This window comes from Azospirillum palustre, assembly GCF_002573965.1.
In the GTDB taxonomy this organism is placed as follows: Bacteria; Pseudomonadota; Alphaproteobacteria; order Azospirillales; family Azospirillaceae; genus Azospirillum; species Azospirillum palustre.
Genome location: NZ_PDKW01000043.1, coordinates 1559571 through 1615641 on the forward strand (window position 1 = coordinate 1559571; position 56071 = coordinate 1615641).

Sequence of the window (56071 nt, forward strand, 5' to 3'; positions counted from 1 at the left end):
ATGGTGACGTCGGCCTTGGACTGGCGGATGCACTCGTCGATGCTGCGCACGGCATGGCCGACCTTCAACCCCAGATCCCACAGGATGTAGAGCATGTATTCGACCACCTGCTCCACCCGCGGCGTGCGCTTGTAGGGCAGCAGGAACAAGAGGTCGATATCGGAGAAGGGCGCCAGCTCGCCGCGGCCGTAGCCGCCGGTGGCCACCACGTCGAACACCTCGCCGGAGGTCGGGTTGGCGGTGGGGAAGATGAAGCGGACGGTGAAGTCGGCCAGCGTGCCGACCACGCGGTCGGCCAGATAGCAGTTCTCCCGCACGCACTGCTCGCCCGAGCCGCCGGCATCGAAGCGCCGCCGCACCTCCGCCCTGCCCTCGGCCAGCGACTTGCGCAGGCAGGCGATCAACGCCGGGCGCAGCTTGTCGCCGGTGCCGTGTTCGGCGACCAGATCCTCAAGCTCCCCCGACAGCTTGCGGCGGGAGATGATGGCGCGCTTGTTCGGGATGGCGGGCGCGGGCGACTCTGGCGGGGGCAACGCCTTGGAGCGGGACAGCATCGGTCGGGGGAAACCTCGGCTTCTAAAGCGGCGTGCAGGCGATCCGGATGGCCGCAACGGTCGCACTATAGCGGTAAAGCCTTCAGGTAGCACGCCCGCACTGGAAAACCAGGGTCCCGGCCCCTGCATGTGACCCCGGTTGTGACGGCCGTCACAGCGCCTCCCCGGTTGCGGGGCCAGACTGGCCGCCATGGACGGTATCGCAGGAGACGGGCCATGACCGGCCGGACGAGCACGGGACGCGCGGCGGAGACATCGGCGAAGGAGACATCGCTGAAGGGACGGCGGGAGCTGGCGGCGCTGAACGACGCGCTGGCGCTGGCCGAACGCGGGCTGGGACGGCAGACGGTGGCGGCGCTGATGGCGCGGCTGCTGCGGGTGGCGGCGATGTTCCCGCGCTCGGTGGACGACACGCTGATGTGGCAGGTGACCGACCTCGTCACCGGCGACGACCTGTCGGACGGGGTGAAGCTGACGCTGATCCGCATGGGATGGGCGTCCATCGTCCAGGCGCAGTACCGGGCGCACGGGCTGCGGATGGTCGACGCCCCGAAGCGCCGGCAGGCCGCCGCGGCGTGAGGTGACGGGCCGGGTCCGCAAAGGGCGCAACCGGCAGGAATGGACCGGCAGAACTTGCCCGGCGGCAGGGTCCGCCGCCCCGGTAAACACCTCAAGCCCCTGAAACGGAAAGATTTTCCGTTCGGCGTTGAAATTGCATCGCGCTCCGCACTGCCGGCAGGTGCTGTCCGGCGGCGGCGCAACCGACAGCGGGACCACCGCGATGCAAGTCAACGGCTACGGCGGCTACTCGAACTCCCTCTACACCCAGTCGCAGACGGCGCCCGCGCGCAAGGGCTGGGGCAGCAGTGCCGCGCCCACCACCGACACCGACGCGGTGAACGCCTTCCTGAAGGAATCGAAGAAGACGCCGGCAGAGCAAATCCGCGACGACTGGCTCGCCCGCCACAAGATGACCGAGGACGACCTGAAATCGATGCCGCCGGAGAAGCGGGAGGCGGTCGAGAAGGAAATCGCCGAGGAGCTGAAACGGAAGCTGACGGGGCAGGACGCCAAGCGCGGCGCCGTGATGAACCTGACCGCCTGACGCAGCCCGCTTCATACCGCCTGCCTTACCCCCTGCCCGCCTCGTGTCCGGGTCCGTCAGGCGTCGCGGACGCTCACATGCACGTTGCCGCCGCCCTCGCGATCCAGCAGGGCGGAGGCCTGCGCCTCGCGCTCCGCCGTCTCCACCCGCACCCACAGGATGATGCCGCCGGCCTCCAGCGCACGGCTGAACTCGTCGGGCTTGGGATGGCTGGTCAGCTCGTCCAGATAATCCTTGATCGCCACGCCGCCGACACCGGCGGCGACCAGCGCCGCCAGCGCCGCCTCGATGGGGCCGCCGACGATGGCGATCAGGCCGGCGGTGGTCAGGGGAAAGGCGTATTTCAGCTCGCCCACCAGACCGGTCAGCGCCTCGTCGCGCGGGCGGTATTTCGGGTCGGCAGCCTCCAGCGAGGTGTGGCTGGCCAGGACCGACAGGTCGGCGCGGTCGAAATCGGCCGCCAGCAGGGCCTCCACCGCGCGGTCGAACGCGGCGCGGGTGGCGAAGAGGGCAACGACCTCCCGCACCTCACCGGGTGTGGCGGCAGGTGTGGCGGCGGGCGCGGTCTGCCCGGTCGATTGCGTCATGATGGCCGTCTCCCTATTTTTCAGCTTTCCCTATTGTAGCGACCGGCGGCGCACGCCCGTCAACCGCAACAGGGACGGGACCCCGAGTCGTTCGTGCGCGTCCCATTGTCCCACCGGTAATTGCGGTGCATTCGGCGATGATCGCCCTCTCCCGCCCCGGGAGAGGGAGGGGACCCGCCACAGGCGGGGAGGGTGAGGGGTAGAGCAAAAATCCCGGACCGCATGGTTCCTTGGATCACCCCTCACCCTTCCCATGGCGATGCCATGGGCCCCTTCCCTCTCCCGGGGCGGGAGAGGGAGGATTGCCGTCTGCCAGGCCAACCGGCCTATCCCGCGGCTGCATATCCCGTGATAGGGTGCGCATCCGAAACAACACCCATCCAAGGCTCCGTGGATCCCCGTGTCCGACATCGCAGAAATCGTCATCCCGCCCGACGCCACGCCGATGATGGCGCAGTATCTCGAGATCAAGCAGGCGCATCCCGATTGCCTGCTGTTCTACCGGATGGGCGACTTCTACGAGATGTTCTTCGAGGATGCGGTCAATGCCGCGGCGGCGCTGGACATCGCGCTGACCAAGCGCGGCCAGCATCTGGGCGAAGACATTCCGATGTGCGGCGTGCCGGTGCACAGCCATGAGAATTACCTGCAGCGCCTGATCCGCCAGGGCTTCCGCGTCGCCATCTGCGAACAGATGGAAGACCCGGCCGAGGCGAAGAAACGTGGCGCGAAATCGGTGGTGAAGCGCGGCGTCATCCGCATCGTCACCCCCGGCACCCTGACCGAGGACAGCCTGCTCGACGCCCGCTCCTCCAACTGGCTGGCGGCGGTGGCGGAGACGGCCGGCGGGCTGGGGCTGGCCTGGCTGGAGATGTCCACCGGCGAACTGGTGGTGCAGCCGGTCGAGCGCACCGGGCTGGGAGCCGCGTTGGGGCGGCTCGATCCGCAGGAGGTGCTGATCTCCGAGAAGCTGAGCCAGACGCCGGAGCTGTTCGAGCTGTGGACGGACTGGAAGTCGCGGCTGACCGTGCAGCCCACCCCGCGCTTCGACAGCGAGAACGGCAAGCAGCGCCTGCTGACCCAGTATGGCGTCGGCACACTGGACGCCTTCGGCACTTTCAGCCGGGCGGAGGTCGCGGCGGCCGGCGCGCTGGTCGGTTATGTCGAGTTGACGCAGAAGGGGCGCGTTCCCCGGCTGTCGCCACCGCGCCGGCTGGGGCCGGGGGCGGTGATGGAGATCGACGCCTCCACCGCGCGCAATCTGGAACTGACGCGGACGTTGAGCGGGGAGCGGCGCGGCAGCCTGCTCGCCACCATCGACCGCACGGTGACGGGGGCCGGCGCCCGGCTGCTGTGCGCCCACCTCACTTCGCCGCTGACCGATCCCGCCGCCATCGGCCGCCGGCTCGACATGGTGGAGTTCGCGCTGACTGGTGAGCGGCTGCGCGGCGAGCTGCGCGGCGCCTTGAGGAGCTGTCCCGATCTGGAACGGGCGTTGTCGCGGCTGACGCTCGGGCGCGGGGGACCGCGCGATCTGGCGGCGATCCGCGACGGGCTGCGGCAGGCCGGGCTGATCAGGGAATTGCTGGCCGGGGCCATGCCGCTGCCGGACGGGCTGGCGGCGCTGAACAAGCGGCTGGGCGCGCATTCCGAACTGGTCGACCAGCTGAGCCAGGCGCTGGCGCCGGAGCTGCCGCTGCTGGCGCGCGACGGCGGCTTCATCGCGCGCGACTACAGCTATGCGCTGGACGAGCTGGTGACGCTGCGCGACGAGAGCCGGCGGCTGATCGCCGGATTGCAGACGAAATACGCCGAGATTGCCGGGGTGCCGGCACTGAAGGTCAAGCACAACAACGTGCTGGGCTATCACATCGAGGTCACCGCCGCCCATGCCGACAAGCTGATGTCGGAGCGGGGCCGCGAGGTCTTCATGCACCGCCAGACCATGGCGAACGCCGTGCGCTTCGGCACGGTGGAGCTGTCGGACCTGGAGCGGCGGATTTCGGAGGCCGCCGACAGGGCGCTGGCGGTGGAGCTGGAGCTGTTCGCCGGGCTGGTCGAGGTGGTCGCCGGCAAGGCCGACGCCATCGCCCAGGCGGCCCATGCGCTGGCGGCGCTGGACGTCGCCACCTCGCTGGCCGAACTGGCGGATGAGAGGCGCTACAGCCGGCCGCTGGTGGACGACAGCCTTGCCTTCTCGATCGCGGGCGGGCGGCATCCGGTGGTGGAGGCGGTGCTGGATGCCGCCCATGGCGGGCCGTTCGTGGCGAACGACTGCGATCTGGCGCCGGACAACCGGCTGTGGCTGCTGACCGGTCCGAACATGGCCGGTAAATCGACCTTCCTGCGGCAGAACGCGCTGATCGCGATCCTGGCGCAGATGGGCGGCTTCGTCCCGGCGGAACGGGCCCATATCGGGGTGGTCGACCGGCTCTACAGCCGCGTCGGCGCCGCCGACGATCTGGCGCGCGGGCGCTCCACCTTCATGGTGGAGATGGTGGAGACGGCGGCGATCCTGAACCAGTCGGGCGCGCGGGCGCTGGTGATCCTCGACGAGATCGGGCGCGGCACGGCAACCTTCGACGGGTTGTCCATCGCCTGGGCCTGCGTCGAGCATCTGCACGACGTGAACCGCTGCCGGGCGCTGTTCGCCACGCACTATCACGAGCTGACCATGCTGGCGTCGAAGCTGCCGGCGCTGTCCTGCCACACCATGCGCATCAAGGAATGGCAGGGCGACGTGGTGTTCCTGCACGAGGTGACGGCAGGGGCGGCGGACCGCAGCTATGGCATCCACGTCGCCAAGCTGGCCGGACTGCCGCCGGCGGTGGTCGGGCGGGCGGACGAGGTGCTGAAGCTGCTGGAATCGGGCGACCAGAACGCGACGATCCACCGGCTGGCCGAGGATCTGCCGCTGTTCAGCGCGGCGCTGAAACGGCCGGCGCCGAAGGCCGCCGCGGTCGAAGCGGTGCCCGCGGGGCCGTCGGCGGTCGAGGTGGCGCTGGCGGGAATCGACCCGGACAGTTTGACGCCGCGGCAGGCGCTGGAGGAGCTGTACCGGTTGCGGGGGATGGTGCGCTGATTTCCCGGAGATATCCCTTCTCCCCCCTGGGGAGAAGGTTAGGATGAGGGGGTTCGGCGAAGCCGAAGAGATCCTCGCTTTGCGTCCCCCTCACCCCGACCCTCTCCCCGGGGGGGAGAGGGGGAATTCCTCATTGCGCTTGAACCAGTTCGCCGTGCTTCTCGCAGCCGGCCTCGGCCAGCTCCACGAAGCGCTCGGTCACGTCGTCGGGCTGGGCGACCTTGGTCGGATCCTCGCCGGGGAAGGCCTGGGTGCGCAGCTTGCTCGCCACCACGCCGGGGTCGAGCAGGTTGACGCGGACGGTGGAGGAGGCGACCTCCATCGCGTAGGTCTTCACGATCATCTCCAGCGCCGCCTTGCTGGCGCCGTAGGGCATCCAGTAATGGTGCGGGGCCTTGGCGGCGGCCGACGTCACGAAGATGGCGCGGCCGGTGCCCGATGCGCGCAGCAGCGGGTCCATCGAGCGGATCAGCCGGTAATTCGCCGTCACGTTCAGGTCCATCACCCGCGACCACAGCTTCGGATCGTACTGGGCGACCGGGCCGAGAGCCTCCAGCGCGCCGGCATTGCCGACGACCACGTCCAGCTTGCCGAAGCGCTGGTAGAGCGCATGGCCGAGCTGGTCGATCTTGTCGTAGTCGCGCATGTCCATCGGCACCAGGGTCGCCGACTGGCCGGAGAGCTTCTGGATGGCGTCGTCGGTCTCCTCCAGCCCGCCGACCGTGCGGGCGACCAGGACCAGATGGGCGCCTTCGGCGGCGAAGCGCTTGGCGACGGCGGCGCCGATGCCGCGCGAGGCGCCGGTGACGAGGGCGATGCGGCCGGAGAGACGGGACATGGGGACGACTCGTTTCCTGGGATTATTGTTTGTTCACATATGAAAAACCCTCCCCCGGGGCGGGAGAGGGCTTTTCAAGGTCAGGCGCGGACCGGGACGTTCGACTCGACCGGCGGCTGGTCCAGCGCGTCGGTCAGCGGGATCGGGTAGTCGCCGGTGAAGCAGGCGTCGCAATAGCCGAGCTTGGCCGGGTCGCGCTTCTCGTCGCCCATGGCGCGGTAGAGGCCGTCGAGCGAGATGAAGGCGAGGCTGTCGGCCTGGATGAACTCGCGCATCTGTTCCACCGTCATGCGGTGGGCCAGCAGCTTGCTCTGCTCCGGCGTGTCGATGCCGTAGAAGCAGGGGTGCGAGGTCGGCGGGCTGGAGATGCGCATGTGCACCTCCTTGGCCCCGGCGGCGCGCACCATCTCGACGATCTTCTTCGACGTGGTGCCGCGGACGATGCTGTCATCCACCAGAATGACGCGCTTGCCCTCGATCATCGCACGGTTGGCGTTGTGCTTCAGCTTCACGCCGAGATGGCGGATCTGGTCGGTCGGCTCGATGAAGGTGCGGCCGACATAATGGTTGCGGATGATGCCGAGGTCGAAGGGCACGCCGGCTTCCTGGGCATAGCCCAGCGCCGCGGGCACGCCGCTGTCCGGCACCGGCACGATCACGTCGGCGGGCACCCCGGCCTCGCGGGCCAGCTCACGGCCGATGCGCTGGCGCGCCTCATAGACGGAGGTGCCCTCCATCACGCTGTCGGGGCGGGCGAAGTAGATGTATTCGAAGATGCACAGGCGGCGCTGCTGCGGCTGGAACGGGCGCAGGCTGTGGACGCCGCTGTCGTCGATGACGATCATCTCGCCCGGCTCGACGTCGCGGACATAGTCGGCGCCGACGATGTCGAAGGCGCAGGTCTCGCTCGCCAGGATGTAGGTGTCGCCGAGCTTGCCCAGCACCAGCGGACGGACGCCGAGCGCGTCACGCACGCCGATGACCTCCTTGGAGGTCAGCGCCACCAGCGAGAAGGCGCCCTCGACCTGCCGCACCGCCTCGATCAGCCGGTCGACCGGCGAGCCGCCGCGGGCGGTCGCCATCAGGTGGACGATCACCTCGGTGTCGGTGGAGGACTGGAACAGGCAGCCGCGGCGGACCAGCTGGCGGCGCAGCGTCTGGGCGTTGGTCAGGTTGCCGTTGTGGGCCAGCGCGAAGCCACCGAACTCGAAATCGGCATAGAGCGGCTGGACGTTGCGGATCGAGGTGTCGCCGGTGGTGGCGTAGCGCACATGGCCGATGGCGCTGCCGCCCTTCAGCTTGGCGATGATCGCCTCGGAGCTGAAATGGTCGCCGACCAGACCCAGCGTGTGCTGGAGGTGGAAGCGGCCGCCGTCGAAGCTGACGATGCCCGCCGCCTCCTGCCCGCGGTGCTGCAGGGCATGCAGGCCCAGCGCCGTGATGGCGCCCGCCTGCGGGTTGCCGTAGATGCCGAACACGCCGCACTCTTCGCGCAGCTTGTCGTCGTCGAACGGATGCGTCGTCAGCATCACCAGAAGTCCTTCGTCCAAGAGGCGCCGTCGGCGCGCGTCAGCACATGCAACGGAAAAAACTACGGTCCCACAAACGTCGATCGCGCCAAAACCGAGCGGTCAAGCTCAGCGGGCGTTGTTCTGCATCAGCCTTTCAAGATCGGCGCGATCGCGGTCCTTATAACCGGTATCGGGCGCCTGCGCACCCCCGGTCTTCGCGGGGCTGGGCACCGGCGTCGACAGGCGGTCGAGCGCCTGCTTGGCCTCCATCGCCTGACGCGCACGGTCGCGCGCCATGTCCATCTGGCCGAGACCTTCCTTGCGCAGATTCTCCGGCACGAAGGCGTAGAGGGTTTCCGCACCCATCGCCAGGAAGGGCCGGGTCTTCGCCTGCTGGAGCCAGACCGGCTGTTCGGCCTGGTTCGGCACCAGCCACAGGAAGAACAGGTAGGCGATGGAAACCAGAATCCCGCCCTTCACCAGACCGAAGGCGAAGCCCAGCGTGCGGTCCAGCGCCGACAGCGCCGACGCCTGCACCCCGCGCGACAGGCTGCGGCCCAGGAGCGACAGCACGATCAGCGCGACGATGAAGACGCCGACCGCCGAGGCGGCATAGGCCAGCATCTCGAAGCGGATGTAGATCTGCGCATAGGGCAGGACATGGGGCAGCGCATAGAGCGTGACGATCGCCGCCCCGGCCCAGGCGGCAACCGACACCAGCTCGGCGACGAGGCCGCGGCTGAAGGCGAGCAGTGCGGCCAGAAGCAGCACGGCGATGACGACGATGTCCACCGGATTGACGGGAAGAGTGTCCATGACCCCTGTGCCGATTGCCTGGAGGGATTGATGAGGCGCCGATTGATGAGGTGCCGTTCGAAGGCGGAATTGCGGTCAGATATATTCGTCGTCGCGCGAGCGGCGCCTGTCGTTGTCGTCATGGCCGCGCCTGGACGGCGGCCGGCCGGAGGAACCCTGCGGCTGGAACAGCGGCATCAGCTCGCCCAGTTGCTGGAGTTCGACGGTCTTCAGGCCGTTGTCGCCGCGGCCGCCCTTCTTGCCGGCGCGCCGCGCCGGGAAGATGGCGGAGGAGAAGCCGAGCTTCGCCGCCTCCTTCAGCCGCGTGTCGGTCTGGCTCACGGCGCGGACCTCGCCCGACAGGCCGAGTTCGCCGAACACCACCGTGTCGGCCGGCACCGGCTCCCCGGTCAGCGACGACACCAGTGCTGCGGCGACGGCGAGGTCGGCGGCCGGTTCGGTGATGCGCAGGCCGCCCGCCACGCTCAGATAGACGTCGTTGGCGCCGATCTGCACGCCGCAGCGCGCCTCAAGAACCGCCAGCACCATGGCGAGGCGGGCCGAATCCCAGCCGACCACGGCGCGGCGCGGCGTGCCGAGCGGCGACGGGGCGACCAGCGCCTGCACCTCGACCAGCACGGGGCGGGTGCCCTCCATCCCGGCGAAGACGGCGGCGCCCGACACGTCGCCGCGGCGTTCGGCCAGGAACAGGGCGGACGGGTTGGCGACCTCGCCGAGGCCGGCGTCGCCCATCTCGAACACGCCGATCTCGTCGGTCGGGCCGAAGCGGTTCTTGACCGCGCGCAGGATGCGGAACTGGTGGCCGCGCTCGCCTTCGAAATAGAGCACCGTGTCCACCATGTGCTCCAGCACGCGGGGGCCGGCGATCATGCCTTCCTTGGTGACATGGCCGACCAGCAGCAGGACGACGCCGCGCCGCTTGGCGACGCGGATCAGCTCCTGCGCGCTGGCGCGGACCTGGGCGACGGTGCCGGGGGCGCTGTCCAGATTGTCCATGTACATGGTCTGGATCGAATCGATGACGATCACCTCCGGACCCTTGGCGTCGTCCAGCGAGGCGACGATGTCGCGCACGCTGGTGGCGGACGCCAGATCGACGGGGGCGGTGGCGCAGCCGAGCCGCTGGGCGCGCAGGCGGACCTGATCGACCGCCTCCTCGCCCGAGACGTAGGCGCAGCGGTGGTCCTGCGACAGCCGGGCCATCGCCTGGAGCAGAAGGGTCGATTTGCCGATGCCGGGATCGCCGCCGATCAGGATGGCCGAGCCGGGGACCAGCCCGCCGCCGCAGACGCGGTCGAACTCGGCGATGCCGGTCATCCGCCGCGGCGGCGCCTCGCTGGAGCCGTGAAGCCCGACGAAGTCGATGCGCCGTCCGCGGGCCGTACCCAGACCCTTGGGCGCGCTGTCGGGCGCGGCCTCCTCGACGAGGCTGTTCCATTCGCCGCAGGCGTCGCACTTGCCCCCCCATTTGGGGAAGGAGGCGCCGCAAGCCTGGCAGACATATCGGGTGGTGGGCTTCGCCAAAGGTCTGGTAGTCCAATGGGGATAGGGCCCGCCACATATAGCAAGCCGTTCCGCCGAATCCTACGATTGCAAGGGTGGAATGCAGGGGCTTTTTTCAGACCGGTGGCGTGATAGGTTGCTGGCGGTTTGCGGACCAACGAAACGATAAGAGGATGGAGTCCCCTCTCCCCCCGGGGAGAGGGTTAGGGTGAGGGGGTCGCGTGGCGGCCCTTACCCGAGAATCCAACCTGTGCATCCCCCTCACCCCGACCCTCTCCCCGGGGGGGAGAGGGGGATAACGTGAAAAGAGGATTTACGTGACGGATGACGGTTTGATGGACAAGGATGGACGGCGGATCGTTCTGCACGGTCCGGAAGAGTTCGCGGCGCTGCGCAAGGCCTGCCGGCTGGCGGCCGAGACGCTGGACTACATCGCGCCCTTCGTGGTGCCGGGCGTCAGCACCGGGCGACTCGACAAGCTGATCGAGGAGTTCCAGCGCGACCGCGGCGGCATCCCGGCGACGCTGGGCTATCAGGGCTATCCGGCCTGCAGCTGCATCTCGCCCAACCATGTCGTCAACCACGGCATCCCCAGCGACGACAAGAAGCTGGTCGAGGGCGACATCGTCAACATCGACGTCACCGTGATCCTGGACGGCTGGTACGGCGACAGCAGCCGCATGTATTTCGTCGGCGACAAGGTCGGCGTGAAGGCGCGCAAGCTGGTCGACCTGACCTACCGCTGCATGATGGCCGGCATCGCCCATGCCAGGCCCGGCAACCATCTGGGCGACATCGGCCATGCCATCCAGACGATGGCGGAGGCGGCGCGCTGCTCCGTCGTGCGCGATTTCGGCGGTCACGGCATCGGGCGGGAGTTCCACGGCGCCCCGCACGTCGATCATTTCGGCAAGCCCGGCACCGGCGTGGAGTTGCGCCCCGGCATGGTCTTCACGGTCGAGCCGATGATCAACGCCGGCCGTCCCGAGGTGAAGATCCTGTCCGACGGCTGGACCACGGTCACCCGCGACCGCTCGCTGTCGGCGCAGTTCGAGCACCAGATCGGCATCACCGAGGACGGCTGCGAGATCTTCACCCTCTCCCCCGCCGGCTTCACCCAGCCGCCCTACGGGAGCGCCGCATGAGCGACGACCAGAAGCGTGACGACCAGAAGCAGGGCGAACAGAAGCCTTGGGACGTTCTGGGCAGCCGCGAACTGCTCGACGCCAGCCCGTACCTGAAGGTGCGGGCGGAGACGGTCCAGCTGCCCGACGGGCGGACGGTGGATAATTTCTACCAGATCGACCAGCCCGACTTCGCGCTGATGTATGTGGAGACCGAGGACGGCAAGGTCGTGATGCTGCGCACCTACAAGCATGGGCCGCGCCGCGTCAGCCTGACCTTCCCGGCCGGCGCCATCGAGCCCGGCGAGGATCCGCTGACCGCCGCCAGGCGCGAGCTGCTGGAGGAAACCGGCTATGCCGCCGACGACTGGACGGCGCTGGGCGGCTTCGTGGTCGGGGCGAACTCCAGGGGCAGCACCTGCCACATGTTCCACGCCAAGGGCGCCCGCAAGGTGGCGGAGCCCGATCAGGGTGATCTGGAGGACATGCGGATCGAGCTGCACAGCGCCCGCGAGCTGATCGACGCGGCGGCGCAGGGCGACTATGCGGTGCTGCCGGTGATCGCCATGCTGGGGGCGATGCTGCTGCCCGAACTGCGCGAGGGGCTGGGCATGGCGGCGCGGAGCACGCGATGACGGATGATACGCCGACCGCGGAGCGGATGATCGACCTGCTGGGGTTGCAGCCGCATCCGGAGGGGGGCTTCTACGCCGAGACCTACCGTGCGCCGGGCGATGGCGGGCGCGGCGCGGTGACGGCGATCTATTTCCTGCTGAAGGCCGGGCAGCGGTCGCACTGGCATACGGTCGATGCCGTGGAAATCTGGCTCTGGCACGGCGGGGCGCCGCTGGAGCTGTCGATTTACGAAGATGGCGGGACGGTCGAGCGCCTCCGGCTGGGATTGGACATCGCCGAAGGCGAGCGACTGCAGGCGGTGGTGCCGGTCGGGAGCTGGCAGGCGGCGCGGAGCTTGGCCGAGGGATTGGACGGCTGGTCGCTGGTCAGCTGCACCGTGGCGCCGGCCTTCGAGTTCGCCGGGTTCCGGATGGCACCGGAGGGATGGGAGCCGCCGGAAAAGCCGTGAGGGGCGGGTGACCGTAGCATCACCTGACCGCCGGGCCGGGAGATCAGGCGATGGCCGGCGCGGCCTGCGTGCGCACCATGTCGGCCAGCGCCTCGGGCGCCATCGGGCGGCCGAACAGGTAGCCCTGCATCATGTCGCAGCCGACAGACACCAGGAAATCGCGCTGCTCCGCCGTCTCCACACCTTCCGCAACCGTGGTCAGACCAAGACCGTGCGCCATGCCGACCGCGGCACGGACCAGCGCGTTGCTCTTCGGATTTTCCGGCACGTCGATGACGAAGGCGCGGTCGATCTTCAGCTTCGCCACCGGCAGCTGCTGCACATAGCTGAGCGAGGAATAGCCGGAGCCGAAATCGTCGATGGCCGCCTGGATGCCGAGATCGGCCAGCTCGCCCAGCGTCCGCACCGCCACCTTCAAATCGCGCACCGCCGCCTGTTCGGTGATCTCCAGCCCCAGATGGCTGCGCAGCGACGGATGCTCGCCCAGCAGCTCCTCCAGCCGCAGGGTCAGGTTGCCGCGCAGGAACTGCTGGCCGGAGATGTTGAGGAAAACACGGTCGGGCAGCACGCCCTCCGCCTCCCAGGCCGTCATCTGGGCAATCGCGGTGGACAGCACCCAGTCGGTGATCGGCACGATCTGGCCGCTTTCCTCGGCGACCGGGATGAACTCCCCCGGCGACACCGGCCCCAGCGCGTGATGGTCCCAGCGCAGCAGCGCCTCCGCCGAGCGGACACGGCCGGCCTTGTCGACGATGGGCTGGTAGACGAGGCGCAGCTCGTTCCGTTCGATCGCGTGGGTCAGATGCATGGTCAGCATCATCCGCCGCGTCGCCGCCGCCGCCATTTCCGGCGTGTAGAAGCAGATGGCGTTGCCGCCATTGTGCTGCACCGCCTGCAAGGCCAGCTTGGCCTTGGCGTTCAGATCCTCCAGCGTGCTGACCGTCTCGTCCTGCACCGCGGCGCCGACCGACAGCCGCAGCCGCACCCAATGGCGGTCGGCGTAGATCGAGGCGGTCAGCCGGTCGTGCAGCACCCCGGCCAGCGTGCGCGCCTGATCGGCATCGGCCACCCGTGACAGCGCTGCGAATTCGTCGGCGGCGATGCGGCAGATGATGGTGTTGGGCGGCAGCACCTCGGTCACCCGGCTGACCATCGCCTTCAGCGCGGCATCGCCGACATGAAAGCCGAAGGCCTCGTTCACGTCGCTGAACTGGTCGACATCCAGCGCGAACAGCGCGAACAGCCCGCTATTTGCGCCGCCGCCCTCGGGCCCGTCGGCGCGGTGGCCGGCGAACAGCGCCTCGCACTCCTCCAGGAAGGCGGTGCGGGTCAGAACGCCGGTCAGCGGGTCGTGCCGCGCAAGGTAGGAGGCGCGCTGCTCCGCCGCCAGACGGTCGGAGATGTCGCGGATGATGCCGACGAAGGTGACCTCGTCGCCCAGCCGCGCCTCGCCGACGCTGAGATGCATGGGGAACACCGTGCCGTCCTTGCGCTGGCCCAGCGTGTCGCGGCCGATGCCGATGATCTTGGCCCGCCCGGTCCGCGCGTAGGTGTCGACATAGCGGCTGTGGTCGCGGGAGAAGGGCGGCGGCATCAGGATGGTCATGCTGCGCCCGACCAGTTCGCTGTCCTCATAGCCGAACAGACGGCAGCAGGCGCGGTTGATCGAGCGGATGATGCCGCTGCGGTCGGACACGATGATGCCGTCCACCGCCGCGTCCAGCAGGGTGGCGACGAAAGCGTCGCGGCAGGTCACGAACTCGGCGATGCGGTCGGGATCGCCGGTCTGGTGAAAGGTGCCGAGATAGCCCAGGATCGTCCCGGCGTCGTCGCGGTGGGCGGTCACGCTGCCGCTGAGAATCGAGCGGCGGCCGTCGCAGCCGACCGTCGCGCAATCGACCGGGGCGGAGCCGTGCGCCTGGGACTGGCCCAGGGAGGTGATGGCGGCCCCCAGCGCCGCGGTCACGGGATGGTCGATGGCGTCGAGCGGCCGGCCGACCAGTTCCGCCGGGGAGCGGTCGAGCGCCGCCGCGAAATGGCGGTCGGCATGCCGGCACACGCGGTCGCGGTCCAGATAGACCAGCGCCATCCCGCCCGCCATCCCACCATCGTCGAGCAGGCTGGCGGCCAGCGAGGCCAGGAAGGCCGGATCGCGCGGCATCCCGGCGGCGTCCGCCGCACCGGACCCGCTGCACTCGGAACCGTTCATCTGATCCGCCGGTTGTAGGTCCACGAAGCGATCCGTTTCTTCTGTCCGGCCCGAAAGACGGACCTCGTGAGGCATCGCCGGAATCCCGGCTGACCGAATTCGGATACCCGACGGTGGTATTATGACCCCGTCCGGTATCTTTTCCAACGTCAAGCGGACGCGTAAATGCAGGACATTTCCGCAACCCGGTCGCCGTGATGCTTTCGCACTCTAACGGTTAGAGGCCGAAGTACGATTGACATGGTTCAATGCGGGCCGCGGTTTCGGAGATAGACCCGCACCGTCCGGCGCACCACCACAGCTTTCGCGCGTGTGGCCTGCGACAATTCAGGGGCATTGGGTCCGGCGTGCTGGACCTTCGGCGGTATACACCCCAAGATATTCGCCAACACCGCCGATCCGGGAACCGTCCCGGCATTTTTTCAGCCAGTCCCGACTCTTTGTGCCTGATGGAGGAATAAACCGCAGGTCCCAGGCGTTTTTCCCGGCAATGGCCGCAACAACCGACCCCAAAGTCGGCTGCCGCCGTCACGTCGGGGCCGCCAACGGTCCGCGGTTCGAGAAAAAACGATTGGGAGCATTCCGTCATGACCAACGCATTCAGCCAGATCCGACACTCCGACGGCCGTGCATACTACCAGGGCACCCCGCTGTCCCTGGCCGATGCCCAGATCATGCTCAACGACGACATCCTGCGCCGCAGGGTGCGCGTCGGGGCCTATCTGCGGGTGGATGACGGCCGGCTGGTGCTGGTCAACGGCCCTGCCCTGCACCCTTGGATCAGCCGGCCGGCGTCGGCGCTCAGCCCCCGCGCGGCCCGGCCAGAATAAGCGCCGCTCCGCCCAGACAGATCAGCGCGCCGGCCGCGTCCCAGCGGTCGGGCCGCGCCCCCTCGACCAGCCAGAGCCACAGCAGCGACGCCGCGATGTAGACGCCGCCATAGGCGGCATAGGCCCGCCCGGCGAATTCGGCGTCGGCCCGCGTCAGCAGCCAGGCGAACAGGCACAGGCTTGCCACGCCCGGCACAGCCAGCCATGCGCTGCGGTCCAGCCTGATCCACGCCCAGAAGGCGAAGCAGCCGGCGATCTCCGCCAGCGCCGCCGCGCCATACAGCGCCAGCGTCGCGCCCTGTGTCCGCTCCATGCGCCCTTCCACCTCGGCCCCGCTCCAGACCGGCAGGATGCTGACGGCCATGACCTTCGGCGTCAATACGGCGCGCGTCATTGCAACCCGGCACAGCTCGTTTCAATTTGCTGCCCTAATATTACAGTGCATTCATGGACTTGGCTGGGGGTGCGGCATAAATTCGCTGGGCAGGAGGCATACTATGATGCTCATAGACGCTACCGACCCGATGCGGGATGCCATCGAGACGATCCGGGCCACCGACGTGATTTCGGAGTCGAAGAAGCACGTCTTGGTCCAGGGGCTGGAGGCGTTGCGGAACCGGCATTGTCCGGACCCGCGTCCGATGACGGGCTGTTGCGAAGAGTGCCTGTCCCGCAGCCGCTGCCTGCCGGCGGTTCTGGATCTGCTCGGTTCCTGACCACGGCCGGGGAGAACGCGGAGTGCGCCTGACGCTCGACGACGAAGCCACCCTGTGTTCCGTCGAGATCCTGGCGGAGGCGGTCGAAATGGCCTTCGTCCCCGGCATCCTCGAACTGCGCACCCTGCGCGATTCCCTGAACGACGCCCTGCACACCCGATCCCCGGCGGCGGTGAAGCTGGCTTTCAGCGCCTTCAGCCGGGTCGACCGCGATTTCCGCAACCAGATCACCCATCACGCCCTGCAATTGGCGACGTTGCGCCGTCACAGCGCCGGGCCGATGCGCCGCGACCTGCCTGGCGACGGCGGCGTGCCGGCGCGGTCGTCCGGCCGCGGAGTCGACGGACCGCGCCGGGCGTAAGCCCGGGAACGGGACGGGCCGCCTGTCTTTCATGTCATATTTTTAATGGACCCTTTTCCCGTCGGTTCCGTTGTCCATGCATAACCAACACACATGAGGTTGCCACCATGGACAAGGATCGCATCGAGGGCGCCGCCCGTTCCATCAAGGGTGCCATCAAGGAAGCCGCCGGCAAGCTGACCGGCGACACCAAGACCGAGGCCGAGGGCCGCGGCGAGAAGGCAGCCGGCAAGGTGCAGAACAGCGTCGGCGGCGCCAAGGATGCCGTGCGCGACGCGCTGAAGTAACCGCCGACGCGATCCCGGCGCCCGCCAAGGGCTGCCATCCGGCGTAGCCATCGAACGCCCCGGCCCCCGCATTTGCCAAGCGGGGCCGGGGCGTTCGCATGTCCGGGCTCCCGCGGGAAGAGTGGCGATGGCGGTGGCGACGCCCAAGCCGGAAATGGGCTGTTGCCGCCCTTCCCTCCCCTATCTATGATGCGCCGCCCCGGCCGGATGGCCGAACGACGCGCTTAGATTCGGGTCCCATGCTCCAGTTCATCCGCAATTTCGCCGGCTCCTGGGTCGTCAAGATCCTGTTCGTGCTGTTGATCCTCAGCTTCGGCGTCTGGGGGATCGGCGACGTGTTCCGCTCCTCCACCCCCACCACCGTCGCCGAAGTCGGCAAGGTGGAGATCGGGCAGCAGGCGCTGGACCAGGAATTCCGCCGGCAGATGGAACGGCTGCGCCCGATGCTGGGCGGCAACCTGACCGCCGAGCAGGCCAAGCGCTTCGGCCTTCTGGAACAGTCGCTGCAATCGCTGATCCAGCGCACGCTGTTCGACCTCGCCGCCGCCGACATGGGCATCGCCGTCGGGCCGGAGGTGGTCCGCCTGCGCATCGCCGACGAGCCGGCCTTCCGCAACCAGCAGGGCCAGTTCGACCCCAACATCTTCCGGTCGGTGCTGCGCAACAACCAGCTGACCGAAGACGGCTATGTCGCGATGATCCAGCGCGAGACCGCCCGCCAGCTGGTCGCCGGCGCTGTGTCCGCCGGCCTGACCCCGCCGCAGCCGCTGGTGCAGGACCTCTACCGCTATCGCGGCGAAAAGCGCGTGGCGGAGGTGGTGACCCTGCCCAACGCCTCCATCGGCGATGTCGGCGTGCCCGACGACGCGACGATCAAGCAGGCCTACGACGACCATCAGGTCCGCTTCACCGCCCCGGAATACCGCGCCCTCACGGTCGCCCGCCTGTCGCCCGACGCGCTGGCGAAGGACATCAAGATCGACGACGCCCAGCTGCGCAAGGCGTATGAGGAGCGCGCGAACGAGTTCGGCGCCCCGGAAAAGCGCTCGGTGCAGATGGTGGTGACCGACGACGAGGCGAAGGCGAAGCAGATCGCCGATGCCGCCAAGGCCAAGGGTCTGGCCGAAGCCGCCAAGGACGCCGGCGTCGAGCCGGTGACGCTCGACAACATCGCCAAGGCCGACCTGCCGGAGATCGGCGACGCCGCCTTCGCGCTGGAGTCGGGCAAGCCCTCCGACCCGATCAGAAGCGCGCTCGGCTGGCACGTCATGGCCGTCACCGGCGTCACCCCGGCCTCGACCAAGAGCTTCGAGGATGTGCGGGACCAGCTGGCGGCCGAGTCGAAGAAGGAGCAGGCGCTCGACTCCGTCTTCTCCATCGCCAACCGGGTCGAGGACCAGCTGGCCAGCGGCGCGTCGCTCGACGAGGTCGCCCAGGCCCAGGGCCTGGTGGTGAGCAAGGTTGCCGCCATCGACAGCACCGGCAAGGCCCCGGACGGCAAGGATGCCGCCCCGGACCTGCCCGGCCTGAAGGCGCTGCTGCCGAACGCCTTCCAGCTGAAGACCGGCGCCACGTCGAACCTGACCGAGGGCGAGGGAAGCAACTTCACCGCCGTCCGCGTCGACAGCGTGATCCCCGCCGCCGTCCGTCCGCTGGCCGACGTGCGCGAGCAGGTCATCGCCGACTGGCAGCAGGAACAGCGCGCCGAGCGCGCCGCCAAGAAGGCGGAGGAGATCGCCGTCAGCCTGAAGCAGGGTGCGGAGGCCGCGGCCCAGGACGTCGCCACCCAGGCCGGCGCCACCTTCGCCATGACCAGCCCCTTCACCCGCGACGCCCAGGCGGTGCAGGGCCTGCCGGCGGAGCTGGTCGCCAAGCTGTTCGCCGCCAAGCCGAACGAGGTCGTCACCGGCAACACCGCCGATGCCCAGGTGGTCACCCGCCTGAAGGAGATCATCCCGGCCGATCCGAAGGCCGCCGACGCCGATCTGGCGCCGGTCCGCGCCGCGGTCGAACAGGGGATGGAGAGCGATCTTGTGGCGGAGTTCACCAACGCGCTGCGCGACAAGTATCCGGTCCGCATCCACCGCCAGCGCATCGACCAGTTCTTCGCCAGCAACTGAGGCTTCGGCGCAGCCGACAGCAATCCAAGAGGTCTCGTGCCGTGAAGGTCCAGCCCGATAACACCAGCTTCGATGCCGCTTACGCCGCCGGTCGGCCGCAGGTGGTGTGGACCACGCTGGTCAGCGATCTGGAGACCCCGGTCTCCGCCTATATGAAGCTGGCGGACGGCCGTCCCTTCGGCTTCCTGCTGGAATCGGCGGAGCGCGGGGCGGGGTCGCGGCGCGACCGCTATTCGGTGATCGGCTTCAAGCCGGACGTGGTGTGGCGGTCGCGCGGCAACCGGGCGGAGATCAACCGCGACGCGCTGCACGACCGCGACGCCTTCAAGCCGCTCGGCAACGCACCGCTGGACGAGCTGCGCGCGCTGATCGCCGAGAGCCGGATCGACCTGCCGGACGCGCTGCCGCCGATGGCCGCCGGGCTGTTCGGCTACATGACCTACGACATGGTCCGCCTGATGGAGCGGCTGCCGGACAACAACCCGGACGAGCTGAACATCCCGGACGCCATCCTGACCCGGCCCAGCATCGTCGCCATCTTCGACAGCCACACCGATTCGATCACGCTGGTGACCCCGGTCTGGCCGAAGCCCGGCAAGGACGCCGCCACCGCCTACGGCGATGCGCGGGAGCGGCTGACCGACGCGCTGGCCGATCTGGAACGCCCCCTGCCCTACCGGCGGGAGCCGCGGGCGGAAACCGAGTTGCCGTTGGCCTGGACCTCCAACACCACGCGCGAGGAGTATCACGCGATGGTGGAGAAGGCGAAGGAGTACATCCGGGCCGGCGACATCTTCCAGGTCGTGCCGTCCCAGCGCATCCGCTTCCCCTTCAAGCCGTCGCCGCTGGCGCTGTACCGCACGCTGCGCCGCCTCAACCCGTCGCCCTTCCTGTTCCACTGCGACTTCGGCGACCTGACGGTCGTCGGCTCCAGCCCGGAAATCCTGGTGCGCGTGCGCGACGGCAAGGTCACCGTCCGTCCCATCGCCGGCACCCGCAAGCGCGGCGCAACCACGGCGGAGGACGAGGCGCTGGCTGCCGACCTGCTGAGCGATCCGAAGGAGCTGGCCGAGCATCTGATGCTGCTCGACCTCGGCCGCAACGATGTCGGCCGGGTGGCGAAGGTCGGCACGGTCAAGGTGACGTCCAAGATGATCGTGGAGCTTTACAGCCACGTCATGCACATCGTCTCCAACGTCGAGGGCGACCTCGATCCGAAGTTCGACGCGCTCGACGCGCTGGTTGCCGGCTTCCCCGCCGGCACGGTGTCCGGCGCGCCGAAGGTCCGCGCCATGGAGATCATCGACGAGCTGGAAAAGGCCCGCCGCGGCGTCTATGCCGGCTGCGTGGGCTATTTCGGCGCGTCGGGCGCGATGGACACCTGCATCGCGTTGCGCACCGCCGTGCTGAAGGACGGCATGATGTATGTCCAGGCCGGCGGCGGCGTCGTCGCCGACAGCGACCCGGAAGCCGAGTATCAGGAGACCGTCAACAAGTCGATGGCGCTGATCCGCGCCGCCGAGGAGACCCTGCGCACCACCGCGCGCGGGTGATCGTTACAGCCGGGTCTACGAAAAGGCCGCCCCATGGGCGGCCTTTTTCATGCGGAAACGGTTGCGAGGCAACGGGCCCACTCCCGCCAATCCGGATTATCCACAGGAAAATGCACGTCACCGGACGGCAACGCCACACACATCTGCAACCACGCGTCTATAGTGGGAGTGTGTGAACGGGGTGGCGGATAGGCCGCCACCGCCGCACACAAACAAAGGAGGAAAGAGGATGGACAAAATCCTCACACTCCTGATCCTGCTGTTGCAGATCGTCAAGGCGTGCCTTGATCTTCTGAACCGCTGATCGGATGGGTGCGTCGGGGTGAATCAGACCTCGGCGCACCTGTCCCTAAAGATAAGCCATTTCCCGCGCTTGCCAAGAGGCTTCCGCACGCCTCCCGCGAGTTGGCGGTCAGAGATACCGCCGCTCCAGATGCCGCTTGAACACCGACGCGTCGAGCGGCCGGCCGGTCACCGCGGTCAGCAGTTCGTCGCCGGAGGCGTGGAAACAGCCGGTCTGGTGGACGTTCACCCGCAGCCAGTTCACCAGCGGCGCGAACTCGCCGCGCGACAGCGCCGGGACGATCTCCGGATCGGCGGTGCTGGCGGCATCGAACAGCTGGGCCGCGGTCATCGCGCCCAGCGTGTAGCTGGGGAAATAGCCCCAGCCGCCGCCGGGCCAGTGGATGTCCTGCAAACAGCCGAGCCGGTCGTTCGGCGGGACCACCCCCACCAGTTCGGCCATGCCGTCGTTCCAGGCACCCGGCAGGTCCGGCAGGGTCAGGTCGCCGGCGACCAGCGCCTTTTCCAGGCGGTAGCGCAGGATGATGTGGGCGGGATAGGTCACCTCGTCGGCATTGACGCGGATGAAGCCGCGCTCCACCCGGCTGTAGAGGCGGCGCAGATTGTCGGCCTCCCAGGCCGGCCCCTCCCCGCCGAAGGTCTCGCGCACCACCGGCGCCAGCCAGGTGATGAACTCGGCCGAACGGCAGGCCTGCATCTCCATCAGCAGCGACTGGCTCTCATGCACCGCCATGCCGCGGGACTGGCCGACCGGCTGGGTCAGCCACGCCGCCGGGCGGTCCTGCTCGTACAGCGCATGGCCGGTCTCGTGCAGGATGCCCATCAGCGCATCGGTGAAGTTCGCCTCGTCGTAACGGGTGGTGATGCGCACATCGCCGGTGGCCCCGCCGCAGAAGGGATGCAGCGACACGTCCAACCGGCCGCGGCGGAAGTCGAAGCCCAGCCGCTCCATCATGCGGACGCCAAGCTCGCGCTGCTTCTCCACCGCGAAAGGCCCCTGCGGCTCGATCACCGCCGGTGCCGCCGCCTGCTTGTCGAGGACGCGGCCGATCAGGTCGGGCAGGAAGCCGGACAGATCGGCGAACAGGGCGTCGATCCGCTCCGCCCGGGCGCCCGGATCGTGGCTGTCGAGCAGCGCGTCATAGGCGCTGATCCCCATCACCGACCCGAGCGCCTCGGCCCCTTCGCGGACGCGGGCCAGAACCTCGGTCAGCGAGGGCAGCAGCTTGGCATAGTCGCTCTCCGCCCGTGCGGCGCGCCACGTCATCTCGCAGACCGAGACCGCCTTGCTGGTCGCCTCGACCAGATCGGCGGGAACGGCGGTGGCCTGGATGTGGTGGCGGCGCATCTCGCGCAGGTTGGCGCGCTGCCAGGCGTCGAGGCTGCCGTCGCCCTCCGCCTCCGCCAGCAGATCGCCCATGCGCGGGTCGGTCGCCAGCTCGTGGGCGATCACCGACAGGGTCGCGGTCTGCTCCGCCCGGCCGTCGTTGGCCCCCTCCGGCATGATCGTCTGGGTGTCCCAGCCGAGAATGCCCAGTGCGTCGCCGATGGCGGCGATGCGGGCGTGGCGGCGTTCAAGCTCCTGATATGCGGTCATCGGGTCGTCCGTCGGTTCCGGTGTCGGCGCGCTTGCGCTGTGACAGCACGTAGATCCCGGCGAGCGTCACCGCAAGCCCGTACCAGGTCAAGGCATACTGCAAATGGTTGTTCGGCAGCTCCACCCGCGGCTCGATCCCCGCCAGGGTGCCGGCCGGCGCACCGGGCAGCCTGCTCCCGTTGCTGCTCCCATTACCGCCCCCCTGCCCCGGCAGCATCTCCACCACCACGGGCGCCACGCCGCTTAGCGACAGCGCGGCGGCCATTGCCGGCGGATCGGCGCGCATCCAGGCGGAACCCGGCGCCGGGGTGCCGTTGCCGGGCTGGAAGAAGCCGGGCGGCTGCGGCACGCGGACGATGCCCCTGACGGTCGTCTCGCCCTCCACCCGCGCGGCGGCGCGGGTCGCCGGATCGCGGCGGTCCATCGGCACGAAGCCGCGGTTGACCAGCAGGATGCCGGCCCCGTCCGCCCTTTCGAACGGGGTCAGCACCTCGTAGCCGACCTGCCCCTGGTGCGGGCGGGCGATCACCAGCAGGTCCTTGTCGTTCAGGAAATGCCCGGCGAGCGTCACCGGCCGGAACTCCCAGGCGGCGGGGTCGTCGATCCGGGCGGGCAGCGGCGCGGGCGGCGCGGCCATCTGCCGGTCGATCCGGGCGATCAGCTCCTGCTTCCAGTGCAGCCGCTCCAGCTGCCATGTGCCGAGCCCGATGGTGACCGCAAGCCCGGCCAGCGTGACCAAGGTCGCTGCCAGCGTCGGGCGGAAATGCCGCCGCCCCGCCGTCTCGACCGCGGTTGCGCTCAAGAGCCCTTCTCCACTTCGCTGCGGCGGTAGCGGTATTGGAGGGCGATCACGGCGGCCTTGGCCGGCCGCAGCATGCCCAGCGTCAGGCCAAGCACGACGATGCTCCAGACGATGGCATGCAGCCACAGCGGCCAGTCCACCGTCATCGATACCCAGAGCGCCACAGGCACCACGAGGAAGCCCAGGATGAAGATCAGGAAGACCGCCGGCCCGTCGCCGCTGTCGACCTGCGAAAAATCCAGGTCGCAGACATTGCAGCGCTCCGCCACCGTCAGGTAGCCGTCGTACAGCCGTCCCTTGCCGCAGCGCGGGCAGACGCTGCGGAGGCCCGCCGACAAGGGCGAAACCCTGGGGTAAAGATCGATCACGCCATCACCTCCCGTTCGGACCGTTCCGGCAACGATACAGGCCGCCGGAACGGCTCGGCACCGGTCGCGTCAGTGAACGGCGACCACGCCGCCGTGACCGCCCCACCAGTAGACCGACACGAACAGGAACAGCCAGACGACGTCGACGAAGTGCCAGTACCAGGCCGCCGCCTCGAAGCCGAAATGGCTTTCCGGGGTGAAGTGCCCCTTGTTCGTGCGGAACCAGCACACCGCCAGGAAGATGGTGCCGACCAGCACATGGAAGCCGTGGAAGCCGGTCGCCATGTAGAAGGTCGAGGGGAAGATGCCGTCGGTGAACTTGAAGGAGGCGTGGACGTACTCATAGACCTGGAAGAAGCTGAACAGGACGCCGAGCAGCACGGTCAGGCCCAGCGCCTTGGCCGCCGTGCGGTTCTGCCCCTCGATGATGGCATGGTGCGCCCAGGTCACGGTGACGCCGGACAGCAGCAGGGTCAGCGTCATCATCAGCGGCATGTCGAAGGCGTCGATGACATGCACATTCGGCGGCGGCCAGATGGCGTCGGGGTTGAGCGGCGACACCTTCGGCTCCAGCGCCGCATGGAAGAAGGCCCAGAAGAAGGCGGCGAAGAACATCACCTCCGACGCGATGAACAGCGCCATGCCATAGCGCAGGCCGATCTTCACCACTGGGGTGTGGGCATGCTCCACCACCGACTCGCGGATGACCGACCGCCACCAGCCGAACATCGTCACCAGGATGGCCAGCACGCCCAGGATCATCAGCAGCTTGCCGCCGCCATGCATGAAGATGACCAGGCCGGTCGCCAGAAGCCCGCCGGAAAAGGCGCCGATCAGCGGCCAGGGGCTCGGCTTCAGCAGATGGTAGGGATGCGGGATGCCGGCGCCCGGTTCATGGGCTGACGGTTCGGCGTGCGGCATTTGCCCGTGGGTGATGTCGGCCATCGTCTCACTACCCCATATGGTTCAGTTTGTGGCGGTCGCCCCCGGCTCCGCCTTTTGTTTTCCTGATTCCGGCGCCGGGGACGTGGATGCGGCGGCCGTGTGCTGTGCCAGCCTGGCCTCGCTGTCCTTGGCGCGGAAGAAGGTGTAGGACAGCGTGATGGTGCTCACGTCGTCCATGTTCGGATCGTCGGCCATCGACGGGTCGACGAAGAAGGTCACCGGCATGTCCACGACCTGACCGGGTTCGAGGACCTGTTCGGTGAAGCAGAAGCACTGCATCTTGTTGAAATAGGCGCCCGCCTTTTCCGGCGTGACGTTGTAGACGGCGGTGCCGACGGTCGGCGCCTTCCCGCGATTCTCCGCCCGGTAGGCGGCGAAGCCGGTCTCGCCCAGCTTCAGCACCAGATCCTTCTGCTCCGGCCGGAAGCCCCAGGGAAGGGCCGAGTTGGTGTCGGCGTTGAAGCGGACGGTCACCGTGCGCCCGACGACGCGCGCCGCGGCCTGTTCGGCCCGCTGGGTGGTGCCGCCGAAGCCGGTGACCGAGCAGAACAGGTTGTAGAGCGGGACCGACGCATAGGTCAGCCCGATCATCCCCGCCACCAGCCCGAACAGCGTGCCGAGGAGGAGACGGTTGCGGCGGCGCAGCCTGTCGTCAGGCCGGTTCATCAGTGCGCCCCGCCCATCCGGACGACGGTGATCGCATAGAACAGGACCACCAGGGCCAGCAAGGCCGCCAGAACGGCCAGATTGCGCCCGCGCAGCTTCTTGGCCCGCAGGGCGGTCTCCTGCCGGCGCTGCTCTTCGACGGAGTTGCGGGTATCGGTCAGGTCGTCGCGTTCCATCACCGTCATGCCCACCCTCCAAGGATAAGCCGCTCGCCCATCATCACGGCGAACAGCAGGAACAGGTACAGGATCGAGAAGCCGAACATCTTCTTGGCCGGCTTGTCGTCGTTTGCCCGCAGGACGCGGACGGCGCAGCCGACGAACATCAGGCCGAGGATGGCCGACACCGCCAGATAGACCGGACCGGCGATGCCGACAAAGGACGGCGCCGCGGCCACCGGCAGCAGGATCAGCGTGTAGAGCAGCATCTGCCGCTTGGTCGCCGCCTCGCCCGCCACCACCGGCATCATCGGCACTCCGGCGCGGGTGTAGTCGCCGTTGCGGAACAGGGCCAGAGCCCAGAAATGCGGCGGCGTCCACAGGAAGATCAGCAGGAACAGCAGGATCGACGGCAGATCGACGCTGCCAGTCACGGCGGCCCAGCCGATCATCGGCGGGAAGGCGCCGGCAGCCCCGCCGATCACGATGTTCTGCGGGGTCCGGCGCTTCAGCCACATGGTGTAGACGAAGATGTAGAAGCCGATGGTCAGCGCCAGCAGCGCCGATGCGGTCCAGTTCACCGCCAGCCCCATCACCACCACCGACAGGACCGACAGGGTGACGCCGAAGCCGAGAGCCTCGGCCGGCTCGACGCGGCCCGACGGGATCGGGCGCTTCACCGTGCGGGTCATCACCGCGTCGATGTCGCGGTCGTACCACATGTTGATGGCACCCGACGCCCCGGCGCCGACGGCGATGCACAGGACGGCGACCAAGGCCAGGAAAGGATGGATGTGGCCGGGCGCCAGCACGATGCCGGCCAGCCCGGTGAAGACCACAAGCGACATGACCCGCGGCTTGAGCAGCTCGATGAAGTCACCGGCCGACGCGCCCCCTGTGTGGTTGAGCGCCAGTTCGTTCGTCACGTCCGTCATATCATGTCCTTGTCTTCTAACCCCGGGACTTCCAACAAAAAGTTGTCACCCCGGCACCCTCCACACCGGCGCCCATTTTCGGGCTGCTCGGGTCGGTCCTTTTTGTCGGACGGGCGCCTCCTTCACGGCGACGCCCGCCCGTTAGCACGCTTACTTGACCTGGGGCAACGTCTCGAACGCGTGGAACGGGGGCGGCGAGCTGACCGTCCATTCCAGCGTGCCGGCCTGCGGCCCCCAATAGGCGCCCGGCACCCGCTCGCCGCTGCGCAGGGTCTTCCAGGCGATCCACACGAACAGCAGGGTGGAGGCGAAGGAGAGGTAGGCGCCCAGCGACGAGATCATGTTCCAGCCCCAGAAGGCATCCGGATAGTCCGGGATGCGGCGGGGCATGCCCGACAGGCCGAGGAAGTGCTGCGGGAAGAACACCAGATTGACGCCGACGAAGGTGGTGTAGAAATGGACCTTGCCCCAGAACTCCGGATACTGGCGTCCCGACATCTTGCCGATCCAGTAGTACCAGCCGGCGAAGATCGAGAACACGGCACCCAGCGACAGCACATAGTGGAAGTGCGCCACGACGTAGTAGGTGTCGTGCATGTAGTTGTCGAGACCGCCGTTCGCCAGCACCACGCCGGTGACGCCGCCGACCGTGAACAGGAAGATGAAGCCCAGCGCCCACAGCATCGGCACCCGGAACTCGATCGACCCGCCCCACATGGTGGCGATCCACGAGAAGATCTTCACGCCGGTCGGCACCGCGATGATCATGGTGGCGGCGGTGAAGTAGGCCTTGGTGTTGACGTCCAGACCGACCGTGTACATGTGGTGCGCCCACACGACGAAGCCGACCACGCCGATGGCGACCATGGCATAGGCCATGCCGAGATAGCCGAACACCGGCTTCTTGGAGAAGGTCGACACGATGTGGCTGATGATGCCGAAGGCCGGCAGGATCATGATGTAGACTTCGGGGTGGCCGAAGAACCAGAACAGATGCTGGAACAGGATCGGGTCGCCGCCGCCTTCGGGGTTGAAGAAGGTGGTGCCGAAGTTGCGGTCGGTCAGCAGCATGGTGATGGCGCCGCCCAGGACCGGGACCGCCAGCAGCAGCAGGAAGGCCGTCACCAGCATCGCCCAGACGAACAGCGGCATCTTGTGCAGCGTCATGCCGGGTGCCCGCATGTTGAAGATGGTGGTGATGAAGTTCACAGCACCCAGGATCGAGCTGGCGCCGGCCAGATGCAGGGCGAAGATCGCCATGTCGACCGACGGCCCGCTATGCCCCAGCGGCGAGGACAGCGGCGGGTAGATCGTCCAACCGGTGCCGGCACCGGTGCCGACGAAGGCGGAGCCCAGCAGCAGCAGGAAGGCCGGCACGATCAGCCAGAAGCTGATGTTGTTCATGCGCGGGAACGCCATGTCGGGCGCGCCGATCATGAGCGGCACGAACCAGTTGCCGAACCCGCCGATCAGCGCCGGCATCACCACGAAGAACACCATGATCAGGCCGTGCGCCGTGATCAGCACGTTCCACATCTGGCCGTCGGAAACGAATTGCAGCCCCGGCGACTGAAGCTCCGCCCGCATGATGACGGAGAACAGGCCGCCGATCAGCCCGGCGATGACCGAGAAGATCAGATAGAGCGTGCCGATGTCCTTGTGGTTGGTCGAATAGAACCAGCGCTGCACGAAGCCGGGGACGTGATGATCGTCATGCCCGTGCCCATGGTCACCCACATGCTCACCATGTCCCGGTGTGGCGTTTGCCATGTCTCTACCCTTTGTCGCTGTCCCTGGCCGCCGTCCGATCCGGTCTGTCGCGGAGCGCCGGCAGCTGGGTTGGGTTCTTCTTATCGCGTCGTCCCTGGGGCGGGCTTGAGCGAAGTCCGCTTATTCGACCAGCGTTCCGGTCGGGCGCTGCGCCACGTCGCGGTCACCGTCCTTGGGAGCGTAGGCCGTCTTGGCCTTGGCGACCCAGGCGTCGAACGCCTCTTTCGACACGGCTTCCACCGCGATCGGCATGAAGCCGTGGTTGGTGCCGCAGATCTCGGAGCACTGGCCGTAATAGACGCCTTCGCGCTCGGCCTTGAACCAGGTCTCGTTGATGCGGCCGGGCACGCCGTCCTTCTTCAGGCCGAAGGCGGGAACCGCCCAGGAATGGATCACGTCGCCGGCCGTCACCAGCACGCGGACGGTGGTGTTGACCGGAACGACCACGCGGTTGTCGACCTCCAGCAGGCGCTTCTGGCCGGGCTTCAGGTCGGCTTCGGCGATCATGTAGCTGGAAAAGGTGATGTTGCCGTGGTCGGGATATTCGTAATCCCAGTACCACTGGTGGCCGATGACCTTGATGGTCATGTCGGCCTGCGGAATGCGTTCCGCCGCATAGAGCAGCTTGAAGGACGGAACGGCGATCACGATCAGGATGATGACCGGGACCACGGTCCAGGCGACCTCGAGCAGCGTGTGGTGCGAGGTCCTGGACGGGACCGGGTTCCTCTTCGCGTTGAACCGGACGACGCAATAGGCCATCAGCCCCGCGACGAAGATCACGATCAGCGTGATGACGACGGTCAGCAGGTCGTTGAACGAGGTCATCAGGTGTTTGACCGGCGAGGCGGAGGGCTGCATGCCCATTTCCCACGGTCGCGGCTCGTTCGCCAGGGCGGCCGTGCTCCAGCCGCCCACCATCGACAGGACCGCCGCCAGGCCGGCGGCGTACAGGCTTTGCCTTCTCATCCCCAACCCCTTCTTAGCCGCGACGCTCGTCATGGCCCGCGGTCGTCTCTCCCGCCGACGCTCCCTCCGCCCTGTTGATCCGGACCGGTTTCTGTTCGCGCGGTCCATAGTTGGGCTTATCAGCGAACGTCAGTTTATGCAGGGATCACGCCATCTTAGCGCGACATATACCCGCAGCCGGAGCTTATCCCCGTGCCCCGCTGGGTTACAAGCCTTTCCTCTCTCCCACCGATTGCCCCATCGTTTGCATAGACTTTTCCTCACAGTCAGATGAACCGTGGGAACAAAGGTTGAGCGGAAACAGGGGTCATGCCATGCGGCATTCCGCCGCAGTCCGTTGGACCAGCTGATTTTCTCAGGGTTGGCTTCGGGAAATGAATGGGAGCGCTCAAGTCCTGGCGCGCAGGATTGTTGCGGCGGTGGAGCGCGACTCAGGACTGAAGGATGGGCGAGGTCCGGGCGTCCCGCCAGATATGCGAAGGTGATAGGCGGCGCAAGCCTGCCCTCCAGGCCCGGCTTCGCCCGGTTAAGGAGGGTCTTGCGGCACCGTCAACAGAACGGACAGGCGGCTGCCGCGCCGGTCAATGCCCGCCGACCAGCACCTTGCGAATCCGCCTGACGCCCGACCAGACGAAGGCGATGACGATGGGGATCATCAGCCCGACCAGCAGGTCGGGATCGACCTTGAATCCGAAGCCTTTCAAGCCCTTGGCCGCATAGCCGACGATGCCGACGAGGTAATAGCTGATCGCCACCACCGACAGCCCCTCGACCGTCTCCTGCAGGCGAAGCTGCAACTGCGCGCGGCGGTCCATCGACTGGAGCAGCTCGGCATTCTGCCCTTCCACCGCGATCTCGACGCGGGTGCGCAGCAGCGTGCTGGCCCGCGCGACGCGCTGCGACAGAGAATCGAGCCGCTCCTCCACCGCCTCGCAGGTGCGGATCGCCGGGGTCAGGCGGCGGTCCATGAACTCCTGGACGGTCTGCAACCCCTCGATCCGGATCTCGCGCAGTTCCTCGATTCGCCGCTCCACCAGCTCGTGGTAGGCGCGGGCGGCGCCGAATCGATAGGCGGTCTCGGCGGCGATCTGCTCGGTCTGCGCCGCCAGCAGGGTCAGGCGGTCGAGCAGGTCGCGCTCGTCCTGCAAGCCACGGAGGCTGGCGATGCGGGCGGTGACCTCGGCCAGCCCGGCCTCGATCGGGCCGATTCGCGGCAGCACGCCGCGCGCCATCGGCAGGGCCAGCAGGGCCAGCACGCGGTAGGTCTCGATCTCCAGCAGGCGCTGGACGACGCGGCCGGTCTGGCGCGGCGTCATCGAATGGTCGGCGACCAGCATGCGGGAGAAGCCGTCGCCATGGATGCGGAAGTCGGTCCAGGCGGTGGCCGAGCGGCCGGCGATTCGCGACCCGACATAGCTTTCCGAGCCGAACATCGCCGCCATCATGTTGGCCGACGGCTCGGGCGTGTCGGGGTCGAGCACCGCGACATGGATGCCGACCAGCAGTTCGCCCGGCAGCCCGGCCAGCCAGTCGCGCGGCAGAGCGTGCAGCGCCGGATCTACGAAGGGGTCGACGACGGAGCCGGCCGGCATGGCGCTGGGACGGAAGACCGTCCAGGTCGAAAACTCGGTGTGCCGCTCCCACTTCAGGTTGAAGCTGCCGAAGGAGGCGCTGTGGTGGGTGGCGCCCTGCGGCGGACGGACCACGCCGGCCCAGTCGCACAGCGCCTCCAGATGCCGGCGGTCGGCCTCCGCCGCCCCTTCGCCCGACAGCATCGCCAGCATGGTGGCGCGCACCGGGGCGGCCAGCGCCTCCGGCGGGCGGGCATGCACCTCGTTGGTGAGCGTCTGGCGCAGCGGATGGTCGCGCAGCGGGCGCGGGCCGGACATGGCGCCGCCGGCTCCGGCTCCGGTCAGGCCGGCGCGGTTCAGGGTATCGGCTGTCGTCCGCGCCACACCGTCGGTCATGATCCCCTCCGCCATCCCGGCACCGCCCACCGTCAGGTTACACAATCAGGCATCGGCGAACTTGCCGGATCGCGCCAGCGTCGCCACACTATAGTCCGTCCGTTAGAACACATCGTACGGTGCGGCGCGAGATCGCCCGCTATGACACTGTGTCCTACCTTGGAACAAGGCCGCTACTCCCCGCGGGCCGGGCAGGCCGGGTTCCGCCCCATCACAGGTTCGGAGTTTTCATGAGCGCGCTTGCCGTCACCGACGATCTCTTCTTCAACCGCGCCGGCATGGACCGCGCCCGCGTGGAAGGCGTCGTGCAGGACGCCCTGCACAGTGCCGACGATGGGGAGCTCTACCTCGAATATGCCCAGAGCGAGTCGCTGGGCTGGGACGATGGGAAGCTGAAATCCGCCAGCTTCGACACCACCCAGGGCTTCGGCCTGCGCGCCATCGCCGGCGAGGCGACCGGCTACGCCCACGCCAGCAACCTGTCGGAGGAGGCGATCCGCCGCGCAGCCGCCACCGTGCGCGCCGTGCAGGCCGGCCACACCGGCACGCTGGCCGAGCCGCCGGCCGGCACCAACCGCGCGCTCTACATCCCCGACAACCCCCTGCACCTCGTCCCCTTCGAAGAGAAGGTGAAGCTGCTGGCCGACATCGACGCCTATGCCCGCGCCAAGGACGAGCGCGTCCGGCAGGTCAGCTGCTCGATCAGCGGCGAATGGCAGGCGGTGCAGATCCTGCGCGCCGACGGCGTGCGCGTCGCCGACCTGCGCCCGCTGGTGCGCCTGAACGTCTCGGTCGTGGTGGCCGAGGGCGACCGGATGGAGACCGGCGGCTATGGCGGCGGCGGCCGGGTCACCTACGAGCACTACATCCAGCCGGAAACCTGGCGCGGCTTCGTCGACGAGGCGCTGCGGCAGGCTCTGGTCAACCTGTCCTCCGTCCCCGCCCCGGCCGGCGAGATGACGGTGGTGCTGGGCAGCGGCTGGCCCGGCATCCTGCTGCACGAGGCCATCGGCCACGGGCTGGAGGGCGACTTCAACCGCAAGAAAACCTCCGCCTTCTCCGGCCTGCTGGGCCAGCGCATCGCCGCCCCCGGCGTCACCATCGTCGATGACGGCACCATCGAGAACTCGCGCGGCTCGATCAGCGTCGACGACGAGGGCACGCCCGGCCAGTGCACCACGCTGATCGAGGACGGCATCCTGGTCGGCTTCATGCAGGACCGCATGAACGCCCGCCTGATGGGCATGCGCCCGACCGGCAACGGCCGGCGCCAGAGCTTCGCCTACAACCCGATGCCGCGCATGACCAACACGGTGATGCGCAACGGCAACCACAGCCCGGACGAGATCATCGCCTCGGTCAAGAAGGGCATCTACGCCAAGAACTTCGGCGGCGGCCAAGTGGACATCACCAACGGCAAGTTCGTCTTCTCGGCCAGCGAAGCCTACCTGATCGAGGACGGCAAGCTGGGGCCGGCGGTGAAGGGCGCCACCCTGATCGGCAACGGCCCGGACAGCCTGACCCGCGTGTCGATGATCGGCAACGACAGCCGCCTCGACCCCGGCGTCGGCACCTGCGGCAAGGACGGCCAGGGCGTGCCGGTCGGCGTCGGCCAGCCGACGCTGAAGCTGGAAGGCCTGACGGTCGGCGGCACCGCCGCCTGACACACAGCACGACAGTCCCTGAGATGGGGCCGGATCGCTTCTGCGGTCCGGCCCTTTTCGTATTTGGGGCCTTTTGGCATTTCGGGTTTGGAGCCCCCGATTGCATCGGTATCGTCATCCCGGAGTTTTTCAACTTTCCGGATTGGATGAATACCGATGCATTCTTTTTCGCACATTTTCAGGGCTGCGACGCTCGCGTTCGGACTGACGCTGGCAGCGGCCCTTCCCGGCTATGCCCAGACCGCCCCGAGCGTCGAGCAGGTGACCGCCGCCAAAGCCCCCGGCGCCAGCGCCGACCAGCTGAACGCCCGCGTGGTGGTGGCGAGCTATTTCTATGCCTCCACCGATCTCACCTCCGCCCGCTATGCCGACGATTCCAAGGGAATCGATTTCTCCAAGCCGCTGGAGGTGATCGACGTCGCCGCCGGCACCGGCTGGTACCAGTATGTCCGCACCGGCTATGACAGCGTCCGCTTCGGCAACTTCTTCTCGCCCGTGGTGACGGCGACGCCCGACTGCCTCGGCATCTCCGGCGCCGGCCGGGCCGAGTACAAGGCGGTCCTGCCCGCCGGCCAGGGGCTGAAGTCGGTTGCCGCCCCCATCGTCGACAGCTGGACCACCCCCGGCACCAGCGTGCAGACGGCAGGCGGCTGCGCCCAGGTCGTGGTGCCGAACAGCGTGAAGGCCGGCGTCACCAGCGGCGGTCTGGTACAGTAACCCGCCGCCCCACCCGCACCCGGAGTCCCGCCATGCCCGACATCGCCACCGCCGACGAGTTGCGCCGCCGCATCGCGCAGGCCCAGGCCGGGGTTGCGGCACTGGCGCGGCGGGAACCGGAAAACAGCTGGCTGGCCAGCATCCAGCGCCAGCTGGAGTATGTGGACGGGGCGGCGCGGGACGGGGCCGAGCGGCTCGACCGCGCCGACGAGCTGAATTTCGGCCTGCTCGCCTCCCATTATGTCGACGATGTCGATCCGGCGCTGGCGGCGGAGCTTCACGCCATCAGCGCCGCGGCCCGCCGGCTGTTCGGCTTCTGATACCAGGGAACGCTTGAAGTGACCTCTTCAAGCGTTCCCTGGACGCCGCGACGGCGGCGGCGCGCCCACATGGGCGCGGAAAAGCCTGCGTGGCGTTTGAACGCAATACGGCAAGTCAAGTCATTGGCTTGCCGGTATGGGTGCCATTTTGTGCTGGCGTTCCCGGCACCGCGCTTCGATGATCGCCCTTCCGGACGGCACGGCCGAACCCGTGCCCGTCGAAGAAAAACAAAACGGGAGATGTGCGATGGCGACGGAATCGACGGCTGGGCTGGCCCTGGTTTCCACCTTCTGCCCCGACCGGGTCGGGCTGGTGTCCGGCATCACCAGCCACCTGTTCGACCAGGGCATCAACCTGCGCGACGCCACCTTCGCCTCGCTGGGCAGCGGGGCCGAGTTCTCCGCCGTCTGCGAATTGCCCGGCGGCCTGACGGTGGCGGAGGTCCAGGCCAGCCTGTCGTCCCTGCCCGTCCTGGCCGGCGCCGAGGTGAAGGTCACTCCCTTCGCCTTCGATCCCCAGCCGGGTCCGCAGGCGATGGTCACCCACCGCGTCGAGGTGTCGGGCGGCGACCAGCCCGGCCTCGTCGCCCGCCTGTCGGAGATCTTCACCCAGTTCGACGCCAACATCGTGCGGCTGGACGCACAGACCCTGCCCGACCGCGCCGGCGAGCGCTATGTCCTGCGCTTCTCGGTTTCGATCCCGCCGGAACGGGCGGAGGTCTGCCTGTCGGCGGTGGCCAACACCGCGGAAACGCTGGGGCTGACCTGCCGGGCGGAGGCGCTGTGAGGGGGCTTCCCCCTCACCCATGCAGGACTTTCAGCCCGACGATCCCGCCGACGATTGCCGCGATGCACAGCAGACGCAGCGCGCCGGCGGGTTCGCCGAACAGCATCATGCCGAGCAGGGCGGTGCCGACCGTGCCGATGCCCGTCCACACCGCATAGGCGGTGCCGAGCGGCAGGGTCTTCAGCGCCGCCCCCAGCAGCAGGATGCTTGCCAGCATCGCCGCGGCGGTCAGCACGCTGGGGACCAGACGGGTGAAGCCTTCGGTGTATTTCAGGCCGACGGCCCAACCGATTTCGAAAAGACCGGCGAAGAACAGCGTGACCCACGCCATGACGGTACCTCCGTCCTGGAATGGCGGGGTCGTCCCCACCCGGTTTGCCTCTGCAATCGGCGGGGTCGTCCCCGCGGGCCAGACCGCAGATAGGACAGGCGGCATGCCCAGTCAAGACGGGCGGGGAATGTTGCATCGCCACGCCGGCCCGTGCAGGATGGGGTTCCTGAATGGTTCCCCCTTCGCCGCTGGTGGCGCTGGGGGCTTTCGACGTTGGACAGCAATGACCGAAAACGGCCCCCACACGGCTTCCGAGGCACCGGCTCCCGAGAAGGCCGAATCGCTTGAAAACCGGCGCAAGCGGCTGCGCTTCCGCTCCTGGCACCGCGGCACGCGCGAGATGGACCTGCTGATGGGAAGCTTCGCCGACGCCCATGTCGGCGAGTTCGACCACGCCATGCTCGACCGCTTCGAGGCGCTGCTGGAGCTTGGCGATCCCGACCTCTACGACTGGATGTCGGGCCGCGAGCCGGTCCCGGCGGAGCATGACAGCGATGTGATGCGCCTGTTGACGGCGTTCCGTTACACACCACGTCAAGGCTCCTGACGGAGCCCGGTCAAGGCTCCCGACGGAGCCTGCTCAAGGCTCTCCGACAAGCACTTCCCTTCTCCGAGGCATCCTCCTTTGGTCAGTTACGATCTCCAGCCCGGCCGCGCCGGCCGACTCCTGATCGGCGGCGCGCCCGAGGGTCATGACGCCCGCATTTTGGCGGAGCTTGCGCAGAAGGCCGGCGGCTATGGCCTACTGCATGTGGCGTTGGACGACACGCGCTGCGCCCTGCTGGCGGAGGCGCTGGCCTTCTTCGCGCCGAAGCTGGAGGTGCTGACCTTCCCGGCCTGGGACTGCCTGCCCTATGACCGGGTGTCGCCCAACGGCGGCATCGTCGCCCGCCGCATCGACACGCTGACCCGGCTGATCGCCCGGCGCGACGCGGCATCCAACCGCGACGGTCTGGCGCCGCTGATCGTGCTGACCACGGTCAACGCCGTGGTGCAGAAGGTGCCGCCGCGCAGCGCCTTCAAGAACGCGGTGTTCTCCGCCAAGCTGCGTGACCGGATCGACCTGGAGAAGCTGCAACGCTACCTCGCCGGCAACGGCTATACCCGCGCCCAGACGGTGCGGGAGCCCGGCGAGTTCGCCGTGCGCGGCGGCATCGTCGACCTGTTCCCGCCCGGCAGCGAGGAGCCGCTGCGCCTCGACCTGTTCGGCGACGAGCTGGAAGGCGTGCGCGCCTTCGATCCGATGACCCAGCGCACCACCGACAAGCGGGACAGCGTCGAGCTGAAGCCGATGTCGGAGGTCTTCCTCGACGACGCCGGGATCGCCCGTTTCCGCTCCGGCTACCGCGAGCTGTTCGGTGCGGTGACCGACGACGATCCGCTCTACGAGGCGATCTCGGCCGGGCGCAGCTATGGCGGGATGGAGCATTGGCTGCCGCTGTTCCATGAGAGCATGGACACGGTGCTGGACTATCTGCCGCGCGGCATCGTCAGCCTGGACCATCAGGCCAGCGAGGCGCGCGACGCCCGCATCGCCCAGGTGGTGGATTTCCACGCCTCGCGCGACGGCATGATGACCATCGAGAAGCGGGCGGGCTCGCCGGTCTACAAGCCGGTGCCGGTCGCCTCGATGTTCCTCGACGGGATCGGCTGGGACGCGCTGCTGGCGGAGCGCGCGGTGGCGCAGCTCCAGATCTTCTCGACGCCGCCCGGCATCAAGGGCACGGTCGATGCCGGCGGCAAGCGCGGCCACGACTTCGCCGAGGAGCGCAACCGCCCCGACGTGAACGTCTTCGACGCGGTGAAGGACCATATCCGCAGCTTGCGCGCCGACGGGCGCCGTGTGCTGATCGCCGGATATTCCGCCGGGTCGCGCGACCGACTGTCCAATGTGCTGGCCGACCACGGCATCCCCGGCCTGGAGCCGGCGGAGAGCATGGAGGATGTCCGCCGTTTCGACCGCGGCATCATCGGCACCATCGTGCTGGGGATGGAGCATGGCTTCACCTCCGCCGACCTCGCCGTCATCACCGAGCAGGACATCCTCGGCGACCGTCTGGTCCGCCCGCAGAAGAAGAAGCGCAAGGCCGCCAACTTCATCGCCGAGCATTCGGCCCTGCATGAGGGCGACATCGTCGTCCACATGGACCACGGCATCGGCCGCTACGATGGGCTGGAGACGCTGGAGGTCACCGGCGCGCCGCACGACTGCCTGCGCCTGATCTACGAGGGCGGCGACAAGCTCTACGTCCCGGTCGAGAACATCGAGGTGCTGTCGCGCTACGGCTCGGAAGACGCCAACGTCCAGCTCGACAAGCTGGGCGGCGCCGGCTGGCAGGGCCGCAAGGCGCGGGTCAAGAAGCGCCTGAAGGACATGGCGGAAGCCCTGCTGAAGATCGCGGCGGAGCGCATGCTGAAGAAGGCCGATCCGGTGCTGACCCCGGAGGGCGTCTATCAGGAGTTCGCCGCCCGCTTCCCCTATCCCGAGACCGACGACCAGCTGAAGGCCATCGAGGACATCTTCACCGACCTCGGCAGCGGCCGGCCGATGGACCGGCTGGTCTGCGGCGACGTCGGCTTCGGCAAGACCGAGGTGGCGCTGCGCGCTGCCTTCATGGTGGCGATGAGCGGCAAGCAGGTCGCCGTCGTGGTGCCGACCACCCTGCTCGCCCGCCAGCATTTCCGCACCTTCTCGACCCGCTTCAACGGGCTGCCGGTGCGCGTCGTGCAGCTGTCGCGCATGGTCACCGCGCGCGAACAGACGCTGGTCAAGAAGGAGCTGGCGGAGGGCACCGCCGACATCGTCGTCGGCACCCATGCCCTGCTCGCCAAGGGGCTCGACTTCAAGCGGCTCGGCATGGTGATCGTCGACGAGGAGCAGCATTTCGGCGTGAAGCAGAAGGAGCGGCTGAAGGAGCTGCGCGCCGACATCCATGTGCTGACCCTGACCGCCACGCCGATCCCGCGCACGCTCCAGATGGCGCTGTCCGGCGTGCGCGAGCTGTCGCTGATCGCGACCCCGCCGGTCGACCGTCTGGCGGTGCGCACCTTCGTCCTGCCCTATGACCCGGTGGTGATCCGCGAAGCGATCCTGCGCGAGCATTACCGCGGCGGCCAGAGCTTCTATGTCTGCCCACGGGTGGAGGATCTGGCGAAGGTGGCCGAGCGGGTGCGCGAGCTGGTGCCGGAGGTCAAGATCGTCACCGCCCATGGCCAGATGGCGGCCAGCGAGCTGGAAGACGTGATGACCGCCTTCGACGAGGGCAAGTTCGAGGTGCTGCTGGCGACCAACATCATCGAGAGCGGCCTGGACATTCCCAACGCCAACACGCTGATCGTCCACCGCGCCGACCTGTTCGGGCTGGCCCAGCTCTACCAGATCCGCGGCCGTGTCGGCCGGTCGAAGAAGCGCGGCTACGCCTATCTGACCTATGCGCCGAACAAGCCGCTGAGCGGCACCGCCCAGCAGCGCCTGCACGTCATCGAGACGCTGGATTCCTTGGGCGCCGGCTTCCAGCTCGCCAGCCACGACATGGACATCCGCGGCGCCGGCAATCTGCTGGGCGAGGAGCAGTCGGGTCAGGTGCGCGAGGTCGGCGTCGAGCTTTACCAGCAGATGCTGGAGGAGGCCGTCGCCAGCGCGCGGGCCTCGATGCAGGAGGGCGCGGTCGCCGCGGCGGCGGCGCAGGAGTGGGTGCCGCAGATCAACCTGGGCACGCCGGTGCTGATCCCGGAAAGCTACGTCCCCGACCTGACGGTGCGGCTGTCGCTCTACCGCCGCATCGCCGATCTGGTCGACCGGGCCGAGGTGGACGGCTTCGCCGCCGAGCTGATCGACCGCTTCGGCAAGCTGCCGGAGGAGGTCGAGAACCTGCTGGACGTCGTCACCGTCAAGCGCTGGTGCAAACAGGCCAACATCGACCGGGTCGATGCCGGTCCGAAGGGGCTGGTGCTGGCCTTCCACGACAATTTCTATGCCGAGCCCGCCAAGCTGCTGACCTACATCGCCCAGCATTTGACGCTGATGAAGCTGCGGCCCGACCACAAGCTGGTCTATGTCCGCGAATGGCCCGATCCGCAGGCCCGCGTGCGCAGCGTGCAGAAGCTGGTCAAGGATCTGGCGGAGATGGCGTCGGGCGGCGGTGTGCCGCGCGGCGAGACCCCACCGCCACCCCCTCCACCGCCGCCGCCGAAGCCGACCGGGGCCAAGATCGCCTCGCGCTTCGGCACGCCGTCGCGCTTCGGCCGTCCGACCGGGCGGCGCTGAGATGGATGACCTGATCCGCAACGCGCCGCTGGCCCGCCGTCTGGCCATCGGCGACCGGCGGGCGGTGGGCGACGCCCCGTCGGTCGCCGACGAGGTGGCGGCCGACCGCGGCAAGCTGGCGGAGCTGGTCGGCTGCCTGTTCGACCGCAACGCCAGCGTGCGCATGCGCGCCGCCGACGCGCTTGAGCGGGTGTCGCGCGGCAAAGCCGGCTGGCTCGACGCTTATGTCGAGCATCTGCTGACCGATGCCGTCGCCATCGAGCAGGCGGAGGTGCGCTGGCACATCGCCCAGATCGTGCCGCGCCTGACCATGACGGAGGAGCAGCGCCACCGCGCCGCCGTCCTGCTGGCCGACTGGTTCGAGAACAGCCCCAGCCGCATCGTCCAGACCAGCGCCTTGCAGGCGGTGGTCGATCTGGCCGAATCGGATGCCGGGCTGCGTGCCACCTCGGCGGAGATGCTGGGCCGCGCCATGCGCTCCGGCGTGCCGTCACTGGCCGCCCGCGCCCGCCGCATCCTGAAGCCATTCGAAGTGGACGAGGCGACGCTGACCGCCGCCCTGGTGCGCGAGCAGACAGGACTGACCCTGTCGATCCTGCCCGAGCGTCTGGCGGTGGCGCAGCTGCCGCCGGGCAGCGGCCTGCCGGACTGGCTCGACTGGACCGACCCGCTGGTCGGCGCCACCCGCACCGGCGAGGAGCTGTCGATCCTCTGCCGGGAGGAGCGGGTGCCCGAGGGGGTGAAGGCCGAACGCGGCTGGCGCGCCTTCCGGGTGGAGGGCGTGGTCGATTTCACCCTGTTCGGCATCCTGGCCCGCATCGCCGTGCCTCTGGCCCAGGCCCATCTGCCGATCTTCGCGATCTCCACCTACAACACCGACTATGTGCTGGTCCGCGCCGACGATCTGGACAAGGCCGCGGACGTGCTGGCGCTGACCTGCACGGTGAAGCGGTAGGGAGAGGTTGCCCTCCCCCGCCCCGGACCGGCCTTCGGGCGGCCAGGGGCGGGGGAAGGTCGATCAGGCGCCGCCGCCCTCCCGCTGGCTTTGCTCGGCGATCTCCTCGCGCTCGCCCATTTCTTCCCACTTCTTCTGGACCGGCTTGTCGGGATCGCCGGAGGCCTTGCCGGTTTCATCGACCAGCTTGTCCTCGATCCGCTGGGCGGCGTCGGACGGGGCATCGGACGTGCGGGAAGCGGGGCGGTCTTCGGTGGCCATGGCGGCGATCTCCGGATTTTTGCTGAACCCACGAACGGTTCCGACCTGATAACCGCGTGCCCGGCCCGCCGGTTCCGTTCCGTTTCAAAAATTGCATGTAGAAAAGAAATACAATTTTCCTGTTGCCCGGGCTTATTTATCACAGCGAAAGTGGGGTCATCGATCATCAACCCCCGCGCGTAGAGGTTTCGCCCATGAATGCGTCTCGCCTGTCGATTGTGGCGGCGGCCGGCCTGTTGCCGTTGACTTTGCTCGGCGCCTGCGCGCCGGCTCTGCCGACACCGGCCCCCACCAAGGAAGCGGTCTGGCTCGATCAGAACTGGAAGCCGGGCGAGCGCTATTGGTACCACCATGCCAGCCAGGGCACCTCGACCTTCCCGATCTCCTATGCCTGGTTCGTGGCGCTGGAGCAGCCCGACATCCGGGTCTTCGGCGAACCCAAAATGCTGGCGGACGAATCGTACCTCCAGCAGTTCGGTTTCATCCCCAGCCCGAAACGGCTGGGCGGAGCCACGGCACGGGATTACGGCTATGGCGCGGAGCCCGGTTCGGCCAAGGCCGTGCTGGCCGCCTACAACCAGTCGGAGGACGAGGTCAACCCGGACGGCCTGCCGGTCGGCTTCGCCCGCACCAAGGGCTATGTCGACCCGACGACCGGAAAGCCGCTTCCCGACCAGATCGGCCTGACCTGCGCCGCCTGCCACACCGGCCATATCGAGTATAACGGCGTCAGCCTGCGCATCGACGGCGCGCCGGCCGTCATCAACCTCGATGCGCTGACGGCGGCGCTGGGCTATTCGCTGGCCTACACCAAGGTGCTGCCCGGCCGGTTCGACCGCTTCGCCGACCGCGTGCTCGGCGTCAACCGCACCGCCGAGCAGACGGCCGCCCTGCGCGAGCAGTTCGAGCAGACGCTGACCACCCTGGAAACCCTGGCGAAGCGCGGCGCGGCGCAGAGCGGCAATCCGGCCGTCACCGAAGGCTTCAACCGTCTGGACGCGCTGACCCGCATCGGCAACACCGTCTTCACCAACGACCTGCTGAACGGCAAGGTGGAGTTCGACCCCTTCACCAACGTCGCCGCCATCACGGCGCCGGTGAAGTATCCGCACATCTGGAACGCGTCATGGTTCGACTGGGTGCAGTACGACGCCTCGATCATGCAGCCGATGGTGCGCAACGCCGGCGAGGCGATGGGCGTGGCGGCGCGGGTGAACCTGTCGAACCCGGATCGCAAGCTCTATGCCTCCTCCGTTCCGGTCGACAATCTCTACAGGATGGAGCAGCTGCTGGCCGGTCCCAACCCGCGGGCCCGCAAGCCGGACGGCAGCATGACCGGCTTCCAGGGACTGACCGCGCCGAAATGGCCGCAAGCCGTGCTCGGCACCGTCGATGAGGCCAAGCGGGCGCGCGGCGCCGGCCTGTATCAGGAGCTGTGCCAGGGCTGCCACCTGCCGCCGGTCGACACCCCCGCCTTCTGGGACGCGAAATACTGGACCAAGCCGAACGCCGCCAAGCAGAGCTATCTGAAGGTCACGCCGATCAATGTCGGCACCGACCCGGCCCAGGCCAACATTTTGCAGACCCGGACGGTGCAGTTGCCCGCCTTCCTGAAGGTCGATCCATCCAGCCTGTGCAACGGCAAGCCGGGCGAGCCGGTCACCAGGACCACATTCGCGGCGGCGCTGGGCTATGTCGTCCAGAAGACGGCCGAAGCCGCCTATGACGAGAACAAGGTGCCGCCCGCCAAGCGGGAGGAGATGAACGGCTTCCGTCCGAACTGCCTGCAGGCGGAAGGCGGCTACAAGGCCCGTCCGCTGGATGGCATCTGGGCCGCCGGACCCTACCTGCACAACGGCTCGGTCCCCACGCTCTACGACCTGCTGTCGCCGCTGGCGGAGCGGCCGAAGAGCTTCTGCCTCGGCCTGCGCAGCTTCGATCCGGTGAAGGTCGGCTACCGCACCGACTGCGCCGATGGCACCTTCACGCTGGACACCAAGATCCCCGGCAACACCAATGTCGGGCACCAGTTCGTCGGGTCCGGTGTCGCCGGCAGCGGCATCATCGGCCGCGGCCTGTCGGAACAGGAGCGTTGGGATCTGGTGGAATATCTAAAGACCCTGTAACGCCTGTCCCCCGCCGGCCCGGCCTCGCGACCGGGCCGGCGGTCAGTCCTCCGCATGCAGCGCGTCGGCCAGCCGTTGCGCCAGGGCCGCCGCCGCCGCCGGCTCGTAGGGTTCGGCGTGGCCGGACCCCCAGACCGGCCCCGGCCATGCCGGATCGCCGCGCGTCCGCCCGATCACATGGACGTGCAGTTGCGGCACCATGTTGCCGAGCGCCCCGACATTCATCTTGTCCGGCGCGAACAGCCGCTCCACCACGCGGGAGGCCAGCGCGATCTCCCGCATCAGAGTCGCCTGATCCCCGTCGTCCAGCCGGTGGATTTCCACCGCACCTTCGCGCATCGGCACCAGGATCAGCCAGGGCCACAGCCGGTTGTTCATCAGCAGAACCCGGCAAAGCTCCAGATCGGTCACATGAAGTGTGTCGGCCTGTAGCCGTTCGTTAAGGGAAAACATGCTTCACTCCTCTCTGGCACTGACCTGAAGCATCATCCGGAATATTCCGGAGGCTGCCCTGTTGTAGCCGGCAGTGGCGGGCCAACCGCGAAGCTTGTATAGAAGGCCGTGCGCGCCGGCCATACGGCACGAGCGGCTTTCGTTGGACGTTTATAGAGTTCGGTCCGAGGCAATGGTCGGGGCGGCAATGATCCCCTTGCGCCATTTCCGCGGGCCTTATCCATGTTTTCCGGTGCGGCGAGCGAGAACGACCCACATGCGCAAATCGGCCTTTGCGGTTCTGATCCTGGTGATCCTCGGCAACATCGCCTTCTGGGCGCTGTGGAACCGTCCGGTGGACGAGCGGTCCTGGGCAGGCGCCATCACCGGCGTCGCCTATACCCCCTTCCATTCGGACAAGAGCCCGTCGAAGGGCGACAAGGCGTCCGCCGACGACATCGAAAAGGACATGACGGCGCTGGAAGGTGCTGTAAAGGCCGTCAGAACCTATTCGACCACCGACGGCTCGGAAATGGTCGCGGCCATCGCCGCCAAGCACGGCCTGCCGGTGACCGCCGGCGCCTGGACCGCCGGCAAGCCGGAAATCGACGAGCCTGAACTGGCCGGCCTGATCAAGCTCGCCCGCGCCAACAGCAACGTCCGCCGCGTGCTGGTCGGCAACGAGGCGATCCTGCGCGCCGACCTGACGGTCGCGCAGGCCATCGAGTACGTCAAGCGGGTGAAGAAGAAGGTCAATGTCCCGGTCTCCATCGCCGAGCCGTGGCACGTCTGGCTGAAGAACCCCGAACTGGCCGACGCGGTGGACTTCCTCGCCGTCCATCTGCTGCCCTACTGGGAAGGCGTGCCGGTCGACCAGTCGGTCGATTACGCCATGTTCCGCTACAACGAGCTGAAGGCGAAGTTCCCCAACAAGCACATCCTGATCGGCGAGATCGGCTGGCCGGCCGACGGCCCGTGGCGCCGCGGCGCCGAGGCGAGCCAGGTCAATCAGGCCAAGTTCATCCGCAACTTCCTGAACGTCGCCGCCCAGAACAAGCTCGACTACTTCATCATGGAGGCCTTCGACCAGCCCTGGAAGCGGGAGATCGAAGGCACGGCGGGCACCAGCTGGGGCCTGTGGGACTATCAGCGCAACCCGAAATTCCCGATGATCGGCGGGGTGAACGAGGTCCGCAACTGGGAGATCAAGTGCGCCACCGCCGTGGCGCTGGGCTTCCTGCCGCTGGTGTTCTTCCTGTGGCGCCGCGGCGACCTGAAGATCGGCGGCCAGATCTTCTACGGCGCGCTGATCCAGGCGGTCGCCTCCGTGCTGGTCTTCACCGTCAGCGCCGCCTCGGCCGCCGGGCTCGCGCTCACCACCGAGATCGCCTGGGGCCTGCTGATCTTCTGCCAGCTGGTGCTGTTCGCGGTCATGCTGATCGACGGCATGGAGCTGACCGAGGTCGTCTGGCAGCACAAGTTCAAGCGCAAGTTCATCCCCTGCTCCGCCGCCCCGCTGCCCAACGCGGCGAAGGTGTCGATCCATGTGCCCTGCTACAACGAACCGCCGCACATGGTCATGCAGACGCTGGACGCGCTGGCGAACCTCGACTACCCGAACTACGAAGTCCTGCTGCTGGACAACAACACCAAGGACCCGGCGGTCTGGCGTCCGATCGAGGAATATTGCAAGAAGCTGGGGCCGAAGTTCCGCTTCTTCCACCTCGACAACTGGCCGGGCTTCAAGGCCGGCGCGCTGAACTTCGGTCTGGCGCAGACCGCCCCGGATGCCGAGCACATCGCCGTCATCGACAGCGACTATCAGGTCCATCCCGACTGGCTGAAGGCGACCATCCCGCACTTCAACCGGCCGGAGGTCGGCTTCGTCCAGTCGCCGCAGGACTATCGCGAGTGGGAACACGACCTGTTCCAGCGCATGACCAACTGGGAATATGCCGGCTTCTTCCACATCGGCATGATCCAGCGCAACGAGCGCAACGCGATCATCCAGCACGGCACCATGACCATCATCCGCAAGTCGGCCCTGGAAAAGGTCGGCCGCTGGGGCGAATGGTGCATCACCGAGGACGCCGACCTCGGCCTGCGCCTGTTCGAGCATGGCTATGAGGCCGTCTACATGCCGGAGAGCTACGGCAAGGGCCTCGTGCCCGACAGCTTCTCCGCCTACAAGACGCAGCGCTTCCGCTGGGCCTATGGTGCGGTGCAGATCCTGAAGCATCATTGGCGCCAGCTCTCGCCCGTCGCCAAGGAGCTGACCGCCGGCCAGAAATACCACTTCATCACCGGCTGGCTGCCCTGGTTCGCCGACGCCGCCCACATGGTGTTCGGCATCGCCGGCATCCTGTGGTCCATCGGGCTGATGGCCTTCCCGAAATATTTCGAGTTCCCGCCCAACGTCTTCATGATCCCGACGCTCAGTGTCTTCGCCTTCAAGGTCGGCGCCTCGCTCTGGCTCTACGAGGCGCGGGTGAAGTGCGGCTTCTGGGACAAGGTGGGTGCTGCGGTGGCCGGCATGGCGCTGACCCACACGGTCGGCCGCGCCATGTGGCTCGGCATGTTCACCTCCGGCCGCCCCTTCGTCCGCACGCCGAAGTGCGAGAACCAGCCGGCGCTGATGCAGGCCTTCCTGATGGCTCGGGAAGAGCTGGTTCTTCTGGTGTCGCTGTGGGGTGCCGCACTCGCCATCGTCATGGTCTTCGGCCACGAGAACCGCGACGCCTTCATGTGGTCGGGCCTGCTGGTGGTGCAGTCGCTGCCCTATCTGGCCGCCTTCATCACCGCGCTGATCAACGTCTTCCCGACGCTGGGATTCGGCCGGAACAAGCCGCAACCGGCCGACAATGCGGTGGCCGGCGCCGGCGACTGATGGTCATAGGCCGGCGCTTCGGCTTGGAAGGAAGCGCCGGCTCTGCCAGACTTGATCGCCAGGGGGAACCAGTCCCGGGAGGCGGCTCATGTCCGGCAATCTCACCTCCGGGCGCGGCATCGGCCCGCCGGAATTCAGCGTCCGCACCACCGCGGGCGTCGAGCGGACCGGCAGCGCAACCGACCGCAACCACCGCCGCAACCCGCGGCGGGAACAGCAGGACCGCGAGCAGGAGCGGCGCGACCAGAGCCCGCCGAACCCGCAGCGCCGCCGCCTCTACGACCTGCTGTTCGATGAGGTCGACCAGTTCGACGGGCTGGACGACCGGCAGCGCAACCGGCTGAAGGACAGCCTCCGCAGCCATCTGTCCCGCCGCGCGCCCATCCCTCCAGCCGCGACACCGTCGGTCCCCCATGACGAAGAGGCGCTGGCCGAGGCCCTGCTGAAGGACCCGTCGGCGCCGATCCCGGTCGATCCCGAACACATCGTCCAGGCCGTCACCGCCGCCGCGCCGGAGCAGGATGCGGAAACCGCCCGGATGGCCGAACAGCTGCGCGACTGCCTCTCCCGCAACACCGACCGGGCGCGCAAGGTGGCGGTCTACCTGCATCTGCTGCTGACGCTGGAGGGCGCCTTCCGGCCGCATATGGTGGTGGACGTGTAGGCGGGGAGAGCCGCCGGCCGACATCCCCAAAGCAAAAAGCCCCGCCTTCCTTTCGGAAAGCAGGGCCTTTCGTCACACATGGCCGTTCGGCGTCACTCCGGGGTGGAGGCTTCGCCGTCGGCTTCCGGGGTGCCCATCATCGCATCGGCGACCAGACCGGCGTTGCCGCGGATCTTGGCCTCGATGGCGTCGGCCATCTCCGGGTTGTTGCGCAGGTAGGTCTTGGCGTTCTCACGGCCCTGGCCGATGCGAGTGCCGTCATAGCTGAACCACGCCCCCGACTTGTCCACCACGCCGGCCTGGATGCCGAGATCGAGCAGTTCGCCCACCTTCGACACGCCCTCGCCATACATGATGTCGAACTCGACCACGCGGAACGGCGGGGCCATCTTGTTCTTCACCACCTTGACGCGGGTCTGGTTGCCGACGACGGCGTCGCGGTCCTTGATCGCGCCGATGCGGCGGATGTCGAGACGGACCGAGGCGTAGAACTTCAGCGCGTTGCCGCCGGTCGTCGTCTCCGGGTTGCCGAACATCACGCCGATCTTCAGGCGGATCTGGTTGATGAAGATGACGAGGCAGTTCGACTTGGAGATCGAGCCGGTCAGCTTGCGCAGCGCCTGGCTCATCAGGCGGGCATGCAGGCCGACATGGCTGTCGCCCATCTCGCCTTCCAGTTCGGCGCGCGGCACCAGCGCCGCAACCGAGTCGACCACCAGCACGTCGATGGCGCCGGAGCGCACCAGCGTGTCGGCGATCTCCAACGCCTGCTCGCCGGCATCGGGCTGGGAGATCAGCAGATCGTCGACCTTGACGCCGAGCTTGCGGGCATAGGACGGGTCGAGCGCATGCTCGGCGTCGATGAACGCACAGGTGCCGCCGGCCTTCTGGGCCTGGGCGATGGCGTGCAGCGCCAGCGTGGTCTTGCCCGAGCTTTCCGGGCCGTAGATTTCGATGATGCGGCCCTTCGGCAGGCCGCCGATGCCCAGCGCGATGTCGAGCCCCAGGGAGCCGGTGGAAATGACCTCCGTCTCGACCAAGCTCTCCTTGGCGCCAAGCTTCATGATCGAGCCCTTGCCGAACGCGCGTTCGATCTGGCTCAGGGCGGCATCGAGCGCCTTCTGCTTGTCCATGGAATCCTTCTCGACCAAACGAAGCTGTGCGGACGACATGCCCGGTACCCCTCTCTTAGAACACACGGTCGGCGCTCTTGCAACGAGGCTGAATGTACTCTCTTCGTTCTTGTTTGCAAGGGGTGATGTTTCCTGTGCGTTCCTATTTTGCCGGGGTTGTCCGGGTCCGTTCCCGTCGGCGAATCCGCTCCTCGCCGTCCCTCTTCCAAGCCCCCTAACGCCCGTCGCGGATGACCTCCTTCACCTTGGAGGCCAGCTGCTTCAGCGAGAAGGGCTTGGGCAGGAAATGGGCGACCTCGACGCCGTCGATCTCGCCCAGCCGGTCCTCGGCATAGCCGGAGATGAAGATGACCCGCATCTCCGGGCGCAACCTGCGGACATGGCGGGCCAGCGTCGGGCCGTCCATCTGCGGCATCACCACGTCGGTGATCAGCAGGTCGATGGAGGCGCCGTTGGTCTCGATCTGCTGCAAGGCCGCCTCGCCGTTCTTGGCCTCCAGCACCTGATAGCCCTTGTTGCGCAGGGCGCGGGCGGAGAAGACGCGCACCGCGTCCTCGTCCTCCACCAGCAGGATGATGCCGGTGCCGGTCAGGTCGCTGCCGCGCCGCTCGCGCGGCTCCGCCGTGTCGACCGGACGCAGTTCGCCCTGGTGGTGGGGCAGCAGGATGGTGAAGGTGGTTCCCTCCCCCACCGCCGAATCGACCAGCACGAAGCCGCCGGTCTGCCGCACGATGCCGTAGACCGTCGACAGGCCGAGCCCGGTGCCCGACCCGACCTCCTTGGTCGTATAGAAGGGCTCGAAGATGCGCTGGAGATTCTCCCGCGCGATGCCGCAGCCGGTGTCGATCACCTCGATGGAGACGTAGCTGCCGGCCGGCACCGTCTCGTGCTCCCGCCGTTCCGGCTGGCTGACGACGTAGTTGGTGGTGTTGACGATCAGCTTGCCGCCGCCGGCCATGGCGTCGCGGGCATTGACCACCAGATTGATGATGACCTGCTCCAGCTGGTTCTGGTCGACCTTGACCAGACCCAGGTCGCGGCCATGGATCATCTTCAGCTCGATGTTCTCGCCGATCAGCCGGCGCAGCAGGTTCGCCAGCTCCGCCAGCACGTCGGTCACGTTGATGACGCGCGGCTGCAGGGTCTGCTGGCGCGAGAAGGCCAGCAGCTGCCGTACGAGGTTGGCGGCGCGGTTGGCGTTCTGCTTGATCTGCATGATGTCGCTGAAGGACTGGTCGCCCGGCTTGTGCCGCAGCAGCAGCAGGTCGCAGAAGCCGATCATCGCCGTCAGCAGGTTGTTGAAGTCGTGCGCCACGCCGCCGGCCAGCTGGCCGACCGCCTGCATCTTCTGCGACTGGGCGAACTGGGCCTCCAGGCTCTTGCGCTCGGTCATGTCGATGAAGTGCAGGATCAGGCCCACCCCATCTCCCCTGCCGCCATCCGCACGGCCATCGCCGCGTCCATCTCCACGGCCATCCGTCCGCACCGGGTTGGCGAGGCGCCGGGCATAGAGCTGGGCGGTCAGCTCGCGCCCGCCGGACAGCCGGACCTCCAGCGGGTGGGCCGGGTCGGCGCCGCCCTGCACCGCCCGCAGCCGGGCGATCACCGCCTCGCGCTCCACGGGAACGATCAGGTCGGCCATCGGGCGGTTGATGACGCTGCCGGTCTCGCTGCCGATCAGCGCCAGGAAGGCCTCGTTGCATTCGGTCAGCTGCCCGGTCTCGTCGACGAGCGCGATGCCGATGGGCGCATCCTCGAAGAAGCGCTGGAACCGCTGCTCGGACTGGCGCAGCGCCTCCTGCCACTCCCGTTCCGGGGACAGGTCGCGCACCACCGAGCGGGTGTGGATGGTGCCGTCGTCGGCATGCACCACGCTCTGCGCCACCGCGACCTGGAACCGCCGGCTGCCCAGACCCACCATGGTCAGCTCGCCGCGCTGCTCGCCGCCGCCATTGTCGAACAGGTCGTAGGGGGCGGCGGAAACCGGAGGGGCCGCCAGGATGCCGTGCAGCCGCGCCTCGCCGTCGGTCAAATCGCCGGGGGCCGCCTCCAGCCATTGCGCCAGGGTGGCGTTCACGAACAGGAAATGGCCGTTCTGATCGACCGAGAAGAAGCCGACCGGCGCATGCTCCATGAAGTCGGCGAGCTTGGCCTGCTCGCGCAGCATGACATGCTCCAGCTCTCGCCGGGCGGTGATGTCCTCGATCCGCCAGTGGACGGAGCCGGGGAATCCGGCAACCGGCTGGCCCTGCACCTTGCGCCATTCCGGCGGGTGGCCGTCCAGCGCCGGGATCGCCAGCTCGGCCGAGGCGGCGCCCCCTGCCCTCACCCGTTCGCGCAGGCGGCGGAATTCGCGCGCGCTGTCGGGGTCGCCGGAGAATTGGCGGGCCAGGGCGTCCAGCGGCCGTTCGCCGCGGCGCCAGCCCGCCAGCTCGCGGAAGGCGGCGTTGACGAACACCACATCGTCCGTTCCGTCGCAGACCAGCTGTCCGGCCGGCATCCCTTCCAGCGCACCGCCGAGAAGCGCACCGATGTGGGCCGACCGCCGCACCACCGACACGCTGCGGGCGATCAGCAGGGCCACGCCCAAGGCCACCAGCGCCGCCCCCAGCCAGCCGACCGCGTCGCGCTCCAACAGCAATCCGGCAGCCAGCACCAGCAGTCCGGCCGGCGCCAGCGCATATTGGACCAGCATCAAGACCCCGCCGGACGAAGCCTTGCGGTTCACAGCATTGCGCGCGCTGTCGGAAAGGGAAGTTGTGTCGTCCACCAATACTCCAAACCCCACACGGTCCGGCCGGGACATGCCCCGGTCCGCACTTGCCCGTTACACCACCTGCGATGGCCGGCCGATCCAGCCGATCCCGTCAACCATCACGGGGCCGGATCCGTTGCGCCCATATCGGTTGCACCCGGATCAGTTGCGCAGCGACCGCCCTTTCAGCTTGAAGACATAGGTGATGACTTCGGCGACCGCCCGATAATGCTCGGATGGCACTTCCGCGTCGATATCGCAAGCGGCATAGAGCGCACGGGCAAGGGGCGGGTTTTCTATGACCGGCACATTGTTCGATTCGGCGATCTCGCGAATCTTGAAGGCGACCTGGTCCACGCCCTTCGCCAGCACCATCGGCGCGCCCATCTGGTTGGGATCGTATTTCAGCGCAACCGCAAAGTGGGTCGGGTTGGTCACCACCACGTCGGCGTTCGGCACCGCGGCCATCATGCGCTTGCGCGCGCGTTCGAACCGGATCTGCCGGATGCGGCCCTTGACCACGGGGTCGCCTTCCTGCTGCTTGTGCTCGTCCTTCACCTCCTGCTTGGTCATCTTCATCTTCTTGTCGAACTGCTGCTTCTGCCACAGGAAGTCGCCGGCGGCGATGAAGGTCAGGACGACGAGGACCCAGACCAGCAGGCGATGGGCCAGACTGTCCACCTGCAACAGCATGGCGACGATGTCGATGCCGATATAGGCCTCGATGCCGCCGAACATCGGCACCAGCGCCATATAGGCGACGCCGCCGACCACCCCCAGCTTGACGATGCTCTTCAGCAGCTCCACGCCCTGGTTGGCCTTGAACATGTTCATCAGGCCGGGCAGCGGGTTCAATTTGCCGAATTTCGGCGAGATCAGTTCCCACGAGACGTGGAAGCCGGTCTGCCCGATGGTCGACAGGACGCCGGCCACCACGAACAGCAGGATGGGCAGCCACAGCGCCCACATGGTGTCACTCATCACCCGGAACAGCAGCGCGCCGACGCCGGCCCGGTCGAAGGTGATGCGGTCCAGGTTCTCGAAATAATAGTTCAGGCGGAAGACCAGCCCCTTCATCGTGCCGGGCAGGATGGAGACCAGCACCACCAGCATCGCCGCGACCATCAACCAGTTCGCGGCCTCGCGGGTCATCGCGAACTGGCCCTGCCTGTGGGCCTCGTCGAGCTTTTTTCCCGTCGGGTCTTCTGTTTTGGAGGACTCGTCAGCTTCTTCCGACACCGGCGTCCCCCTTCTACAGCGGCTTCAGGAATTCGATGAAGGTCGATTCGAAGCGCGACAGCCAGAACAGCATCATCGCCCCCAGCGTCAGGGCGAACATGAACAGGCCCAGCAGCACCTGGACCGAGGTGAAGAGCTGGAACACCTGCACCTGCGGCGCCAGCTTGTTCAGGAGCCCCAGCGCCAGCGCGAACAGGATGCCGGTGATCAGGAAGGGGGCGGCCATCTGCACCCCCATCATGAAGCTCTTCGACACCAGCTGCCCGATCACATTCGCCATGTCGTCGATTGGGATCGCCGCCCCGGGCGCGAAGGTGGAATAGCTGTCGACCACCGCCATGATCAGCAGATGGTGCAGGTCGGTGACGAACAGCAGAAGCAGTCCGAGCCACCCCATCAGCGAACCGGGCAGCGATCCGGCCGACGCCATCGCCGGGTTGAAGATCTGCGCGTTGGCCAGCCCGCTCTGCAGGCTGATGATGGTGCCGGCCACCTCCAGCGCGCCCATCAGCAGCCGGGCGATGGTGCCCATGAAGATGCCGATGGTCATCTCGCCGGCGGCCAGCACCAGCAGCTGGAACGGATTGCCCGGCATCGGCGGCAGCATCGGCCGGATCGCCGGCGCCGCCACCATGCTGACCACCAGCGCGAACAGCAGCCGCGCGCGGGTGGGAACGAAGGCGTCGCCGATGGTGGGCATCACGCTGAAGGCGGTGCCGACCCGCATGAAGACCAGCATCCAGACGAAGATCTGTTCGCCCAGCAGCTGTTGCAGGACGCTCATTGGCCCGCCGCGGCGGCGGTCGGGGCCGGGGCGGGCGTCACGCCGGTGCCGGGGGTGAAGGGCGCGCCGCCATTCTCGTTGGCGCCGACGCCGATGGCGACGATGCGGTCGGCGACCTCATGTTCGAAGAACTCGGTCAGCTTGCTCAGCATGAAGGGCATCAGCAGGATGCTGAGCCCGAAGACCAGCATCACCTTCGGCACCATGGCGATGGTCTGCTCGCTGATCTGGGTGACGGCCTGGAAGATGGAGATGACGGTGCCGAGCGCCATCATGATGACCAGAATCGGCCCGCACACGATCACCAGCGTGACGATCGAGGTGCGGCAAAGCTCGATGACTTCGGTCTCGTTCATAACTGCAAGCCGGGCATGACGGCGTCTGGGACCGGGCGCAGGCCGTCACATCGGCATGCGCAGGATTTCCTGATAGGCGTTCAGCACCTTGTCGCGCACGGCGGTGACGGTCTGCAGCGTCACCTCGGCGTTGGTCACCGCCTGGACGACGTCGCTGAGGTCGGCCTTGCCGACGGCGGCCAGCGCCGACATGTCCTCGCTCTTCTTCATGGTGCCGATGCTCTCCTTGGCCGCCTGCTCCAGCACGTCGCCGAAGGACGCGCCGTCGCGCGCGGCCATTCCGGGGCCGGTCGTCTTGGCGGCGGTGGTGGCATAGGCCGCGGCGGCGTTCAGCGGATTGATCATGGCGGCGGTTCCGGTCGGTCAGGAAGATTGGCGGGCGTGAGACGGCGAACCGTCAGGTGCGCAGGAGGTCGAGCGTGCGGGTCAGCATCTGGCGCGCGGTGTCGATGGCCGACAGGTTGGCTTCGTAGCTGCGCTGGGCCTCGCGCATGTCCATCGCCTCCACCACCGAATTGACGTTGGGCATCAGGACATAGCCGTCGGCGTCGGCCGACGGGTGCGACGGGTCGTACTTGCGCTGGAAATCGCTCTTGTCCACATCGACCTTGGCGACGCGGACCTTGTCGACGTCCATCGCCCGGTCCAGCTCGTTCTTGAAGATGACGGTCTTGCGGCGATAGGGCAGATCGCCCGGCGTCTCGGCGGTGGTGTTGGCGTTGGCCAGATTCTCCGAAATGACCTTCAGGCGCGTGCCCTGCGCCTTCATGCCCGAGGCGGACACCGCCATCGACTTGTAGAGATCCATCGCACCGCCTCCTCAAAGCCCGGCCGGAAAAACCGGCCGGAATGACGCTCAGCTGCCCGTGCGGATCGCCGACTTGATCATCGCCACCTGCTTCTTATACAGGTTCGTGATGGTCTGATAATCCATCGAACTCTGGCTCATCCGCATCATCTGGTCTTCCAGCACGACGTTGTTGCCGTCCGGCGCCGTCTCGTACGGGTCGCGCACCTTCTGTTCCTGGGACAGGCCGCCGGCGCCGCGGGTGCCGGCCAGATGGGACGCGTTGGTCGCCACCGGGGTCAGCCGCCGGCTGTCGCTCAGCGCGTCGCGGAAGCTGAAGGGCTTCAGGTCCCGGCTCTTGTATTCGGGCGTGTCGGCGTTGGCGATGTTCTGCGACAGGACTTCCTGGCGTTGGGTCAGCCAGTCCATCTTGCGCGACATCAGTTTGAAGAGTCCGAGATTTCCGAGGTCCATCGCCCTGATCCCGCCACCAAGACCGCCGCCGATCCCCGCCAGATGCCGCCCTGACGGCGGCGTCCGGCAAGGATATCGCCATAGAGGACAATGGTCGCCCGTTTGCGTTAACGAAGGATGAATCCTTACCTTCGCGAATCGGCTGGGGCAACCGCCTTTACAGTTCGTTAAGCCTACCGGTCCAGGATGCGGCGCAGGAAGGACCCTCCGACCAAGGCCGCCTGTTGTCCGCGCAAGCCCGCCCTCCCGCCCCGTCACCCGCCGGCCCGACTGCCGGCAAGAGGCCGACCGCCGCCCGGCGCCCGGCCCAACGCCCGGTCGCGGTGGCGCTGAAGTACGAGCTGGGCACGGAAAGCCTGCCGCGGATCGTCGCCACCGGCAAGGGCACGGTGGCCGAACAGATCCTGGAGGTCGCCTTCGCCAACGGCGTGAAGGTGCGCGAGGACGCCGATCTGGTCGAAATCCTGTCCGCCATCGAGGTCGACAGCGACATTCCGGTCGAAGCCATCGCCGCGGTGGCCGAAATCCTGGCCTATGTCTACCGCGCCAACGGCACCCTGCCGCCGGAGCCGCGATCCGAAGAGAGTCCGGAGGAGGACAAGCCGTGACACGTCCGCCGCCCATGCCGCCATCCATGCCGCCATCCTCCCTATCGCCCTCCCCCGAAGGCGCCGAGTCGGCCATCGGCATCGCGCAGCAGGCGGCGGTGCTGGGCGCCACGCTCGACGACGCGCGGGCGCAGGCGGAGGCCGGCGTGCTGATCGACCTCGCCGGGCTGGAGGACCGCGTCGCCCATCTCTGCCTCGCCGCGGAAGCGCTGCCGCGGGGGGAAGCGCGCATGCTGCTCGGCCCGCTCGGCGATCTGGTGGCGGCGCTGGGTCCGCTTGCCGCCGCCCTGACCGACCAGCAGAAGGGGCGGGAGGAGGCCGTCGCCGCCGCACTGGCCGGCCGCGACGACCCGCACACCGCCCGCCAGCGCGCCGCCGCCGCCTATGGCCGCAGCGCCGGCCCGGCCGGGCCCGGTCTGGCCGATGCCGGTCTGGCAGAAGCCGGCCTGCCCGACGATTCGCCCTGATCAGAGAAAGCCCGCCGTTTCCATGGATCTCGACCAGTATATCCGGTTCCTGATGGCGCTCGTCTTCGTCGTGGCGCTGATCATGGTCGTCGCCTGGGTGATGCGCCGGGTCGGCATGGCCGACGGAACGGTGCGCGGACGCGCCCGCCAGCGCCGGCTGAGCGTGGTGGAGGCCCTGCCGATCGACGCCAAGCGGCGGTTGATCCTGGTCCGCCGCGACGACCGCGAACATCTGATCCTGCTGAGCGCCAACGGCGACCTGCTGGTCGACAGCACCCCGGCGGGCGGCTTCGACAGCGCGCTTGCCGGGGCGGAGGCCGCACCGGCCGACGCCCCCCGTCCGGCGGGGAGCGATCCGCGATGAGGCGGTCCATCCTCCGCCGTCCCGGCGCCTGCTGGAAGCCGGCCGCCGCCGGGCTGGCGCTGGCGCTCGCCGTCGGCGTGGCGCTGGGCCTGAGCGCCGGGCCGGCGCTGGCGCAGAGCCTGACCTTCGACCTGGGCGACGCCGGCGGCACCGCCACCGGCCGCATCGTCCAGACCATCGGGCTGATCACGGTGCTGTCGCTGGCGCCGTCGATCCTGATCATGATGACGGCCTTCACCCGCATCGTCATCGTGCTGTCCTTCCTGCGCAACGCGCTGGGCGTGCAGCAGGTGCCGCCGACCACGGTGATGATGTCGCTGGCGCTGTTCCTGACCTTCTTCGTCATGGCCCCGGTGTTCGAGCGCAGCTACACCCAGGGCATCCAGCCGCTGATGAACCAGGAAATCGACGAGGTGGAGGCGTTCCGCCGCACGATGGCGCCGCTCCGCGATTTCATGCTGCACCACACCGCCGAGAAGGATCTGCGCCTGTTCATGGACATGGCCCGCATCCAGTCGGTGCCGGAGGCGAACGACATGCCTCTGCATGTTCTGGTCCCGGCCTTCATGATTTCCGAGATCAAGCGCGGATTCGAGATCGGCTTCCTGCTGTTCCTGCCCTTCCTGATCATCGACATGGTGGTGTCGTCGATCCTGATGTCGATGGGCATGATGATGCTGCCGCCGACCATGGTGGCGATTCCGTTCAAGATCATCTTCTTCGTGCTGGTCGACGGGTGGTATCTGATCGCCGGCTCGCTTGCCCGCAGTTTCGGAACGCTCTGATCCTGCACGCACAGCGGGAAAAGTCCTGCGCACTTCGTCGCATCCCCCCGGCGCCGGAGGGGCCGCGCAAGCACGCTCTGGCGTTGGGCGCCGTAAACGCGTATGAGGAAAGGCGATGCGCGTTTAGGGCGGGATGGGCGGCAAGGAA

At 67.9% G+C, this 56071-nt stretch carries 55 protein-coding genes (1 of these 55 running past the window's edge); 26 read left to right on the forward strand and 29 right to left on the reverse strand.

Features of this window, described 5'->3' with window-relative positions; genetic code table 11:
- Positions 1-554: the 5' end (the start) of a [protein-PII] uridylyltransferase gene (locus tag CRT60_RS29690; RefSeq protein ID WP_098740046.1), read on the reverse strand. 2290 nt of this gene lie to the left of the window's left edge; 554 of the gene's 2844 nt are visible here — the first part of the coding sequence; it begins with the start codon at positions 552-554; its stop codon lies off the left edge, out of view.
- 216 nt (positions 555-770) lie between these two features.
- On the opposite strand from CRT60_RS29690, the gene CRT60_RS29695 reads away from it, so the two are divergent.
- On the forward strand, positions 771-1133 hold the full coding sequence (locus tag CRT60_RS29695; protein WP_098740047.1) for a hypothetical protein: 363 nt from the start codon (positions 771-773) through the stop codon (positions 1131-1133).
- A gap of 202 nt (positions 1134-1335) precedes the next feature.
- On the forward strand, positions 1336-1659 hold the full coding sequence (locus CRT60_RS29700; protein ID WP_143273416.1) for a hypothetical protein: 324 nt from the start codon (positions 1336-1338) through the stop codon (positions 1657-1659).
- A gap of 56 nt (positions 1660-1715) precedes the next feature.
- Here CRT60_RS29700 and CRT60_RS29705 read toward each other — a convergent pair whose 3' ends face one another.
- A complete protein-coding gene (locus CRT60_RS29705) occupies positions 1716-2246 on the reverse strand; it encodes a hypothetical protein (RefSeq protein ID WP_098740049.1) in 531 nt (176 codons plus the stop codon).
- Between the two features lie 445 nt (positions 2247-2691).
- On the opposite strand from CRT60_RS29705, the gene mutS reads away from it, so the two are divergent.
- A complete protein-coding gene (mutS, locus tag CRT60_RS29710; RefSeq protein WP_098741092.1) occupies positions 2692-5328 on the forward strand; it encodes a DNA mismatch repair protein MutS in 2637 nt (878 codons plus the stop codon).
- 130 nt (positions 5329-5458) lie between these two features.
- Here the strand turns inward: mutS and CRT60_RS29715 are convergent, their stop codons facing one another.
- From CRT60_RS29715 to radA, 4 genes are all read right to left on the reverse strand, one after another.
- On the reverse strand, positions 5459-6166 hold the full coding sequence (locus CRT60_RS29715; protein WP_098740050.1) for an SDR family NAD(P)-dependent oxidoreductase: 708 nt from the start codon (positions 6164-6166) through the stop codon (positions 5459-5461).
- Between the two features lie 80 nt (positions 6167-6246).
- On the reverse strand, positions 6247-7695 hold the full coding sequence (gene purF, locus CRT60_RS29720) for an amidophosphoribosyltransferase (protein WP_193548467.1): 1449 nt from the start codon (positions 7693-7695) through the stop codon (positions 6247-6249).
- A 108-nt stretch (positions 7696-7803) separates the two neighbouring features.
- Positions 7804-8493 carry a CvpA family protein gene (locus CRT60_RS29725; protein ID WP_098740052.1) on the reverse strand — a complete coding sequence of 230 codons (690 nt, stop codon included), beginning with the start codon at positions 8491-8493 and terminating at the stop codon, positions 7804-7806.
- A gap of 75 nt (positions 8494-8568) precedes the next feature.
- On the reverse strand, positions 8569-10017 hold the full coding sequence (gene radA / locus CRT60_RS29730; RefSeq protein WP_098740053.1) for a DNA repair protein RadA: 1449 nt from the start codon (positions 10015-10017) through the stop codon (positions 8569-8571).
- A gap of 314 nt (positions 10018-10331) precedes the next feature.
- Here radA and map point away from each other — a divergent pair, with 314 nt between their 5' ends.
- From map to CRT60_RS29745, 3 genes are read left to right on the forward strand one after another with little or no spacing between them, the layout of a single operon-like run.
- Positions 10332-11141 carry a type I methionyl aminopeptidase gene (gene map / locus CRT60_RS29735; RefSeq protein WP_098740054.1) on the forward strand — a complete coding sequence of 270 codons (810 nt, stop codon included), beginning with the start codon at positions 10332-10334 and terminating at the stop codon, positions 11139-11141.
- Positions 11138-11755, forward strand: a complete 618-nt coding sequence (locus CRT60_RS29740; RefSeq protein ID WP_098740055.1) for an NUDIX hydrolase — start codon at positions 11138-11140, stop codon at positions 11753-11755. The genes map and CRT60_RS29740 overlap by 4 nt, the downstream gene beginning before the upstream one ends.
- A complete protein-coding gene (locus CRT60_RS29745; RefSeq protein ID WP_098740056.1) occupies positions 11752-12204 on the forward strand; it encodes a cupin domain-containing protein in 453 nt (150 codons plus the stop codon). Before CRT60_RS29740 ends, CRT60_RS29745 begins: the two co-directional genes overlap by 4 nt.
- Before the next feature lie 43 nt (positions 12205-12247).
- Here the strand turns inward: CRT60_RS29745 and CRT60_RS29750 are convergent, their stop codons facing one another.
- Positions 12248-14413, reverse strand: coding sequence for a putative bifunctional diguanylate cyclase/phosphodiesterase (locus CRT60_RS29750; protein ID WP_098740057.1), 2166 nt, complete (start codon positions 14411-14413; stop codon positions 12248-12250).
- A gap of 587 nt (positions 14414-15000) precedes the next feature.
- Between CRT60_RS29750 and CRT60_RS29755 the strand changes: the two genes are divergently transcribed.
- Positions 15001-15243, forward strand: a complete 243-nt coding sequence (locus tag CRT60_RS29755; protein WP_098740058.1) for a hypothetical protein — start codon at positions 15001-15003, stop codon at positions 15241-15243.
- Here the strand turns inward: CRT60_RS29755 and CRT60_RS29760 are convergent.
- Entirely contained in the window at positions 15215-15556 is a 342-nt protein-coding gene (locus CRT60_RS29760) for a YnfA family protein (RefSeq protein ID WP_098741093.1), read from the reverse strand. The two genes, CRT60_RS29755 and CRT60_RS29760, sit on opposite strands and share 29 nt — an antisense overlap.
- A 184-nt stretch (positions 15557-15740) precedes the next feature.
- Here CRT60_RS29760 and CRT60_RS29765 point away from each other — a divergent pair, with 184 nt between their 5' ends.
- From CRT60_RS29765 to trpE, 5 genes are all read left to right on the forward strand, one after another.
- On the forward strand, positions 15741-15959 hold the full coding sequence (locus tag CRT60_RS29765; protein WP_098740059.1) for a hypothetical protein: 219 nt from the start codon (positions 15741-15743) through the stop codon (positions 15957-15959).
- A 22-nt stretch (positions 15960-15981) separates the two neighbouring features.
- The gene (locus tag CRT60_RS29770; protein ID WP_098740060.1) at positions 15982-16320 is read left to right on the forward strand and encodes a hypothetical protein; all 339 of its coding nucleotides are present in this window, start codon (positions 15982-15984) and stop codon (positions 16318-16320) included.
- Between the two features lie 107 nt (positions 16321-16427).
- A complete protein-coding gene (locus CRT60_RS29775) occupies positions 16428-16607 on the forward strand; it encodes a CsbD family protein (protein ID WP_098740061.1) in 180 nt (59 codons plus the stop codon).
- Positions 16608-16846: 239 nt separating this feature from the next.
- Complete coding sequence (locus CRT60_RS29780; RefSeq protein WP_098740062.1) at positions 16847-18727, forward strand: SurA N-terminal domain-containing protein; 1881 nt, start codon at positions 16847-16849, stop codon at positions 18725-18727.
- Positions 18728-18768: 41 nt separating this feature from the next.
- Positions 18769-20280: an anthranilate synthase component I gene (trpE, locus tag CRT60_RS29785; protein WP_098740063.1), complete on the forward strand. Its 1512-nt coding sequence runs from the start codon at positions 18769-18771 to the stop codon at positions 20278-20280.
- Positions 20281-20692: 412 nt separating this feature from the next.
- Here the strand turns inward: trpE and CRT60_RS29790 are convergent, their stop codons facing one another.
- From CRT60_RS29790 to CRT60_RS29835, 10 genes are all read right to left on the reverse strand, one after another.
- Positions 20693-22180, reverse strand: a complete 1488-nt coding sequence (locus CRT60_RS29790) for a carboxypeptidase M32 (RefSeq protein ID WP_098740064.1) — start codon at positions 22178-22180, stop codon at positions 20693-20695.
- Positions 22158-22982, reverse strand: coding sequence for an SURF1 family protein (locus CRT60_RS29795; protein ID WP_098740065.1), 825 nt, complete (start codon positions 22980-22982; stop codon positions 22158-22160). Before CRT60_RS29795 ends, CRT60_RS29790 begins: the two co-directional genes overlap by 23 nt.
- Positions 22979-23350 (reverse strand): DUF983 domain-containing protein, encoded by a 372-nt coding sequence (locus tag CRT60_RS29800; protein WP_098740066.1) that lies wholly within the window; start codon positions 23348-23350, stop codon positions 22979-22981. The genes CRT60_RS29795 and CRT60_RS29800 overlap by 4 nt, the downstream gene beginning before the upstream one ends.
- 69 nt (positions 23351-23419) lie before the next feature.
- Complete coding sequence (locus CRT60_RS29805; protein ID WP_204562106.1) at positions 23420-24295, reverse strand: cytochrome c oxidase subunit 3; 876 nt, start codon at positions 24293-24295, stop codon at positions 23420-23422.
- Positions 24296-24316: 21 nt separating this feature from the next.
- The gene (locus tag CRT60_RS29810; RefSeq protein WP_098740067.1) at positions 24317-24961 is read right to left on the reverse strand and encodes a cytochrome c oxidase assembly protein; all 645 of its coding nucleotides are present in this window, start codon (positions 24959-24961) and stop codon (positions 24317-24319) included.
- Positions 24961-25146 (reverse strand): hypothetical protein, encoded by a 186-nt coding sequence (locus tag CRT60_RS36555; protein WP_098740068.1) that lies wholly within the window; start codon positions 25144-25146, stop codon positions 24961-24963. Before CRT60_RS36555 ends, CRT60_RS29810 begins: the two co-directional genes overlap by 1 nt.
- Complete coding sequence (gene cyoE / locus CRT60_RS29820) at positions 25143-26054, reverse strand: heme o synthase (RefSeq protein WP_098740069.1); 912 nt, start codon at positions 26052-26054, stop codon at positions 25143-25145. Before cyoE ends, CRT60_RS36555 begins: the two co-directional genes overlap by 4 nt.
- A 150-nt stretch (positions 26055-26204) precedes the next feature.
- The gene (ctaD, locus tag CRT60_RS29825; protein WP_098740070.1) at positions 26205-27824 is read right to left on the reverse strand and encodes a cytochrome c oxidase subunit I; all 1620 of its coding nucleotides are present in this window, start codon (positions 27822-27824) and stop codon (positions 26205-26207) included.
- 120 nt (positions 27825-27944) lie between these two features.
- The gene (gene coxB / locus CRT60_RS29830) at positions 27945-28793 is read right to left on the reverse strand and encodes a cytochrome c oxidase subunit II (RefSeq protein ID WP_098740071.1); all 849 of its coding nucleotides are present in this window, start codon (positions 28791-28793) and stop codon (positions 27945-27947) included.
- Between the two features lie 581 nt (positions 28794-29374).
- Positions 29375-30760, reverse strand: a complete 1386-nt coding sequence (locus CRT60_RS29835) for a DUF3422 family protein (RefSeq protein WP_244592839.1) — start codon at positions 30758-30760, stop codon at positions 29375-29377.
- A gap of 230 nt (positions 30761-30990) precedes the next feature.
- Here CRT60_RS29835 and tldD point away from each other — a divergent pair, with 230 nt between their 5' ends.
- From tldD to CRT60_RS29855, 4 genes are all read left to right on the forward strand, one after another.
- Positions 30991-32424, forward strand: coding sequence for a metalloprotease TldD (tldD, locus tag CRT60_RS29840; protein ID WP_098740072.1), 1434 nt, complete (start codon positions 30991-30993; stop codon positions 32422-32424).
- A 156-nt stretch (positions 32425-32580) separates the two neighbouring features.
- Positions 32581-33141: a polymorphic toxin type 46 domain-containing protein gene (locus CRT60_RS29845; RefSeq protein ID WP_098740073.1), complete on the forward strand. Its 561-nt coding sequence runs from the start codon at positions 32581-32583 to the stop codon at positions 33139-33141.
- 32 nt (positions 33142-33173) lie between these two features.
- Entirely contained in the window at positions 33174-33461 is a 288-nt protein-coding gene (locus tag CRT60_RS29850) for an immunity protein Tsi6 family protein (protein ID WP_098740074.1), read from the forward strand.
- A 247-nt stretch (positions 33462-33708) separates the two neighbouring features.
- A complete protein-coding gene (locus CRT60_RS29855) occupies positions 33709-34248 on the forward strand; it encodes a glycine cleavage system transcriptional repressor (protein WP_098740075.1) in 540 nt (179 codons plus the stop codon).
- 13 nt (positions 34249-34261) lie between these two features.
- Here the strand turns inward: CRT60_RS29855 and sugE are convergent, their stop codons facing one another.
- Positions 34262-34579: a quaternary ammonium compound efflux SMR transporter SugE gene (sugE, locus tag CRT60_RS29860; RefSeq protein ID WP_098740076.1), complete on the reverse strand. Its 318-nt coding sequence runs from the start codon at positions 34577-34579 to the stop codon at positions 34262-34264.
- A 223-nt stretch (positions 34580-34802) separates the two neighbouring features.
- Between sugE and CRT60_RS29865 the strand changes: the two genes are divergently transcribed.
- From CRT60_RS29865 to CRT60_RS29875, 3 genes are all read left to right on the forward strand, one after another.
- Complete coding sequence (locus CRT60_RS29865; RefSeq protein WP_098740077.1) at positions 34803-35126, forward strand: FAD assembly factor SdhE; 324 nt, start codon at positions 34803-34805, stop codon at positions 35124-35126.
- A gap of 78 nt (positions 35127-35204) precedes the next feature.
- Positions 35205-38846, forward strand: coding sequence for a transcription-repair coupling factor (gene mfd, locus CRT60_RS29870; RefSeq protein ID WP_098740078.1), 3642 nt, complete (start codon positions 35205-35207; stop codon positions 38844-38846).
- 1 nt (position 38847) lies between these two features.
- Positions 38848-39801, forward strand: a complete 954-nt coding sequence (locus CRT60_RS29875) for an ACT domain-containing protein (protein ID WP_098740079.1) — start codon at positions 38848-38850, stop codon at positions 39799-39801.
- 63 nt (positions 39802-39864) lie between these two features.
- Here the strand turns inward: CRT60_RS29875 and CRT60_RS29880 are convergent, their stop codons facing one another.
- Positions 39865-40062, reverse strand: a complete 198-nt coding sequence (locus tag CRT60_RS29880) for a hypothetical protein (RefSeq protein ID WP_098740080.1) — start codon at positions 40060-40062, stop codon at positions 39865-39867.
- 194 nt (positions 40063-40256) lie between these two features.
- Here CRT60_RS29880 and CRT60_RS29885 point away from each other — a divergent pair, with 194 nt between their 5' ends.
- On the forward strand, positions 40257-42188 hold the full coding sequence (locus CRT60_RS29885) for a di-heme-cytochrome C peroxidase (RefSeq protein ID WP_098740081.1): 1932 nt from the start codon (positions 40257-40259) through the stop codon (positions 42186-42188).
- Between the two features lie 42 nt (positions 42189-42230).
- On the opposite strand, the gene CRT60_RS29890 is transcribed toward CRT60_RS29885, so the two are convergent.
- The gene (locus CRT60_RS29890; RefSeq protein ID WP_098740082.1) at positions 42231-42641 is read right to left on the reverse strand and encodes an HIT domain-containing protein; all 411 of its coding nucleotides are present in this window, start codon (positions 42639-42641) and stop codon (positions 42231-42233) included.
- A gap of 256 nt (positions 42642-42897) precedes the next feature.
- On the opposite strand from CRT60_RS29890, the gene CRT60_RS29895 reads away from it, so the two are divergent.
- Positions 42898-45507 (forward strand): glycosyltransferase family 2 protein, encoded by a 2610-nt coding sequence (locus CRT60_RS29895; RefSeq protein ID WP_098740083.1) that lies wholly within the window; start codon positions 42898-42900, stop codon positions 45505-45507.
- An 88-nt stretch (positions 45508-45595) separates the two neighbouring features.
- A complete protein-coding gene (locus tag CRT60_RS29900) occupies positions 45596-46171 on the forward strand; it encodes a hypothetical protein (RefSeq protein ID WP_098740084.1) in 576 nt (191 codons plus the stop codon).
- A 92-nt stretch (positions 46172-46263) separates the two neighbouring features.
- Here CRT60_RS29900 and recA read toward each other — a convergent pair whose 3' ends face one another.
- From recA to flgB, 8 genes are all read right to left on the reverse strand, one after another.
- A complete protein-coding gene (recA, locus tag CRT60_RS29905; protein WP_098740085.1) occupies positions 46264-47343 on the reverse strand; it encodes a recombinase RecA in 1080 nt (359 codons plus the stop codon).
- Between the two features lie 175 nt (positions 47344-47518).
- Positions 47519-50074: a hybrid sensor histidine kinase/response regulator gene (locus CRT60_RS29910; RefSeq protein WP_098740086.1), complete on the reverse strand. Its 2556-nt coding sequence runs from the start codon at positions 50072-50074 to the stop codon at positions 47519-47521.
- A 147-nt stretch (positions 50075-50221) separates the two neighbouring features.
- Complete coding sequence (gene flhB / locus CRT60_RS29915; protein WP_098740087.1) at positions 50222-51298, reverse strand: flagellar biosynthesis protein FlhB; 1077 nt, start codon at positions 51296-51298, stop codon at positions 50222-50224.
- A gap of 13 nt (positions 51299-51311) precedes the next feature.
- Entirely contained in the window at positions 51312-52082 is a 771-nt protein-coding gene (gene fliR, locus CRT60_RS29920; RefSeq protein WP_098740088.1) for a flagellar biosynthetic protein FliR, read from the reverse strand.
- A complete protein-coding gene (locus CRT60_RS29925; RefSeq protein ID WP_098740089.1) occupies positions 52079-52438 on the reverse strand; it encodes a flagellar biosynthetic protein FliQ in 360 nt (119 codons plus the stop codon). The genes fliR and CRT60_RS29925 overlap by 4 nt, the downstream gene beginning before the upstream one ends.
- A gap of 45 nt (positions 52439-52483) precedes the next feature.
- Positions 52484-52783 (reverse strand): flagellar hook-basal body complex protein FliE, encoded by a 300-nt coding sequence (gene fliE / locus CRT60_RS29930; RefSeq protein ID WP_098740090.1) that lies wholly within the window; start codon positions 52781-52783, stop codon positions 52484-52486.
- Between the two features lie 52 nt (positions 52784-52835).
- Positions 52836-53246 (reverse strand): flagellar basal body rod protein FlgC, encoded by a 411-nt coding sequence (gene flgC / locus CRT60_RS29935; protein ID WP_098740091.1) that lies wholly within the window; start codon positions 53244-53246, stop codon positions 52836-52838.
- Between the two features lie 48 nt (positions 53247-53294).
- Positions 53295-53699, reverse strand: coding sequence for a flagellar basal body rod protein FlgB (gene flgB, locus CRT60_RS29940; protein ID WP_098740092.1), 405 nt, complete (start codon positions 53697-53699; stop codon positions 53295-53297).
- A gap of 224 nt (positions 53700-53923) precedes the next feature.
- Here flgB and CRT60_RS29945 point away from each other — a divergent pair, with 224 nt between their 5' ends.
- Genes CRT60_RS29945 through fliP form a run of 4 tightly spaced genes read left to right on the forward strand, consistent with a single transcriptional unit; the run spans position 53924 to position 55923 of the window.
- On the forward strand, positions 53924-54307 hold the full coding sequence (locus tag CRT60_RS29945) for an EscU/YscU/HrcU family type III secretion system export apparatus switch protein (protein WP_098740093.1): 384 nt from the start codon (positions 53924-53926) through the stop codon (positions 54305-54307).
- Positions 54304-54774: a hypothetical protein gene (locus tag CRT60_RS29950; RefSeq protein WP_143273418.1), complete on the forward strand. Its 471-nt coding sequence runs from the start codon at positions 54304-54306 to the stop codon at positions 54772-54774. Before CRT60_RS29945 ends, CRT60_RS29950 begins: the two co-directional genes overlap by 4 nt.
- A 22-nt stretch (positions 54775-54796) precedes the next feature.
- Complete coding sequence (locus tag CRT60_RS29955; protein ID WP_098740095.1) at positions 54797-55138, forward strand: FliO/MopB family protein; 342 nt, start codon at positions 54797-54799, stop codon at positions 55136-55138.
- Positions 55135-55923, forward strand: coding sequence for a flagellar type III secretion system pore protein FliP (gene fliP / locus CRT60_RS29960; RefSeq protein WP_098740096.1), 789 nt, complete (start codon positions 55135-55137; stop codon positions 55921-55923). The genes CRT60_RS29955 and fliP overlap by 4 nt, the downstream gene beginning before the upstream one ends.
- The last annotated feature ends 148 nt before the right edge of the window (positions 55924-56071 follow it).

Excerpts from the sequence above, each read along its gene's own strand:
- CRT60_RS29695 (WP_098740047.1), top strand. The coding sequence starts at position 771 with ATGACCGGCCGGACGAGCACGGGACGCGCGGCGGAGACATCGGCGAAG.
- CRT60_RS29700 (WP_143273416.1), top strand. The coding sequence starts at position 1,336 with ATGCAAGTCAACGGCTACGGCGGCTACTCGAACTCCCTCTACACCCAG.
- CRT60_RS29705 (WP_098740049.1), bottom strand. The coding sequence starts at position 2,246 with ATGACGCAATCGACCGGGCAGACCGCGCCCGCCGCCACACCTGCCGCC.
- mutS (WP_098741092.1), top strand. The coding sequence starts at position 2,692 with ATGATGGCGCAGTATCTCGAGATCAAGCAGGCGCATCCCGATTGCCTG.
- CRT60_RS29715 (WP_098740050.1), bottom strand. The coding sequence starts at position 6,166 with ATGTCCCGTCTCTCCGGCCGCATCGCCCTCGTCACCGGCGCCTCGCGC.
- purF (WP_193548467.1), bottom strand. The coding sequence starts at position 7,695 with ATGCTGACGACGCATCCGTTCGACGACGACAAGCTGCGCGAAGAGTGC.
- CRT60_RS29725 (WP_098740052.1), bottom strand. The coding sequence starts at position 8,493 with ATGGACACTCTTCCCGTCAATCCGGTGGACATCGTCGTCATCGCCGTG.
- map (WP_098740054.1), top strand. The coding sequence starts at position 10,332 with ATGGACAAGGATGGACGGCGGATCGTTCTGCACGGTCCGGAAGAGTTC.
- CRT60_RS29740 (WP_098740055.1), top strand. The coding sequence starts at position 11,138 with ATGAGCGACGACCAGAAGCGTGACGACCAGAAGCAGGGCGAACAGAAG.
- CRT60_RS29745 (WP_098740056.1), top strand. The coding sequence starts at position 11,752 with ATGACGGATGATACGCCGACCGCGGAGCGGATGATCGACCTGCTGGGG.
- CRT60_RS29750 (WP_098740057.1), bottom strand. The coding sequence starts at position 14,413 with ATGAACGGTTCCGAGTGCAGCGGGTCCGGTGCGGCGGACGCCGCCGGG.
- CRT60_RS29755 (WP_098740058.1), top strand. The coding sequence starts at position 15,001 with ATGACCAACGCATTCAGCCAGATCCGACACTCCGACGGCCGTGCATAC.
- CRT60_RS29760 (WP_098741093.1), bottom strand. The coding sequence starts at position 15,556 with ATGGAGCGGACACAGGGCGCGACGCTGGCGCTGTATGGCGCGGCGGCG.
- CRT60_RS29765 (WP_098740059.1), top strand. The coding sequence starts at position 15,741 with ATGATGCTCATAGACGCTACCGACCCGATGCGGGATGCCATCGAGACG.
- CRT60_RS29775 (WP_098740061.1), top strand. The coding sequence starts at position 16,428 with ATGGACAAGGATCGCATCGAGGGCGCCGCCCGTTCCATCAAGGGTGCC.
- CRT60_RS29780 (WP_098740062.1), top strand. The coding sequence starts at position 16,847 with ATGCTCCAGTTCATCCGCAATTTCGCCGGCTCCTGGGTCGTCAAGATC.
- CRT60_RS29790 (WP_098740064.1), bottom strand. The coding sequence starts at position 22,180 with ATGACCGCATATCAGGAGCTTGAACGCCGCCACGCCCGCATCGCCGCC.
- CRT60_RS29805 (WP_204562106.1), bottom strand. The coding sequence starts at position 24,295 with ATGGCCGACATCACCCACGGGCAAATGCCGCACGCCGAACCGTCAGCC.
- CRT60_RS29810 (WP_098740067.1), bottom strand. The coding sequence starts at position 24,961 with ATGAACCGGCCTGACGACAGGCTGCGCCGCCGCAACCGTCTCCTCCTC.
- CRT60_RS36555 (WP_098740068.1), bottom strand. The coding sequence starts at position 25,146 with ATGACGGTGATGGAACGCGACGACCTGACCGATACCCGCAACTCCGTC.
- cyoE (WP_098740069.1), bottom strand. The coding sequence starts at position 26,054 with ATGACGGACGTGACGAACGAACTGGCGCTCAACCACACAGGGGGCGCG.
- ctaD (WP_098740070.1), bottom strand. The coding sequence starts at position 27,824 with ATGGCAAACGCCACACCGGGACATGGTGAGCATGTGGGTGACCATGGG.
- coxB (WP_098740071.1), bottom strand. The coding sequence starts at position 28,793 with ATGAGAAGGCAAAGCCTGTACGCCGCCGGCCTGGCGGCGGTCCTGTCG.
- CRT60_RS29835 (WP_244592839.1), bottom strand. The coding sequence starts at position 30,760 with ATGACCGACGGTGTGGCGCGGACGACAGCCGATACCCTGAACCGCGCC.
- tldD (WP_098740072.1), top strand. The coding sequence starts at position 30,991 with ATGAGCGCGCTTGCCGTCACCGACGATCTCTTCTTCAACCGCGCCGGC.
- CRT60_RS29845 (WP_098740073.1), top strand. The coding sequence starts at position 32,581 with ATGCATTCTTTTTCGCACATTTTCAGGGCTGCGACGCTCGCGTTCGGA.
- CRT60_RS29850 (WP_098740074.1), top strand. The coding sequence starts at position 33,174 with ATGCCCGACATCGCCACCGCCGACGAGTTGCGCCGCCGCATCGCGCAG.
- CRT60_RS29855 (WP_098740075.1), top strand. The coding sequence starts at position 33,709 with ATGGCGACGGAATCGACGGCTGGGCTGGCCCTGGTTTCCACCTTCTGC.
- sugE (WP_098740076.1), bottom strand. The coding sequence starts at position 34,579 with ATGGCGTGGGTCACGCTGTTCTTCGCCGGTCTTTTCGAAATCGGTTGG.
- CRT60_RS29865 (WP_098740077.1), top strand. The coding sequence starts at position 34,803 with ATGACCGAAAACGGCCCCCACACGGCTTCCGAGGCACCGGCTCCCGAG.
- CRT60_RS29875 (WP_098740079.1), top strand. The coding sequence starts at position 38,848 with ATGGATGACCTGATCCGCAACGCGCCGCTGGCCCGCCGTCTGGCCATC.
- CRT60_RS29880 (WP_098740080.1), bottom strand. The coding sequence starts at position 40,062 with ATGGCCACCGAAGACCGCCCCGCTTCCCGCACGTCCGATGCCCCGTCC.
- CRT60_RS29885 (WP_098740081.1), top strand. The coding sequence starts at position 40,257 with ATGAATGCGTCTCGCCTGTCGATTGTGGCGGCGGCCGGCCTGTTGCCG.
- CRT60_RS29890 (WP_098740082.1), bottom strand. The coding sequence starts at position 42,641 with ATGTTTTCCCTTAACGAACGGCTACAGGCCGACACACTTCATGTGACC.
- CRT60_RS29895 (WP_098740083.1), top strand. The coding sequence starts at position 42,898 with ATGCGCAAATCGGCCTTTGCGGTTCTGATCCTGGTGATCCTCGGCAAC.
- CRT60_RS29900 (WP_098740084.1), top strand. The coding sequence starts at position 45,596 with ATGTCCGGCAATCTCACCTCCGGGCGCGGCATCGGCCCGCCGGAATTC.
- recA (WP_098740085.1), bottom strand. The coding sequence starts at position 47,343 with ATGTCGTCCGCACAGCTTCGTTTGGTCGAGAAGGATTCCATGGACAAG.
- fliR (WP_098740088.1), bottom strand. The coding sequence starts at position 52,082 with ATGAGCGTCCTGCAACAGCTGCTGGGCGAACAGATCTTCGTCTGGATG.
- CRT60_RS29925 (WP_098740089.1), bottom strand. The coding sequence starts at position 52,438 with ATGAACGAGACCGAAGTCATCGAGCTTTGCCGCACCTCGATCGTCACG.
- fliE (WP_098740090.1), bottom strand. The coding sequence starts at position 52,783 with ATGATCAATCCGCTGAACGCCGCCGCGGCCTATGCCACCACCGCCGCC.
- flgC (WP_098740091.1), bottom strand. The coding sequence starts at position 53,246 with ATGGATCTCTACAAGTCGATGGCGGTGTCCGCCTCGGGCATGAAGGCG.
- flgB (WP_098740092.1), bottom strand. The coding sequence starts at position 53,699 with ATGGACCTCGGAAATCTCGGACTCTTCAAACTGATGTCGCGCAAGATG.
- CRT60_RS29955 (WP_098740095.1), top strand. The coding sequence starts at position 54,797 with ATGGATCTCGACCAGTATATCCGGTTCCTGATGGCGCTCGTCTTCGTC.
- fliP (WP_098740096.1), top strand. The coding sequence starts at position 55,135 with ATGAGGCGGTCCATCCTCCGCCGTCCCGGCGCCTGCTGGAAGCCGGCC.